The organism is Hymenobacter sp. UYCo722 (assembly GCF_040547115.1).
In the GTDB taxonomy this organism is placed as follows: Bacteria; Bacteroidota; Bacteroidia; order Cytophagales; family Hymenobacteraceae; genus Hymenobacter.
The window spans coordinates 229157-283207 of sequence record NZ_JBEPPC010000008.1 but is presented as its reverse complement, the minus strand read 5'-3'; the positions used below and the strand labels follow the sequence as shown (position 1 = coordinate 283207).

At 61.8% G+C, this 54051-nt stretch carries 42 protein-coding genes, 1 tRNA gene and 1 rRNA gene; 14 read left to right on the top strand and 30 right to left on the bottom strand.

Going from position 1 to position 54051, the window contains the following annotated elements:
* The 6 genes from ABIB44_RS18005 to ABIB44_RS17980 form a co-directional block, all read right to left on the bottom strand.
* Positions 1-289 (bottom strand): 16S ribosomal RNA (locus ABIB44_RS18005); the annotation flags it as partial.
* Between the two features lie 912 nt (positions 290-1201).
* The gene (locus ABIB44_RS18000; RefSeq protein WP_354586061.1) at positions 1202-2470 is read right to left on the bottom strand and encodes an adenylosuccinate synthase; all 1269 of its coding nucleotides are present in this window, start codon (positions 2468-2470) and stop codon (positions 1202-1204) included.
* Between the two features lie 108 nt (positions 2471-2578).
* On the bottom strand, positions 2579-2929 hold the full coding sequence (locus ABIB44_RS17995) for an STAS domain-containing protein (RefSeq protein WP_354586060.1): 351 nt from the start codon (positions 2927-2929) through the stop codon (positions 2579-2581).
* A complete protein-coding gene (locus ABIB44_RS17990; protein ID WP_354586065.1) occupies positions 2926-3396 on the bottom strand; it encodes a Fur family transcriptional regulator in 471 nt (156 codons plus the stop codon). The genes ABIB44_RS17995 and ABIB44_RS17990 overlap by 4 nt, the downstream gene beginning before the upstream one ends.
* Before the next feature lie 201 nt (positions 3397-3597).
* Entirely contained in the window at positions 3598-3927 is a 330-nt protein-coding gene (locus ABIB44_RS17985; protein WP_354586059.1) for a CHY zinc finger protein, read from the bottom strand.
* 2 nt (positions 3928-3929) lie between these two features.
* Entirely contained in the window at positions 3930-6128 is a 2199-nt protein-coding gene (locus tag ABIB44_RS17980) for a RelA/SpoT family protein (RefSeq protein ID WP_354586058.1), read from the bottom strand.
* Between the two features lie 284 nt (positions 6129-6412).
* Between ABIB44_RS17980 and ABIB44_RS17975 the strand changes: the two genes are divergently transcribed.
* The 4 genes from ABIB44_RS17975 to clpX all read left to right on the top strand — a co-directional run bounded on the left by ABIB44_RS17975 (position 6413) and on the right by clpX (position 10284).
* Positions 6413-6494: transfer RNA gene (locus tag ABIB44_RS17975), tRNA-Leu, on the top strand.
* 89 nt (positions 6495-6583) lie between these two features.
* On the top strand, positions 6584-7906 hold the full coding sequence (tig, locus tag ABIB44_RS17970; protein WP_354586057.1) for a trigger factor: 1323 nt from the start codon (positions 6584-6586) through the stop codon (positions 7904-7906).
* 159 nt (positions 7907-8065) lie between these two features.
* On the top strand, positions 8066-8782 hold the full coding sequence (locus ABIB44_RS17965; RefSeq protein ID WP_354586056.1) for a ClpP family protease: 717 nt from the start codon (positions 8066-8068) through the stop codon (positions 8780-8782).
* 278 nt (positions 8783-9060) lie between these two features.
* Positions 9061-10284, top strand: a complete 1224-nt coding sequence (gene clpX, locus ABIB44_RS17960) for an ATP-dependent Clp protease ATP-binding subunit ClpX (RefSeq protein ID WP_354586055.1) — start codon at positions 9061-9063, stop codon at positions 10282-10284.
* Positions 10285-10361: 77 nt separating this feature from the next.
* On the opposite strand, the gene ABIB44_RS17955 is transcribed toward clpX, so the two are convergent.
* From ABIB44_RS17955 to ABIB44_RS17930, 6 genes are all read right to left on the bottom strand, one after another.
* Positions 10362-13877, bottom strand: a complete 3516-nt coding sequence (locus ABIB44_RS17955) for an IPT/TIG domain-containing protein (protein ID WP_354586054.1) — start codon at positions 13875-13877, stop codon at positions 10362-10364.
* Positions 13878-14093: 216 nt separating this feature from the next.
* Positions 14094-18047, bottom strand: coding sequence for an IPT/TIG domain-containing protein (locus tag ABIB44_RS17950; RefSeq protein ID WP_354586053.1), 3954 nt, complete (start codon positions 18045-18047; stop codon positions 14094-14096).
* A gap of 227 nt (positions 18048-18274) precedes the next feature.
* Positions 18275-19390 (bottom strand): lipid-A-disaccharide synthase, encoded by a 1116-nt coding sequence (gene lpxB / locus ABIB44_RS17945; protein ID WP_354586052.1) that lies wholly within the window; start codon positions 19388-19390, stop codon positions 18275-18277.
* A gap of 113 nt (positions 19391-19503) precedes the next feature.
* Complete coding sequence (locus ABIB44_RS17940; protein WP_354586051.1) at positions 19504-19920, bottom strand: 6-pyruvoyl trahydropterin synthase family protein; 417 nt, start codon at positions 19918-19920, stop codon at positions 19504-19506.
* A gap of 85 nt (positions 19921-20005) precedes the next feature.
* Positions 20006-21016 carry a FecCD family ABC transporter permease gene (locus ABIB44_RS17935; protein WP_354586050.1) on the bottom strand — a complete coding sequence of 337 codons (1011 nt, stop codon included), beginning with the start codon at positions 21014-21016 and terminating at the stop codon, positions 20006-20008.
* A gap of 76 nt (positions 21017-21092) precedes the next feature.
* Positions 21093-21974, bottom strand: coding sequence for an ABC transporter substrate-binding protein (locus ABIB44_RS17930; RefSeq protein WP_354586049.1), 882 nt, complete (start codon positions 21972-21974; stop codon positions 21093-21095).
* A 70-nt stretch (positions 21975-22044) separates the two neighbouring features.
* Between ABIB44_RS17930 and rfaD the strand changes: the two genes are divergently transcribed.
* Positions 22045-23013: an ADP-glyceromanno-heptose 6-epimerase gene (gene rfaD / locus ABIB44_RS17925; RefSeq protein WP_354586048.1), complete on the top strand. Its 969-nt coding sequence runs from the start codon at positions 22045-22047 to the stop codon at positions 23011-23013.
* A 71-nt stretch (positions 23014-23084) separates the two neighbouring features.
* A complete protein-coding gene (locus tag ABIB44_RS17920; RefSeq protein WP_354586047.1) occupies positions 23085-24464 on the top strand; it encodes an FAD/NAD(P)-binding protein in 1380 nt (459 codons plus the stop codon).
* Between the two features lie 96 nt (positions 24465-24560).
* Here the strand turns inward: ABIB44_RS17920 and ABIB44_RS17915 are convergent, their stop codons facing one another.
* The 4 genes from ABIB44_RS17915 to ABIB44_RS17900 form a co-directional block, all read right to left on the bottom strand.
* A complete protein-coding gene (locus ABIB44_RS17915; protein WP_354586046.1) occupies positions 24561-24830 on the bottom strand; it encodes a hypothetical protein in 270 nt (89 codons plus the stop codon).
* A gap of 168 nt (positions 24831-24998) precedes the next feature.
* A complete protein-coding gene (locus tag ABIB44_RS17910) occupies positions 24999-26006 on the bottom strand; it encodes a zinc-binding dehydrogenase (RefSeq protein WP_354586045.1) in 1008 nt (335 codons plus the stop codon).
* 419 nt (positions 26007-26425) lie between these two features.
* Positions 26426-27316, bottom strand: coding sequence for a rhomboid family intramembrane serine protease (locus ABIB44_RS17905; protein WP_354586044.1), 891 nt, complete (start codon positions 27314-27316; stop codon positions 26426-26428).
* A gap of 102 nt (positions 27317-27418) precedes the next feature.
* Positions 27419-28276, bottom strand: a complete 858-nt coding sequence (locus ABIB44_RS17900; protein ID WP_354586043.1) for a hypothetical protein — start codon at positions 28274-28276, stop codon at positions 27419-27421.
* Positions 28277-28489: 213 nt separating this feature from the next.
* Between ABIB44_RS17900 and ABIB44_RS17895 the strand changes: the two genes are divergently transcribed.
* Together ABIB44_RS17895 and ABIB44_RS17890 are read left to right on the top strand one after the other, a co-directional pair.
* Positions 28490-28771, top strand: a complete 282-nt coding sequence (locus ABIB44_RS17895; RefSeq protein ID WP_354586042.1) for a hypothetical protein — start codon at positions 28490-28492, stop codon at positions 28769-28771.
* A gap of 184 nt (positions 28772-28955) precedes the next feature.
* On the top strand, positions 28956-30767 hold the full coding sequence (locus ABIB44_RS17890) for a glycoside hydrolase family 10-like protein (protein ID WP_354586041.1): 1812 nt from the start codon (positions 28956-28958) through the stop codon (positions 30765-30767).
* Positions 30768-30769: 2 nt separating this feature from the next.
* Here ABIB44_RS17890 and ABIB44_RS17885 read toward each other — a convergent pair whose 3' ends face one another.
* The 4 genes from ABIB44_RS17885 to ABIB44_RS17870 all read right to left on the bottom strand — a co-directional run bounded on the left by ABIB44_RS17885 (position 30770) and on the right by ABIB44_RS17870 (position 38036).
* Positions 30770-31627, bottom strand: a complete 858-nt coding sequence (locus ABIB44_RS17885) for a hypothetical protein (protein WP_354586040.1) — start codon at positions 31625-31627, stop codon at positions 30770-30772.
* 139 nt (positions 31628-31766) lie between these two features.
* Positions 31767-33041, bottom strand: a complete 1275-nt coding sequence (locus ABIB44_RS17880; RefSeq protein ID WP_354586039.1) for a hypothetical protein — start codon at positions 33039-33041, stop codon at positions 31767-31769.
* A 175-nt stretch (positions 33042-33216) separates the two neighbouring features.
* Positions 33217-34761, bottom strand: coding sequence for a SusD/RagB family nutrient-binding outer membrane lipoprotein (locus tag ABIB44_RS17875; protein WP_354586038.1), 1545 nt, complete (start codon positions 34759-34761; stop codon positions 33217-33219).
* A gap of 143 nt (positions 34762-34904) precedes the next feature.
* Positions 34905-38036 carry a SusC/RagA family TonB-linked outer membrane protein gene (locus tag ABIB44_RS17870; protein ID WP_354586037.1) on the bottom strand — a complete coding sequence of 1044 codons (3132 nt, stop codon included), beginning with the start codon at positions 38034-38036 and terminating at the stop codon, positions 34905-34907.
* Positions 38037-38518: 482 nt separating this feature from the next.
* On the opposite strand from ABIB44_RS17870, the gene nagB reads away from it, so the two are divergent.
* From nagB to ABIB44_RS17840, 6 genes are all read left to right on the top strand, one after another.
* A complete protein-coding gene (gene nagB, locus ABIB44_RS17865) occupies positions 38519-40456 on the top strand; it encodes a glucosamine-6-phosphate deaminase (RefSeq protein WP_354586036.1) in 1938 nt (645 codons plus the stop codon).
* 89 nt (positions 40457-40545) lie between these two features.
* Positions 40546-41757: an anhydro-N-acetylmuramic acid kinase gene (locus ABIB44_RS17860; RefSeq protein ID WP_354586035.1), complete on the top strand. Its 1212-nt coding sequence runs from the start codon at positions 40546-40548 to the stop codon at positions 41755-41757.
* Positions 41758-41839: 82 nt separating this feature from the next.
* Positions 41840-43021 carry an acyltransferase family protein gene (locus ABIB44_RS17855; protein ID WP_354586034.1) on the top strand — a complete coding sequence of 394 codons (1182 nt, stop codon included), beginning with the start codon at positions 41840-41842 and terminating at the stop codon, positions 43019-43021.
* Between the two features lie 123 nt (positions 43022-43144).
* Complete coding sequence (locus ABIB44_RS17850) at positions 43145-43300, top strand: hypothetical protein (protein WP_354586033.1); 156 nt, start codon at positions 43145-43147, stop codon at positions 43298-43300.
* Positions 43301-43471: 171 nt separating this feature from the next.
* The gene (locus tag ABIB44_RS17845) at positions 43472-43930 is read left to right on the top strand and encodes a hypothetical protein (protein ID WP_354586032.1); all 459 of its coding nucleotides are present in this window, start codon (positions 43472-43474) and stop codon (positions 43928-43930) included.
* A 20-nt stretch (positions 43931-43950) separates the two neighbouring features.
* Positions 43951-44187 (top strand): hypothetical protein, encoded by a 237-nt coding sequence (locus tag ABIB44_RS17840; RefSeq protein WP_354586031.1) that lies wholly within the window; start codon positions 43951-43953, stop codon positions 44185-44187.
* Positions 44188-44269: 82 nt separating this feature from the next.
* Here ABIB44_RS17840 and ABIB44_RS17835 read toward each other — a convergent pair whose 3' ends face one another.
* The 10 genes from ABIB44_RS17835 to ABIB44_RS17790 form a co-directional block, all read right to left on the bottom strand.
* On the bottom strand, positions 44270-44569 hold the full coding sequence (locus ABIB44_RS17835; protein ID WP_354586030.1) for a hypothetical protein: 300 nt from the start codon (positions 44567-44569) through the stop codon (positions 44270-44272).
* 86 nt (positions 44570-44655) lie between these two features.
* Positions 44656-45417 carry an SDR family NAD(P)-dependent oxidoreductase gene (locus ABIB44_RS17830; protein WP_354586029.1) on the bottom strand — a complete coding sequence of 254 codons (762 nt, stop codon included), beginning with the start codon at positions 45415-45417 and terminating at the stop codon, positions 44656-44658.
* 76 nt (positions 45418-45493) lie between these two features.
* A complete protein-coding gene (locus ABIB44_RS17825) occupies positions 45494-45910 on the bottom strand; it encodes a helix-turn-helix domain-containing protein (protein WP_354586028.1) in 417 nt (138 codons plus the stop codon).
* A 248-nt stretch (positions 45911-46158) separates the two neighbouring features.
* Positions 46159-46740, bottom strand: coding sequence for an OmpA family protein (locus ABIB44_RS17820; RefSeq protein ID WP_354586027.1), 582 nt, complete (start codon positions 46738-46740; stop codon positions 46159-46161).
* A 341-nt stretch (positions 46741-47081) separates the two neighbouring features.
* A complete protein-coding gene (locus tag ABIB44_RS17815; RefSeq protein WP_354586026.1) occupies positions 47082-48053 on the bottom strand; it encodes a deoxyhypusine synthase family protein in 972 nt (323 codons plus the stop codon).
* A gap of 123 nt (positions 48054-48176) precedes the next feature.
* On the bottom strand, positions 48177-48374 hold the full coding sequence (locus ABIB44_RS17810) for a type II toxin-antitoxin system HicA family toxin (protein WP_354586025.1): 198 nt from the start codon (positions 48372-48374) through the stop codon (positions 48177-48179).
* Positions 48375-48596, bottom strand: coding sequence for a type II toxin-antitoxin system HicB family antitoxin (locus tag ABIB44_RS17805; protein WP_354586024.1), 222 nt, complete (start codon positions 48594-48596; stop codon positions 48375-48377). It lies immediately after the preceding gene.
* A gap of 22 nt (positions 48597-48618) precedes the next feature.
* A complete protein-coding gene (gene hslV, locus ABIB44_RS17800) occupies positions 48619-49161 on the bottom strand; it encodes an ATP-dependent protease subunit HslV (protein WP_345059245.1) in 543 nt (180 codons plus the stop codon).
* Between the two features lie 185 nt (positions 49162-49346).
* Positions 49347-51944, bottom strand: a complete 2598-nt coding sequence (locus ABIB44_RS17795; RefSeq protein WP_354586023.1) for a TonB-dependent receptor — start codon at positions 51942-51944, stop codon at positions 49347-49349.
* Positions 51945-52095: 151 nt separating this feature from the next.
* Positions 52096-53892, bottom strand: a complete 1797-nt coding sequence (locus ABIB44_RS17790) for a pyruvate dehydrogenase complex dihydrolipoamide acetyltransferase (protein WP_354586022.1) — start codon at positions 53890-53892, stop codon at positions 52096-52098.
* Between the last annotated feature and the right edge of the window lie 159 nt (positions 53893-54051).

Sequence of the window (54051 nt, the reverse complement as noted above, 5' to 3'; positions counted from 1 at the left end):
TCTCAGCTCCCCTAGCCATCGTCGCCTTGGTGAGCCGTTACCTCCCCAACTAGCTAATGGCACGCAACCCCATCTGAATCCAATAAATCTTTAACTGTTACTTGATGCCAAATTGCAGTTTTATGCGGTATTAATCCGCCTTTCGGCGGGCTATCCCCCAGATTCAGGTAGGTTGGTTACGCGTTACGCACCCGTGCGCCACTATCTCTATTGCTAGAGACCGTTTGACTTGCATGTATTAGGCCTGCCGCTAGCGTTCATCCTGAGCCAAGATCAAACTCTCCATTGTAAAAATCTCTACACCATTCCGAAGAATGGCTGATGTCGAGTGCTGACCTTGCTCACATATTGACATTATGGTCAAATTCGTTTCGCTTGGTTTGTTTCACTGTGTTTCTTCCGAAGAAAAAACAGCAAATGAAACTCTTACTATTTGTCTATTTCCGTCATTCAAAGAACGTGTGATGTTTCCATTTGAAACATCAGTGTGGATTGCTTTTCAATCCATTACCGTTGTATTTGCAGCGCTTTGTTCGTTTTGGGAGTGCAAAGGTAGCAAATTTCTATCACTTTCAAACTGTAAGACGAAAAAAATTTAATTATTTTCGATTCGTTTTTCAAGTTTGTGTGCTTCCGGTTGAAGCGGGTTGCAAAGGTACGGTGGCTTTTTTCGGCTTTCCAAGGAATCCGAAAAATAATTTCAAAGCTTGTGAGCGTAGCATGGAATAGACAAGCTAGTCATAGCAGTAGTTCCGTAACGTTTCAATTTCTGCCAGTAACTGGCGTTTTTGGCGTGCCCCTTAGTCCGTTTGACGTCTTGGGACTGCAAAGGTAGAAGGAGATTTTGGGTGAGCAAGCGGGTTTATACGAAATAGCTGAAACGAGGTTGTAACTAGCTGATTGATGCGATGAAAAACTTCCGCTGATATGGTGTTGCATTGAGGAATGTGATTGAACACAGCTTAATAATACTGAAAAAGGGCAGCATTTATTTCGGCTCGTTGCTATTGGCGATTGTATCCATTAATCTCTGAATCGCTGAGCAGTAGTAAACCGTTCCTGTTGTTAGCGGTGCTGATTTCGGGCTTTCGAAGGCAAAAAGCCCCGCGAATGCTTTCTCCTTAATACAGGAAAGGCACCTCGCGGGGCTCCGACAGTGGATTACTCAAATGAGACCATCGGTTTCATCATTCATCAGTTACTAGCGATGGAGAGTGCTAACGCGGTCGGGACCGACACTGACGATGCGGATGGGCACTTGGAGTTCGCGCTCTAGGAAATCGAGGTAGGCGACGAGGTTGGCGGGCAGTTGGGCGGCGTCGGTGATTTGGGTGAGGTCGGTGTTCCAGCCGGGGAGGGTGATGTACTCGGGGGTAACGGTGGTGAGCTCGCCGGGGTCGGGTAGTTGGGGGGTGCTTTCGCCGGTGGCGGTGCGGTAGTGGGTGCAGGCCTGGATTTCGGTGAAGGCGTCGAGGACGTCGGCTTTCATCAGGTGGAGCTCGGTGACGCCGTTGAGCATGATGGCGTAGCGGAGAGCGGGTAGGTCTATCCAGCCGGTACGGCGCGGGCGGCCGGTGGTGGAGCCAAACTCGCGGCCGGCCTGGCGGATTTGTTCGCCTACTTCGTCGTGGAGCTCGGTAGGAAACGGGCCGCTGCCAACGCGGGTGCAGTAGGCTTTGGTGATGCCGTAGACCTTATCGATGTGGCGCGGGGCGATGCCGAGGCCAGTGCAAGCGCCGGCGGCAATGGTGCTGGAGGAGGTAACGTAAGGATAAGAGCCGAAGTCGATATCTAACAAGGAGCCTTGGGCACCTTCGGCGAGGATGCGCTTGCCTTGGGTGAGGAGGTCGTTGAGGAGGTATTCGGTGTCGGTGAGCTGGAGGGTACGCAGGAACTCGACGGCGGAGAAGAACTCGGCTTCGAGGGCTTCGATTTCGAGTTCCTTGTGGTTGTGGGCGGCGATGGCGGCGTGCTGTGCGACGGCTTCTTTGTAGCGCTGCTCGAAATCGGGCAGCAGAATGTGGCCTACGCGGAGGCCGACACGGCCAATTTTATCGGAATAGGTGGGGCCGATGCCTTTGAGGGTGCTGCCGATTTTAGTGTTGCCACGGGCTTCTTCGCTGATGCGGTCGAGGGCGCGGTGCGACGGGAGGATGAGTTGGGCCTTCTTGGAGATGTAGAGGTTCTTGGACCAGTCTACTCCCCTATCGGTGAGTTTCTGCAGCTCCTGGCGGAACACAACGGGGTCGAGGACGACGCCGTTGCCGACGATGTTGAGGATGTGGGGGTGAAAAATGCCGCTGGGTACCTGATGCAGAACGTGCTTTACGCCGTCGAAGAAAAGGGTGTGGCCAGCGTTGGGACCGCCCTGGAAGCGAGCCACGGCATCGTAGGTTGGCGCTAATACGTCTACAATTTTGCCTTTGCCTTCATCGCCCCATTGGAGGCCTACTAATACGTCTACTGGCATGTGCTTGTGTGAAAACCTCACCCCCGGCCCCTCTCCGAAAGAGTGGGGAGCCTGACGATGAATAATTGAAAAGTTACTGGTGACAGATTTGGGCAAAAAAACGGCCGCCTAATTGGCGGCCGGGGTTAGCTGTTGGCGGGCGGCGGCTTCGTCGGCCGAAACGGTGAAGATGTTGTTTAGCTTCGTGATGGCCAGCATCTTTTTAGGGTGGTCAGCGGGATTGATGAGGACCATCTCGCCGCCGCGGCTGCGGAATTTGGTGAGCAGCGAGACGAGGACGCCAATGCCGGTGCTGTTGATGTAGCGGATTTCGGAAAGGTCGACGGCGCACTGGTTGAGCTCTTCGCCGAGGTGCGTATTGACGGATTGCAGGAGTTGGTCGGTATCGGGGCTGCCGATGAGGTCGCCGCTGAGGCGAACAAACAGAATGCCGTTATCGACGGTGCTGGTGGAAGTCATGCGTGGGTGTTTCGGGCGGCCGCTTGGGCGCGGCAGTCGCCGCAGATGCCGTACAAATTTAAAGAATGATGCAAGATATGGAAGTTCAGGAGGTCGCCGACCATGGTTTGGATTCCGTGGATGCGGGGGTCACAGAATTCTACCACTCTATGGCATTCGGTGCAGATGACGTGGTCGTGCTGGCGGTAGCCATAGCTCTTTTCGTACTGAGCAAGGTTGCGGCCGAACTGGTGCTTGCTGACAAGGCCCTGCTCGACCAGCAAATCTAGGGTGTTGTAAACGGTGGCGCGGCTCACTTGCAGGCCCCGCTCCTTCATGCCGGCGTAGAGCTCATCGACATCGAAGTGACCGGAACGAGCATAGATTTCCTCGAGAATGGCGTAGCGCTCGCCGGTTTTGCGCAGGCCCTTATTTTCGAGGTGGGCAGTGAAGAGTTTTTTCACCTCCTCGAGCTTATCGGTATTCAACGTGGCCTGGGAGGCAGCGCTGGGCGTGTGCTTGGCCGCGTAGCCGGTTTCGGACGAGCCGCCTATGCCTTGCCCGGCCGCATCGGCGGAGAGATTAGACGGGTTTGGGACGGCGGCGGGTTTATTCACTGTATATATAAGGAGTGATGCGGTGGGACAAAAGTACGGCTGTTCTAACGGAACACATACCCCCCGGTGCGCCTACTGCTCGAAATAGAGGTGGTAGTGGTTGGCGCATCCTGGGTTAAAGGCAGCCTGGCAGTACGGGCAGGTACTATCGCAGCTTAAATAGCTGGCGATGGTGAGGATTTGGTGGCAGCTACCGCAGTAGACGGCTTGGGTTTGGAATTCGGCTTGGGGCCAGACTTGCGCCTCGTGGCCGGCATTTTCGTTGTGACAGTGAATGCAGGCGTAAAATTCGCCGCAGCATTTGTGCCGGATGGCGATGATGTCGCGCTCGGAATGATAGTGGGCACACTGGGTGCGCTCGTTGACGGCCGTGCCGTGGATGCTGGGCTTGGGTGGGTTCACTTCTACGAATCGAACCGCTCGACCTGGAGTACGCCGTCGACTTTTTTGAGGCGCTGGATGAGCTTGGTTAAATGGTCGGTGTCGTTGACGAAGACCATAATCTGCCCTTCAAAGAAACCGTCATCGGCCGTAATCGTGATGGAGCGCATGTTCACCTTGAGGCTGGTGCTGATGATGCGCGTGACGTCGTTGACGAGGCCCACGCGGTCGGAGCCCTTGAGGCGGACACCGGCCAGAAAGGCCAGCTCGAGCTGCTCGGTCCATTTGGCACGCACGATGCGGTTGCCGTAGTTCGACATGAGGTCGACGGCGCGGGGGCAACTGGTGCGGTGAATGATAAGGCCCTGGTCGGTTTCGAAGCCGAACACGTCGTCGCCGGGGATGGGGTTGCAGCAGCGGGCGATGCTGTAGTTAAACTTGTCGGTGTGCTCCCCTACTACGAGCATATCCGGTTTTACGCCTCGAATTTTTTGAACCTCATTGTCGAAGGTTTTGGGTTCGAGCACGGCCGGTAGCGGCTTTTCAGAGCTAAAGAGCGACTCGCGAATGACGCGGCCATCAATCTGCCCCACGGCCAGGCGGTAATAGAACTCCTGGGCGCTGGCCGCGTTGAAATAAGTCAGCAGGCGGTTAAAATTGTCCTGTGTAAAAGGCACGTCGATGAGCTCCAGCCGCTTTTCGAGCAGGAAGCGGCCGTCTTCGGCTTTGGCGCGCTTGTCGTCGCGCAGGAAATCCTTGATTTTGGAGCGCGCCTTGGTCGTGATGACGTAATTGAGCCATTCAGCCGTGGGGCGCTGCTTGTGCGAGGTCAGGATTTCGACCTGGTCGCCGTTGTGCAGCTGGTAGCTGAGCGGTTCCAGCTTCTGGTTTACCTTGGCCCCGAGGCAGTGCATGCCGATTTGGGAATGAATATCGAAGGCAAAATCGAGCGCGGTGGCCTTGTCGGGCAGAATCACCAGCTTGCCCTTGGGCGTGAAGGCATAAACCTCCTTCACGAACAGGTTCTGCCGGAATTCGTCCATGAATTCGAGGGCGCTGGAGTTGTTCGACTCCATCATCTCGCGCACCTTGTTCACCCAGCCTTCGAGCGAGCTTTCGGGCTGGATGCTGCCAGTGTCCTTGTATTTCCAGTGGGCGGCGTAGCCTTTCTCGGCGATATCGTCCATGCGGCGCGAGCGAATCTGCACTTCTACCCACTGGCCGGCCCGGCTCATTACGGTGGTGTGCAGGCTTTCGTAGCCATTGGCTTTGGGCGTGGAAACCCAGTCGCGCAGACGGTCGGGGTTGGGCTGGTAGAAGTCCGTCACAATGCTGTATACCTGCCAGCAGGCGGCTTTCTCCTGCTCCGGCGGCACATCCAGAATTACGCGAATAGCAAACAGGTCATACACCTCCTCGAAGGTGATGTTCTGCTTCTTCATCTTTTTGAGGATAGAGTAGATGCTCTTGGGCCGACCCTTGATTTCGTACTCGAAACCCTGCACCTTTAGCTCCTCATCAATCGGCTGCACAAACTCCTTGATAAAGCGGTTGCGGGCGGCCTGGCTCTGGCGCACTTTAACCCGAAGCTCGTTGTACATCTCCGTATCGGTGAATTTGAGGTACAAATCCTCCAGCTCACTCTTTATAGTATAGAGGCCGAGGCGGTGAGCCAGCGGCGCGTACAGGTACAGCGTTTCCGACGCGATTTTGAGCTGCTTGTGGCGCGGCATCGAATCCAGGGTCCGCATGTTGTGCAGGCGGTCGGCGATTTTGATGAGAATCACGCGCACGTCCTCGCTCAGCGTGAGCAGCATTTTGCGGAAGTTTTCGGCCTGCTCGCTGGTACCGTACTCGAATACGCCCGAAATCTTGGTCAGCCCGTCGATGATGCGGGCTACTTTGCTGCCAAACTCGCGCTCGATGTCGGAAATTTCGGTGGGCGTATCCTCCACCACATCGTGCAGCAGAGCGGCCACAATGCTGGTGGTGCCGAGGCCGATTTCCTCCACCGCAATCTGGGCTACGGCCAGCGGGTGCAGAATGTAGGGCTCGCCCGATTTGCGGCGCATTTCCTTGTGGGCCTCCAGGCTCTGGTTGAAGGCTTTTTTGATGAGCTTGGGGTCGCCGTCCTTCAGGTACGGCTTGGCGGTGCGCAGCAGGCGACGGTAGTGGCGCAGGATTTCCTGGCGCTCGGCTTCGGGAGAGATAACGGGAGGCATAATAGGTAAAGTAACAACTAGCGGGCGGAAAAGGTGGCCGGGCGGCGCTGGTTAGGAAAAAACGTCATGCAGAGCGCAGCGAAGCATCATGCCCGCAATTAGTAAGCTAAAATGCTCCAAAGATTGATTCAACGGTGGCGGGCAAGATGCTTCGCTGCGCTCTGCATGACGTTCTCATTGTTTGGGTGGTCCTCCTGCACCCTAACTACAAAACCCTTTTGCACGCAAACACTTTCCCGAGTACCTTTGCGGGCCCGTAGCAAATGGCGACGGGCGCTCATATTGCGGATATGGCGAAATTGGTAGACGTGCCAGGTTTAGGTTCTGGTGCCGCAAGGCGTGTGGGTTCGAGTCCCTCTATCCGCACTTTCAATCTGATGTAGGCCTTCAGTCGTATAGGCTGGAGGCTTTTTTTTCAACCTTTCAATCTGGCCGGCAGCAGCTGGCTCCCTGTTTTGAACATTACTCTCGACAAGAACGACGAGCAGCTGACCGGGCTGCTGACCGTGAACCTGACCGAAGCCGACTACGCGCCCACCGTCGAAAAACAGATTAAAGAGTACACCAAGCGCGCCCAGGTAAAGGGTTTCCGCCCGGGCATGGTGCCCGTGGGCATGGTGCGCAAGATGTACGGCAAAGGCATTCTGGGCGAGGAAATCAACAAAATGCTGGGCAAAGCGGTGGATTCCTACATCAAGGAGAACAACGTGAAGCTGCTGGGCGAGCCCCTGCCCGTGCCGTCGGAAGTTAATTTCGACACGGACAAGGATTTCGCTTTTCAATTTGAGTTGGGCCTGCTGCCCGATTTCGAGCTGCCCGCCGACCTCACCGTGGAGCGCCACCAGGTGAGCCTCGACGAGGAAACCCTCAACCAGACCAACGAGCAAATTGCGCGTCAGTACGGCGAGACGACCAACCCCGACGAGTCGGAGGCGGGCGACTACCTGTTCGGCAAACTGAAGAAGGAAGGTGAAGAGGCCGAAGGCCGCACCATCCTGCTGCCCATCGCCAAGGTAACCGGCGACTCGGCTCCTTTCATCGGCAAGAAGGCGGGTGATGTGGTGAGCTTCGACCTGCAGGCGGCTTTCAGCAACGACGCGGCTTCGATTTCGAACTTCACCGGCCTGAGCAAGACGGAAGCTGCGGAGGCCACCGGTAATTACGAACTGAGCGTGGAGAAGGTGAACCGCACGGCCGCCCCGGAAATGAACCAGGAGCTGTTCGACAAAGTATTCGGCCCCGATGCCGTATCGAGCCAGGAAGAATTCGACGCCAAAGTGCGCGAAACCATTCAGGAGAACTACGACCGCGAGAGCGATGGCGCGATGAACAACAGCATCGTGGAGCAGCTGGTAAGCAAAACCGCAATCAAGGTGCCCACGGAGTTCTTCAAAAAGTGGCTGGTGCGCGCCAACGAAGGCAAACTGACCGCCGAGAAGGTGGAAGAGCACTACGCCGACTACGAGAAAGAACTGAAGTGGAGCATGATTCGCAACAAGGTGGTGGAAGACGCCGGCTTGAAGGTGAGCAACGACGAGATTGTGGACCGCACGCTCGACAAAATCATGGGCCAGTTCAACATGCCCAACATGCCCGACGAGATGCGCGAGTCGATGCGCAGCTACGCCGACAGCTTCTTGAAGCAGGAAAACGGCAAGAACTACGTGAGCGAGTACGAGGCCATTCTGGCAGAGAAAGTAATCGAAAACCTGCGCGGCAAAGTTGTTGTTACGGACAAGCCCGTAACGGCCGAAGAATTCCGGACCCTGCATAGCTAAGCCTTCGCGCTGCCCTACGCAGACCAGTATTTGGAAAAGCCCTTACGGAAACGTAGGGGCTTTTTTGTTGGGGTTCCAACAACATTTGCTTTCTTCGCTCGTCATTCTAACCTCAAACATCACCTGCGCAAGCTGCGGCCTGCGCGCCATTTTTCTCCCATGAATCCATTACTGAATAGACAAGAGTTTCGCAAGTTCGCGGTGAAAGGACAGGGCCTCAACGGCCTGGGTGTAGACCAGTACCTGAACCACATGGAAGGCCAGGTGCGCAACGGCATGATGCTGCCCACCAACATGACCCGCTCAGTGATTGAGGAACGGCCACAGAACTTCCGCGAAATTGACGTGTTTTCGCGCCTGATTATGGACCGCATCGTGTTCCTGGGCACGGCCGTGGACGATTACATCGCCAACATTCTGACGGCGCAGATGCTGTTCCTGGAGTCGGCCGATGCCAAGAAGGACATCCTGCTCTACATCAACTCGCCCGGCGGCTCGGTGTATGCCGGCCTGGGCATCTACGACACGATGCAGTATGTGAACCCGGACGTGGCCACCATCTGCACCGGTCTGGCCGCTTCGATGGGCGCCGTGCTACTCGCGGGCGGTGCTGCTAACAAGCGCTCGGCCCTCCCCCACGCCCGGGTGATGATTCACCAGCCAAGCGGCGGCGCGCAGGGACAGTCGTCGGACATTGAGATTACGGCTCGGGAAATCCTGAAACTGAAGAAGGAGTTGTATGACATTCTGGCGCAGCACACCGGCAAAACCTACCAGGAAATCCACGACAATTCGGACCGCGACTACTGGATGCGCGCCGACGAGGCCAAAGAGTATGGCCTGATTGACGAAGTGCTGGAGAAGAAGAAAGCCTAGTCACGAATTCGTCGGATTTCTTCGGATTTCCCGGATTCTAGAGACGATAAAAAAAGCTCCTGCTGAATTGGCAGGAGCTTTTTTCTTACCCTGTGGCCATTGGCTGAGCGGACACTGAACTGGCTTTGAGTTGACTGCCCGGCCAGTATCGGCTAATGATAGTAGGGGTTACTTCGGATGGAGGCACCTTTTTTCTGGCCGTCGACGTTGGGCCTGTCGTATCTTTGAGCCCGCTTGTCCAAAAGACAGCCCTCCCACCCTCTTCTATTCCTTTTTCCGTGGCTGAAATATCCTGTTCCTTTTGCAATAAGAGCAAGCGTGAAGTTGCCGTCATGATTTCGGGCATCAATGCCCACATCTGCGAGCAGTGCGTGGGCCAGGCCCAGCACATCCTCACCGAGGAGGCCAAGGCCCAGGAAGCCGGCAAGCAGCCCAAGTTCAACCTCATCAAGCCCAAGGCCATCAAGGAGCACCTCGACCAATACGTGGTGGGCCAGGACGAAGCCAAGCGCGTGATGGCCGTGGCCGTGTACAACCACTACAAGCGCCTGATGCAGAAGCCCCAGGAAGACGAAGTGCAGATTGAGAAGTCCAATATCATCATGGTGGGCGAAACCGGCACCGGCAAAACCTTCCTGGCGCGGATGCTGGCCAAAATCCTGCAAGTACCCTTCTGCATCGCCGATGCCACCGTGCTGACTGAGGCCGGCTACGTGGGCGAAGACGTGGAAAGTATCCTCACCCGTCTGTTGCAGGCGGCCGATTACAACCTGGAAGCTGCCGAGCGCGGCATCGTGTACATCGACGAAATCGACAAGATTGCCCGCAAGAGCGACAACCCCAGCATCACGCGCGACGTGAGCGGCGAGGGCGTGCAGCAGGCGCTGCTCAAGCTGCTCGAAGGTACTAACATCAACGTGCCACCGCAGGGGGGCCGCAAGCACCCCGAGCAGAAGATGATTTCGGTGAACACCGAGAATATCCTCTTTATCTGCGGGGGCGCGTTCTCGGGCCTCGACCGCATCATCAAGAGCCGCCTGAACACCAAGCCCATGGGCTTCGCCAAAACCAACCTCGATGAGCAGGTGGACACGCAGAACTTCCTGCGCTACGTGTCGGCCCAGGATATCAAAAGCTTCGGCCTGATTCCTGAACTGATTGGTCGCCTGCCGGTGCTCACCCACCTCAACCCGCTCGACCGCAGCACGCTGCGCCTGATTCTGACCGAGCCCAAAAACTCGCTCGTGCGCCAGTACAAGCGCCTGTTCGGCATGGAGAACATCGAGCTTAGCTTCACCGAGGATGCGCTGGAGTACATCGTAGAGAAGGCCGACGAGTACCGCCTCGGCGCGCGCGGCCTGCGCTCCATCTGCGAAAGCATCATGACCGATGCCATGTTCGAAATGCCCTCCGAAGCAGAGTCAGATGCCTTGCAAATCAACCTGAGCTACTGCCGCAGCAAGTTCGAGAAGTCGCCGTTGCGCCACATGCGAGCGGCGTAAGCAGTTAACAATTAGACATTAAAAATGCCCGCATGAATTATCAGGCGGGCATTTTTATTCCTAATGTCAGCTGTCTTCTACTCCACTACCACACGGCGGGTAATGGGAGCCTGCCCATCGGCCTGCACCGTTAGCAGGTAGGTACCGGCGGCCAGGCCGCTTAGCGGCAGGTCGAGGGCGAGGCCACTGAAGCGGCGCGTGGCCACAGGCTGGCCCAGCACGTTGCGCAGGGTGGCGCTGGCCGAGGTGGCAACGGCGGAGAGCGTTACGTGCATGGTGCCCTGGCCCCCTACCGGGTTGGGATACACGCTAAAGCCACCGGACTGCACCGGGCGGCCGGCTCTGGCGGCTGTGCCCGGGCGGGCCGGGCCGCAGGTTACGCTAAGGCCGAAGGGACCGACGGCCCCGGCATAGCCGCTCACGAAGATGAGGTAGGGCGTGCCGGCCACCGACGTAAAGGCTACTTCCGAAGCGGTAGTGCTGCAGCTGGGGCCATCGTCGTTACCACCCACGCAGGTGAGGCTGCCGCAGGTGCCCGAGTACACGAACAGCTTGCTGTCGTAGTTAGTAGTGGGGGTGCAGGTCGATACGACCACGGCCTGGCCGTTGCCTACGAAACGGTAGAATACGCCGCCGCCATCCACGCTTTCGGTGCAGCTGCCGGTGGGGTCGCCGATGGCATCGGCTCCGATGGTCGTACCAACCAGGGTCTGGCCGCAGGCAATGGGCACAGCATTGGCGCACAGGTCGTTGGCCGGCGGCACCAGAAAGTCGGTGGGCGAAGTGCCCACGCCGGCAATGCCCGTTACCAGAATGGGGCCGGTAACCACGCCAGCGGGCGCCGTGGCCGTAATCTGGGTGGCCGAGTTCACGGTGTAAGTGGCCGCCGCGCCGCCAAACGTCACCTGCGAAGTACCCACGAAGTTGTTGCCGCTGATGGTGACTACCGTGCCGGCCGGACCACGGCCGGGCGTGAAGGCCGCGATTTCGGGAGCCTGAATGACCACGAAGCTGCTGGCCGACTGGCCGGTGCTCACGGGCGTAGTCACGGCTACGGGGCCGGTAGTCGCGCCCACCGGCACAGTCGCGGTAATCTGGGTGGCCGAGTTCAGGGTAAATGTGGCGGCGATGCCGTCGAACGTCACGCGCGAGGTTCCGGTGAAGCCTACGCCACGGATGACGACAGTAGCGCCCTCCGGCCCGGTGGCCGGGGCAAAGCTGCTAACAACGGGTGCGGTGCCCACCACAAACGCAGTGGCTGAAGTAGCCGACCCATTCCAGCCCATTACGGTGATAAGACCGGTCGTGCTGCCGGCCGCCACGGTGGCCGAGAGTTGAGTAGCCGAAACCACGGTGAAGCGCGCAGCGGCCCGGCCGTTGAATTTCACGGCGGTGGTCAGGCCAAAATTCGACCCCAGGATGGTGACTACCGTGCCAACTGGCCCACCCGTGGGCGAGAAACTGCTGATGGTAGGGCTGGCCACGGCTGGCACAATAGTGAAGTCGGTATTTGAAATATCGAAGAAGTAATTGTCGGCGGCCTCCACCATTAGGCGGGCGTGGGGGTTGGCGGCCGCGAGGCGGGGCACCAGTACCACGGCGCTACCGTCGTTGGGCTCGTCATCGGCCAGTACCGTGGGGTAGGTCAGGCCACCATTGAGGCTGAGGCGGATGCTGACGCGGGCGCAGCTGACGGGAGCGGCGGTGGTGTTGGCCACGTTCCAGGTTATGGCCTGGGCCGAGCCGCCCACCCAGGTTACGGCGGTGTTGGGAGCCGTGAGCGCGAAAGGACCGGCCGAACGGGTCACGCCCAGCTCGACGGGGGTGGTGTAGGCCACGCTGCCCACCACGCCCGAGGGGCCGCTTTGTGCCGTGCGGGCCGTGCAGCGAAACTTCAGGGTGCGGCTCACAGTGGGCAGGCGCTCGCCGAATACGGTGGTATTGTTCAGCAGGTCGCTGAGGCGGGGGAAGTAGCGGGTACGGCTGGCCGAGGGCACGAAGCTGCGGAACAGCGGCACGGTGCGGCCCGCCACCTGCGGGTCGTTGGGGGCATCGGCCGGGCCGAGGTCAATTTCTTCCCAGAGGTAGGTTACAGCGTTATCGTCGTCGTCGCCAGCCTGGGCCTTCAGTTTGAAGGGCGTGCCCACGGGCAGGGTTTTGCCATTGGCCGGGCCGCTCACCAGCGGAGCCGTATTGCCGGTAGGCGTGGCTACGGCGCAGGTACCGCTCTCGATGAAGGCGCGCATTTCCTCGTAGTTGCCGGTATGAAAAAACGGGTCGGAGTTCGGCTGCAGGTCATTGGCCGAGGTGCAAATGCCCGCGTAGGCCATGATGGTGCTGCCCGAGCCCGGCTCGAAGGCCGTACCCGGGTTGCGGTTGCCGCCGCCGCAGGAGCCGGCCTCCCCGTTGAACGTGTGGTTGCCGGCAAACTGGTGGCCCATCTCATGGGCCACGTAGTCGATGTCGAAGGCATCGCCCACGGGGCTGGGCGAGCCGGTGACGCCTTCGGCTTTCAGGCCGTCGTTGCACACCACGCCCAGGCCGGCAATGCCGCCGCCGCCGGTGCTCACCACGTGGCCGATGTCGTAGTGGTTGGGGCCGATGAGCTGGTCGATGTTGGCCTGGTTTTCGGCCAGCATGGCTCCGCCGTCGAAGTTATCGTAGGGCGTGGGCGGCTGCGGGCCGGTGCCGCTCAGGAAAATCAGGCGGTCGTTGTGGCGCACCAGCACCAGGCGCACGGCCAGCTCGCGCTCGTACACGCCCACCACGCGGTTCACGGTGGCTACCTCACCGGCCATTACGCCGGCAGCGGTGTTGCCCTTGGTCAGGGCATATTCGGGGGTATTGGCCAGGGCCAGGCGGTAGGTGCGCAGGAGCAGCTTATCCTTGCGGCCGGCCGTGGTAGCGTTCGTTTTGGCCGCAGCAGCCTGCCGCTGGGCCGTGGCCTGCTTATCAGCCAGCGAGGGCTTAAAGCCGCAGCTGAAACTGCCCGCCCCGGCGGCGGCGCGGTCCATGTCGCGGCGGTAAAAGCTCAGGCAGCGCCGGGCGTCGGTGGCGGTAGCCGGGTCGATGTAGAAGCTGTTGCCATCGTCGGTGAGCACCTGGGCATGAAAACCCTGGGGCGACAGGTCGAGCCGCACGGTGGCAGCGGCATCGTCGAGGCCCACCCCGGCGTAGGTTTTAATTCCGGGGAATTTCGCGGCCAGCTCGGGCTCCATCACCGGGGCCTCGCGCAGGGCGAAGCGGGCGGTGCTGCCGTCGGGCAGCGGTAGCGCCAGCACCAGCGGGGCGGCGGTGGCTTGGGTTTCGGGTGGGGCCGTGGCCAGGGCGGCCCGCAGGCCGGGCACGTCGAGGCTCAGGGCCTGGGCGTGGCGCAGGGCGGGAGTCAGGCGCGACTTCGCCGCCGCCGATTTGGCCGCCGCGTCGGCCGTGAAGAAGTTGGGAGCCGGCCGCTGCTGGGCCTGCGCTACGGAAGCGAGACCCAGCCCGAGCAGTAACAGCGCACCGAACTGTTTCAGACGAGTACCAGCGCCGGCCGCAGCCGGAGCACCCGACCCCAAAGGAGCCGCCAAATTGCAGGAAAGTTGTTTCATAGAAAAAGAGAGATAAGTACAGTGTTAAAAGTAAGTCTTTTAGTACTCAAGTACTAAAAGACTTACTTTTTTTCAACACCAACATTTTGGCTTGCCCGCAGCCCGTGGTTTCCCCGTGGGCTAAATGCCCCGGCAGCCCCGCTCTCACCTTCCCGCTTTAAACGCAAAAAGCCCGCCTGGCTTAACCAGACGGGCTTTTGCATTCTTTAACTAACGCTACTGCACCACCACGCGCTGCACGCTGGGCGTGCGGCCGGCAGCCTGCACGGTAAGCAGGTAGGTGCCGGCGGCCAGGCCGCTCAGGGGCAGCTCGGTGGCGCTGCCGCTGAAGGTGCGGGTAGCTACCGTCTGGCCCAGCACGGTGCGCAGGGTTACCTGCGCCGAAGCGGTGGCGGCGGCCAGCTTCAGGTTTAGGGTGCCCTGGCCCGCTACGGGGTTGGGGTACACGCTGAACTCGCTTTGCTGGGCCTGGGCCGTGGCCGTGGCCGTCGTTACGGTGAAAGCCGCGCCATTGCTGGGAATACCAGTGGCCGTGGTTATCACCACATTGCCGGTAGCGGCACCGGCAGGCACGATGAAAGTGACAGTAGTCGCATTCACTACCGTGAAGCCAGTAACGGCCACGCCGTTGATGGTGGCACCGGTTGTGGAGGTGAAGTTGCTACCCGTGGCGGTGACGGTGCTGCCAACCGGGCCGTTGGCGGGGCTCAGGCTGGCGATAACCGGAGCGGCGGGCGGCGTGGCGCAGGTCAGCGTCAGCCCGAAGTTGCCGGTATCGGTGCTGTTATAGCCATTGACGAAGACAAAATACGTGGTGCCAAATCTCGAAGTGAATACCACTTCCGAGCACGTAGTGGTGTTATCAACGTCGTCGTTGCCCCCTACGCAGGTGTAGTTGCCGCAACGGCCAGCGTAAACGAATAGCTGGGTGTCAAAGTCCGTAGTGGCGTTGCAGGTCGAGACGGTCATGCTGGCCCCGGTGCCCACCACCGTGTAGAATACCCCACCTTGCCTGACGGCAGTACCGCAGCTGCCAGTAGGGTCGCCGGTGGCCGTAGCCCCCAAGTTGGTACCGGTCAGGGTTTGCCCGCAGCTCAGCGGCACGGCATTCGCGCACATGTCGTTGGGTGGCGATATAAGGAAAGGGGTGGCAGAGGTGCCGCTGCCCAGGGGCGCGGTCACGACGATGGGGCCCGAAGTGGCACCGGCCGGTACGGTTACGGTAATCTGGGTAGCCGAGACTACCACGAAACCCGGAGCAACAACGCCATTGAAGGTTACCTGCGTGGTATTGGTGAAGTAGTTGCCATTAATCGTTACCTGCGTACCAATTGGGCCGCTGGGGGGCGTGAACGAGGTGATGACCGGTACCTGCACCGTGAAACGAGTAGTGGAAACGGCAATGCCGTTGGGCGTCGTCACGGTGAGCAGCCCCGTGGTAGCGCCGACGGGTACGGTTACGGTAATCTGGGTGGCCGAAACCACCGTGAATACCGGTGCGACCGTGCCGTTGAACGTTACCCGGGTAGTGCCGGTGAAGTTGTTGCCGTTAATCGTGACGACCGTACCGGGCACGCCGACCGTGGGCGAAAACGAGGTGATGGCCGGAGCCGCCGGAATAGTGAAGCTGGTAGCCGAGGTGCCCGTACCCAGCGGCGTCGTCACGGCGATAGTGCCCGTAACGGCCCCAATGGGCACCATCACGGTAATCTGGGTGGCCGAGTTCACGGAGTAGACCGGCGCATTGATACCGGCGAAAGTTACCTGCGAGGCCGCCGTAAAGTTGGTACCCGTGATAACCACCGTGCTACCCACTGCGCCGGTGGCGGGGGTGAAGCTGGCAATGGTAGGCGGCACACCTACCAGGAACGGCGCGGCCGACACGGCCGTACCGGCCGGCGTAGTCACGCTGATGAGGCCGCTGGTGGTACCAGCCGCCACCGTCGCGGTGAGGCTGGTGGCCGACCCTACCGTGAACGCAGCAGCCGTGCCGTTAATGCTCACGGCCGTGGCACCCGTGAAGTTGGTGCCCGTGAGGGTAACCACCGTGCCCACCGGGCCGCTCGTAGGCGTGAAGCTGGTGATGGTAGCCCCGGGGCCCGGCGCGATGGCAAAGTTGACGTTCGAGATGTCGAAAAAATAGTTGTCGGCCGATTCCACCATGACGCGGGCCTGCGCCGTTGCCACGTTGGGCGCGGTTACCGAGGCCGTGCCATTGTTGGGCACGCCCGCAGCCAGCAGCACCGGGTAGGTAAGGCCGCCGTCGAGGCTCAGGCGCAGGTTCACGGTGGCGCAGCTTACGGGGGCCGCGTCGGTACCAGCCACCGCCCAGGTCACCGTCTGAGCGGTACCGCCGGTCCAACTCACGGCCGTATTGGGGGCCGAAACCACGAAGGGGCCGGCGGTGCTCGTCACGTTCAGGTCCACAAAGTCGCTGTAGTCGACGCCACCAATCACGCCGGCCGGGCCGCTGTGCTGGTCGCGGGCCGTGCAGCGGAACTTCAGCGCGCGCGTCACGGTGGGCAGTCGCTCGCCGATGACGGTAGTGTTGTTCACCAGGTCGGTGAGGCGCGGGAAGTAGCGAGTGCCGTCCAGCAAAGGCACGAAGGAGCGGAACAGCGGGACATTATCGTTGGCTACCTGGGCATCGTTCGGGGCTCGCTGCGAGCCCAAGTCCAGTTCCTCCCACATGTAGGTCAGGGGGTCGTTTTCGGCATCCGTGGCCGTGGCCGTCAGCTTAAAGGGCGTGCCGATGGGCAGGGTTTTGCCGCTGGCCGGGGCCGTTACCACGGGGGCCGTGTTGCCGGTGGGCAAGTCAGTGCCGCAGGTTGCCGTGGCGGTAATGAAGGCCCGCATCTCCTGATAGTTGCCGGTGTGGAAGATGGCATCGGAGTTGGGCTGCAAGTTATTGGTCGAGGTGCAGATACCGGCGTAAGCCATGATGGTACTGCCCGAGCCCGGCTCCCAGGCTGTTCTGGGATTGCGGTTGCCGCCCGCGCAGCTGCCCGCGTTGCCATTGAAAGGGTGGTTGCCGGAAAACTGGTGGCCCATCTCATGCGCGACGTAGTCGATGTCGAAGGCATCGCCCACGGGATTGGGCAGGCCGGTTACGCCCGCCGCTTTTCGAGTCGAGGAACACACCACGCCCAGGCCGGCAATGCCGCCACCGCCGGTGCTCACCACGTGGCCAATGTCGTAGTTGGCATTGCCAATGATGCGGTCGACGTTGGCCTGGTTCTGGCCCAGCAACGACGGCCCGTCGCTGTTGCTGAATGCAGGCACTGGCTGCGTTCCGATGCCGCTCAGAAACACCAGTTGGTCGTTGTTGGCCACCAGCACCATGCGCACGGCCAGCTCTTTTTCATACACGCCCACCACGCGGTTCACGGTCGTGACTTCGGCCGCCAGCACGCTAGTTACCGTGTTGCCCTTGGTTACGGCGTATTCGGGGGTGTTGGACAGGGCCAGGCGGTAGGTGCGCAGCTGCGAGCCACTGGCCAGCGACTTGCCCGAAGCAGTAGCGGCCGCCAGCCGCACCCGGGTTTCTTTCAGCTCGGCGGCAGTGGGCGCAAAGTCGCAGGCCGGTACCGGGCCAGCGGCGGCGCGGTTCATATCCTGCCGAAAAAAGCCGAGGTAATGGTGTTTATCGGTGCGGGCAACGGGGTCGATATAATAGGTATTGCCACCGCCGGCCAGTACCTGGGCGTGGAAGCCCTGTGGCGTCAGGTCGAGGCGCACGGTGGCCGCGGCATCGTCGAGGCCCACGCCGGCGTAGGTTTTGATGCTCGGAAACTTTCGAGCCAGCTCCGGAGCCATCACGGCCGTTTCGCGCACGGCGAAACGGGCCACGCTGCCATCGGGCCGGGGCAGGGCCAGCACCAGCGGAGCACTGGCCTGGCCTTCGGGCGGGGCCGTGGCCAGCACGGCGCGCAGGGCAGCTTCATCGAGCGTGAGCGCCTGCGACCGGGTAAGGGCGGCGGCCAGCGGCGACACGGCCGCCGCACTCCGGGCTTCGGCATCGGCCCGGAAGTAAGGCGTGGCTTGTTGGGCCTGCGCGCCCGCTGCCAGGCCCAGCGAAGCCAGTACCAAGGCACTGGTGCGGCGCAAATGGCGGCCGGCGGCCACCAGTGCATTCGAAGCAGTTGGCCCGCTATTGTAACGTTCTTGCATGAATAAAAACAGTTGGGGTGAAAGTGTAAATATATGGGCAAAAGCATTGCGGAAGCGTTACCATCCTCCCGTAGTGCGCAGACCCAGCGGGCGTTGGCGCCGCCGCCGTAGCCGGACGCAAAAAACCCCAGGCCAAAGCCCGGGGTTCCATTTCCAGCAAAGTCAAAAAATAGCATTATAGCATCTCTCAGCCCCAGATTCGGCAACCGAGTGGATGCAGGCGGCTGTCAGCGACCTTCGCTCAGGTAGCCCACCATTAGCTCGGCGGTTTTTTTGGCGGCTTGGTGCTGGCCCAGCTTTTCGCGTAGCTCGGCGTAGCCGGCTTTCATGCGGGCCAGGTAGGCGGGGTCGGTGAGCAGGCTGCGCAGCTCATCGAGCAGGTTGCGGGCCGTAAACTCCCCCTGAATCAGTTCTTTCACTACTTCGCGGCCGGCAATCAGGTTTACCAGCGAGATGTAGGGCACCTTAATCACCATTTTACCGATGGCGTAGCTCAGCGCGCTGGTGCGGTAGCACACAATTTGGGGCACGCCAAATAGAGCGGTTTCGAGGGTTGCCGTACCGCTTGTGACGAGCGCCGCCGTGGCGTGGCTCAGCAGGTCGAACGTTTGGTCGAACACGAACCGGATGCCGTTGCGGTGAAAGTGCTTGTAGTAATTGGGGTCGAGGTTATTCACGCCGGCCACCACAAACTGGTATTCCTGAAAACCCGGCAGAATGGCAATCATCTCGTGCAGCATCTCCTCAATCTCCTGCTTGCGCGAGCCCGGCAGCACCGCGATAATCGGCTTATCGGGCTCCAGACGGTTACGCTCGTGGAAATCGGCCGTGGGCTGGAACTCGGCCACGGAGTCGGCGGTAGGGTTGCCGGCGTAGTCGACGGGGTAATTGAACTTCTGGTAAAACTCCGTCTCGAAGGGCAGGATAACGAACATCTTGTCCACGTAAGCCTTCACTTTTTCGACGCGCCCCTGGTTCCAGGCCCATATTTTGGGCGAAATGTAGTAGAACACCTTAATTTCCTGCTCCTTGGCAAACTTGGCCATGCGCATATTAAAGCCGGCGTAGTCCACTAAAATCAGCACATCGGGCTGGTAGGCCAGAATATCGGCCTGGCACTGCTTCAGGTAGCCCCGAAACTTGAGCACGCTGGTGGCAGCCTCCAGAAAGCCCATGATGGCCAGGTCCTGGTAGTGGCGCACCAGTTCGCCGCCCTCAGCCTGCATCATGTCGCCGCCCCAGTAGCGGAACTGGGCGCCGGCATCCTGCCCGCGCAGCTCGCGCATAAGGTTGGCGGCATGAAAGTCGCCCGACCGTTCGCCGGCTATCAAGTAGTATTTCATTTGTTGAGTTAAGAGTTAAAAGCCAGGCGTTAGGAGTTCTTGTTCTGGAAGGTGGCTGGGCAGAATCGACCAAGCCTCAACTCCTGACTTTTAACTCTTAACTCCTACCTTCTTCAGCCGCCGAAGTACTCTACGAAATTGCGCGGGGTTTCGTACAGCTTCACGCAGTGCAGCCTGGCGGGCGTGATGGCGGGCAGCTCGCGCTCAATGATTGCCCAGAAAGCCATGGCCAGGTTCTCGGTGCTGGCCATCTGGCCGGCCAGGAAGGGCACATCGAGGTTGAGGTTTTTGTGGTCGACCTGGTCGGTGATGTGCGTGCGCAGCAGGTCCGAAAGGGCCTTGAGGTCGACGACGAAGCCGGTTTCGGGGTCGGGGTCGCCCTTCACCGTCACGATGAGGTCGTAGTTATGGCCGTGCCAGTTGGCATTGGCGCAGGGACCGAACACCTCGCGGTTGCGCTCGTCGCTCCACTTGGGGTTGTGCAGCTTGTGGGCGGCATTAAAATGTTCCTGGCGAGAGACGTAAATCATTTTCTAAGCTTTTAGCTACTAGCTGTTAGCTGTTAGCTTTCTTTGGCTTCCTCCGAAAAAGAAGCTGATAGCTAACAGCCAAAGGCTAGTAGCTTGATTGTTTTTTTCGCAGCAAATATACGAAGAAGGGTACCCCGAACAGGGCCGTGACCAAGCCCACCGGTAGCCCGGCCGGCGGATAGAGCAGGCGCGCCAGCAGGTCGCAGGCCAGCAGGAAGGCCCCGCCCAGCACCGCGCAGCCCAGCATATTGTAGCGCCCGGTCGTACCCAGCAGGCCCCGCGTGAGGTGCGGCACCAGCAGCCCCACAAAGCCCACCGGCCCGCACAGCGCCACCACCCCACCCGTGAGGGCCGCTGCCAGCCCCACCAGCAGCCAACGTCGCGCCGCCACCGGCAGGCCCAGCGCGGCGGCCCGCTCCTCGCCCAGCAGCAGCAGGTTCAGGTCCTTCTGCAGGAAGGCCAGCACCACTAGGCTGCTGCCCAATACGGCGGCCGGCCAGGGCAGCACGCTCCACCCGGCCCGCTCGAAGCTGCCAAATGCCCAGAACACCACGCTGCGCAAACTCCCCTCACCGGCAGCCAGAAAGGTAAGCAGGCTGCCCACGGCCGCCGCCAACGCCCCCACCGCCACGCCCGCCAGCAGCAGCGGGGCCGGTAAAATCTTGCCGCGCTGGCTGCCCAGCGCCACCACCAGCACCGTGGCCCCGAACGCGCCCGCCAGCGCGGCCACCGGCGGCAAATACACCCCCGCCAGCGTGAGCGAAGGCACCAGCACGTAGCTGGCAATAGCCCCCAGCGATGCCCCCGAGGCCGTGCCCAGCAGGTAAGGGTCGGCGAGCGGATTACTGACGAGGGTTTGGAGCAGGGAGCCGCTCACGGCTAGGCTGGCCCCGGCCAGCAGCGCCAGCAGCAGACGCGGCAGGCGTAGCTCCACGAGGGCCAGCTGGGCGGGGTCGGCGGGGTTGTAGTGCCGGAAGGTGTACAGGATGAACCCGTAGGAGGTACTGTAGCTGCCCACGCGCAGGCCCAGCACCAGCAGCGCCAGCGTGAGGAGCAGGCCAGCGGCCAGCCAAAGCAGTGAGCGAGGAGACTTCAATTAAAAATTGAGAATTAAAAATGAAAAATGAAAGACTTAGTACGTTGGTCGGCCGACCATTTTTAATTTTTAATTCTCAATTTTTAATTAATTCTCGCAGCTCGCGCACCGACTCCACCACGCGCGGGCCGGGGCGCTCCAGCAGGTTGCCGGTAATGGGATACACGCGTCGGTTGTGATAGGCGCTGATGCGTTTCAGCTCGGGGTAGTTTTTGAAGAAGGTGCTGTCGAGCTTCTCGAAGCTGCCGCCGAGCAGCACGTCGGGGTTTAGCTTAAGGATGTACTCGCGGGTGAGGGCCGGATAGGGCTGCGGGAAGGTTTCGGCAACGGCATTCTGGCCCCCGGCGAGGCGGATTTCATCGGTAAAAAGCGTGTTCTGACCGTAGCAGTAAATAGGGTCCTGCCAGGTAATGGCCAGCACGCGGGGCCGCTTAGCAGGCTGGCGGGCAGCTGAAACGGTGAGTGCCTTGAGGTTCTGCCGCAGCGAGTCGGCCATACGGTGGCCCTGGGCCGAGCGGCCCAGCAGGCGGCCCACTTCCTCCATCGCCTTAAACACGTCCTCCACCCGTCGAAACCGCAGGTAGTACACCGGAATACCGAGTTGCTGGAGCCGTTGCGCATCATCAACCGAGGTGATGCCTTCGACGGTGAACACCACGTCGGGCTTCAGCAGCACCAGCTTTTCCATATCGAGCGGGTAGTTGTTCACGACGGGCTTGCGGTACACGGCGGCGGGGTAATTATCCTGCGGGCAGCGGGCCACGATGGTGGCCGTGTCGGCCACGGCGAACAGCATTTCGGTCATGCTTGGGGCCAGGGCCAGCACGCGGCGCGGGTGGGCGGGCAAGCTCATGGCCCGGCCCAGGCCGTCGCGCACGGGTACAAGAGCGGCGTTTTTAGTTTCGGAATGGCAACCCAGCAACAGGGCCAGCGGTACAAGCAGCAGAAAGAAACGCATGCGGCAAAGGTAGAGCCCGCACCACGCGGCGCGGGGGTTTACCTTTGCCGTCCGACCTAATTTTTGCCCCATGATAGTAGTAACCGGCGCGGCCGGCTTCATTGCCAGCTGCCTTGTCTCCCGCCTGAACGCGGCCAATTTCAACGACATTGTCGTGGTCGACAATTTCTCCATTGAGAAAAAGCTCGCCAACCTCGAAGGCAAAAAGCTGCGCGAATACGTGGACCGCGAAACGTTTTTCGAGTGGCTCGATGCTCACCACGAGCAAGTGGAGTTCGTTTTCCACCTTGGCGCGCGCACCGATACCGCCGAGATGGACCCGGCCGTGTTCGACCTGCTGAACCTGAACTACTCGAAGCAGATGTGGCAGGCCTGCGTGCGGTATAATCTGCCGCTGGTGTACGCCTCGTCGGCGGCCACTTATGGCGACGGCACCCTCGGCTACTCCGACCAGGACGAGGCCCTGTTCCCCCTCTACCGCCCGCTGAATCCCTACGGCGACTCGAAAAACGACTTCGACAACTGGGCTTTGCAGCAGGCCGAAAAGCCGTATTTCTGGGCCGGGCTGAAGTTTTTTAACGTGTACGGCCCCAACGAGTACCACAAGAGCCGCATGGCCTCGGTGATTATGCACGCCTTCCACCAGATTCAGCAGTCGGGCTCGATGACGCTGTTTAAATCGCACAACCCCGACTACACTGACGGGGGCCAGATGCGCGATTTCGTATACGTGAAGGACGTGGTGGAAGTGTGCTTCTTCCTGCTGAACCACCGCCGCGATTCGGGCATCTACAACCTGGGCAGCGGCGAGGCCCGCACCTTCCTCGACCTGGCCCTGAACACCTTTCGGGCCCTGGGCCGCACCGCTGATATTCACTTCCGCGATACGCCGGAGGACATCCGCGACAAGTACCAGTACTTCACCGAGGCCGACATGAGCAAGCTTCAGGGCATTGGCTACGACCAGCCGTTCACCCGCCTCGAAGACGGCATTCAGGACTACGTGCAGAACTATCTGGTGCCCGGCCGGTACCTGTAGCGCCAATAGCTTCATTGAAACGGCACGCCATGCTGAGCATGCCGTTTGACTTTATCCCACTTACAACTTCCGTGATTTCACCCGCTCGTCCTGTAATTACCATTGTGGGCGGCGGTTTCGCGGGTACGGCCCTGGCACTACAGCTGCGGCGGCAACCCGCCCTGGCCGCCGCCGCAATCCACCTCATTGAGCCCCGCCAGGCCCCGGGCCCGGGCCTGGCCTACACCGCCCGCCGGCCCGAATACCTGCTCAACGTGCGCCCCGGCGCATTGAGCTTATACCCCGAGGTGCCGGGCCACTTCGCCCACTGGCTGGCCCGGCAGCCCGAAAGCAGCGCAGGTGCGCCCGAATTTGCCTCGCGCGCCGCCTACGGCCGCTACCTGCACGAAGAGCTGGCCGAGGTGCTGGCACCGCCCGCCGGCCCCGCCGGGGTGCAGTGGCACCGCAGCACCGCCGTGGCCGCCCCGCTGGTGGCCAATGGCCAGCGCGCCGTGCGGCTGGCCGACGGCACCACCATCGTGAGCGACTACGTGGTATTGGCGCTGGGCAACTTTCCACCCCCACCACCCGCCGGCCCCGACCTGCGCTACCTGCACCACCCCGGTTTCCACGCCGACCCCTGGACCGCGGGCAACCTGCGCCGCATTGGCCCCGCCGAGCAGGTGCTGCTCATCGGCTCGGGCCTGACGGCGGTGGACGTGCTGCTGGCCCTGCGCCAGGATGGGCATCAGGCCCCCATCACCGTAGTGGCCCGGCATGGGCGCTGGCCCGCCGCCCACGCGCCGGTAAGCGCACCCTACCCCAATTTTTACGCCGCGCTGGCCTCCGAAACTACCGTGAATGGGGCCGTGGCGGCCTTTAAGCGCGAGCTGCGGACCGCTGCTGCCCAAGGCATTGGCTGGCAGCCGGTGCTCGATGCGCTGCGCCCCGACCTGGGCCGCATCTGGGCCAAGTGGCCGCTGGCCGAACAGCACCGCTTTTTGCAGCACCTGGCGGGCCTGTGGGCCGTGGCGCGCCATCGCAGCCCGCCCCAGAACGCGGCGGCCGTGGCCACCTTCACAGCGGCCGGACTGGTGAAGATGCACGTGGGCACGGTGCGTGAAATCATCCCCGAAGGCGACCTGCTGCGGGTGCGGGTGGGGCCGCACGGCGAGGCGGGGTCCTGGCTCACGGCTCATCATGTAGTGAACTGCGCGGGGCCACTGCTCGACTACGCCCGCATTGCCGACCCGCTGGTGGTGAGCCTGCGCGAAGCCGGCGACCTCACGCCCGACCCGCTACGTCTGGGCCTGCTCACCGACGCCTACGGGGCGCTGCTGGCCGATGATGGGCTGGCCTCGCCGGGGTTATTTACGCTGGGCTCCAGCCGCCGGCCCGCCTATTTCGAGTCGACGGCGGTGCCGGAGCTGCGCCTGCAGGCGGCCGCGCTGGCCGCCTACCTGGCTTCATAGAAAAGAGAATCCCCGAAATTTTATTTTGACCCGGGCGAACGACTTGTTCCGATGGGCCGAAATAAAATTCCGGGGATTCTCTTTTTTTGGGCCTGCCTAAGCTGCCTGCCGTTGTTGGCCGGGATAGAGCGGCAGTACGGTAGCCTCGGCGGCAAAGAAAGAGGTGCCGGGTACAACCGGTGCGTCAGTATCGGCCGCGGTATGGCGCAAGGCGCGCATCAGGAGGTAGCGGTATTTTTCGGCGTCGGCCACGGCCTGCTCGATGGCCTCCACGGCAGCGGCGTAGGCCACAACGGGCTGCAATTCGCGGCGCGGACGGCGGGCTTCGAACACTTGGTTTTCGAGGTACTGGGCAGCAGATTTCATGGGCAAAAACACGCGGATTTTTAGTCGGCTACCCGCGTGTTTATCTAACCACAAAAACCGCAATTTCATTCCCAAAAAACAGGTTTTAGCCCGAATTAATAAGCCAAAAAAGGTGCTTGAAAACGTCCTGCTTTCAAGCGAATTTTTTCTCAGCTCCAAAGGGTATTCCTACCCTATTTTCAGCACTATTTTGCCGAACTGCGCGCCGGCTTCGAGGCGGCGCAGGGCGGCTTCGGTTTCGGCCAGCGGAAACACTTCGTCGACCACGGGCACGATGCCCTTGTCCGTGACCAGAGCCAGCAGGTCTTCGAAATCCTGCGGCGTGCCCATGGTGGAGCCCAGCAGGCTGAGCTGCTTCCAGAACACCTTGGCGGGCGGCACGTCGGGGATATTGCCCAGTGTGCCGCCGAAAAACACGATGCGCCCACCCGGCGCGGCCGCGTCGAGCAATGGCCCGAAAGCGGCCCCGCCCGCGCTGTCGATGATGACATCGAACGGCCCGCCGGCTTGCTGCGTGAGGGTTTTCACCCAATTCTCGGCGTTGTAATTGATACCGCCTTGCGCGCCATGCTTCTTGGCGCGGGCAATTTTTTCCTCGGCGCTGGAGGTCACCCACACTTCGGCACCGCGGGCCACGCACAGCTGCACGGCCGTGAGGGCCACGCCGCCGCCCACACCCGTCACGAGCACGCGCTCGCCGGGCTGCACCTGGGCCCGGGTGAAGGCCGCCCGGTAGGCCGTGAGGCCCGCCAGTGGCAAGGCCGCACCCTGCTCGAAACTAAGATGGGCCGGCAGCGGCCGAATGTATTCGGCGGGCAGCACGATGTATTCGGCGAAGGTGCCGGGGTCGGGCATGCCCAGCACGGCGAATTCGCGGGCCTGGGCGCGGGGGTTGTCGCCCCAGCGCAGGCCGGGGTTGATGAGCACGCGGGCCCCCACGGCGGGCGCGTCGGCGGGCACGGCTGCACCGTGGGCAGCTACCTCGCCGGCCCCATCGGCCCCAAGCGTGCAGGGCAGCTTAATGCCGGCATACTTACCCTCCTGAATAAACACGTCGCGGTGGTTAAGGGCGGCGGCGTGCAGCTTCACGAGAATTTCGCCGGGGCCGGGCGTGGGCGTGGGAATGTCGCGCAGCACCACGGATTGGTGAATCGCATCGAGCTGGAGAGCTTGCATAGGTTTGGTGAGTGGTGAGTGGTGAGCAGTGAGCAGTGAGCAGTGAGCAGTGAGCAGTGAGCAGTGAGCAGTGAGCAGTGAGCAGTGAGCAGTGAGCAAAAGAACGTCATACCGAGCGCAGCCTAGGCATCTCGCAGGCTGAAGTAATCCAATTAAGTAGTCGTGCAGAAGTAAGCGTATTAACTCTTAAACGTCATGCTGAGCTTGTCGAAGCATCTCTCCCGCTTCGTCAGAACTATACAACGAAGCGGGAGAGATGCTTCGACAAGCTCAGCATGACCGCCTTTTTTGCTACGATTATTTTGCACGACTACTTATTAAGATTAGTGTCTGCACGCGAGATGCCTCGGCTGCGCTCGGCATGACGTGCTGGTTGACGTGTTGCTCAGGACGTTCTACCCGCAAGCCGCCCGAACTGTTCACTTCTGCTCGTGGCCGACCAGGTGTTCCCACCCACCCTTCAGCCCCAGCAGGGCCAGCGGGCCGGCGATGAAAAGGCCGGTGGCCAACCCACCGAGGTGAGCGGCATTGTCCACGTTGCCGCTGAGGCCGGAGAGCAGGTTGCTCAGCACGAGGTAGAGCACCAGGCCCAGCATGGCGCGACGGTCGGACTTATCAAGCACCAGCTTTTTGCTGATGAGCAGCACCAGCAGCAGGCCGTAGAGGCCAAAAATGGCCCCGCTGGCTCCGACTGAGTTGACGCCCCGGGCAGCATGCCACCACAGGCTGGCCAGGCCACCGCCCACGCCGCTGGCCAGGTACACCAGCAGCAGGCGCAGCGGCCCGGTCCGGTCTTCCACCAACAGCCCCAGCAGCCAGAGCGAGAACATGTTCATCAGCAGGTGCGAGAGGCCGGCGTGCACGAAAACGTGCGTGAGCAGCCGCCAGGGCTGCCCGTGCAGCGTGAGGCCCGACACATTCGAGCCCCACTGCACCAGCTGGTGCCCGGTAGGGTCGGTGGCCGACACGCTGCCGAGGCCCACCATCAGCCCGAATACCAGCAGGCAGGCATCAATCAGCAGCGGGGTGGCCAGAAAGCGGCGCGAGGGAATGAACAGCCCCCGCAGCAGCTGGCCCAGCAGCTGCGGCCAGGTTTCGGGCGGGGCCGGGGGCGACGGGGCCGGTGGGCGGGCCGTATCGGGTAGCAGGCCGCGCCGGCCCAGCTCGGCCACGGCCGCCGCCCCCACGGCGGGCGGGTAGCGGGCAGCATTCTGGGCCAGGTACAGCAGCTCAGCCTCCGGCTTTTGGGCGAAGAGCTGGGCCGCCAGGGTGGCCGTGGAGCCGGGAGGGGCGGGGTCGGGGGTTTCCATTGCGAAGCGGCGCGGCAAGGAGCGCGCCAGCCTGGGCAACCGGCCACTTTGCCAGTTGTTGGGAATGTGGAGGCTGATTTAACGTCCGGCACTCCGATTACGCTACAGGTGCATTTTGCGCACCAGCACGGAGTAGGGCTTTGCGGTGACCGGCGACTTGGGCAGCAGGCTGCTGAGCAGGTCGTTTACGTCGGCCTCGCGCCGACGGGTTTTGGCGGTTTCGTAGGGCTGGGGGTTGCGGGCCACGATGAGCAGGTCGGCCAGCCCTTCCTGCTGCTGCCGGGCCACCCGCGTCATGGCGTCGAAATGCTGGGTCATTTGCGGGCCAAACTGATAACGGTAGACCGTGGCTTTGTTCCACTGCTCCCACGTCGCCATCGCCGATTCGACGTGGCCGGGTAGGGCGGCGTCCATCTTGCCTTGGCGGGCGCGGTCGACCACGTACTCGGTTTGGCATTCGGCCGTCCAGAAGCGTTTGGCTAGCTCGCGGTACTGGTGCATGGGCATGGTGGCCCGGGCAGCCGTAGCGCGCTCGCCGGCCGGCACGCGCTGTACCTGCCGTTGCACACTCACCCTTACGGCCGCGCCGTAGTCGGGAATGACGGACGTGGCCACTTCTTCCAGATGTGGCGGGGCCTGGGGCTTTTCGGCTGCGGCCGCCGGTTTGTCCTTTTGCTTCATTACATAAAAGCCGCCCATGCCCACGAATAGCACGGCGGCCAGGCCCAGTGTGAGTGGCCCGGTGCGCAGGCCCACGGGCGCGGCCGTGTCGGCGGGCGACACGTAGGTGAGGGGCGGGAATTCAGCCGGCGGGGCCATAGCTGGCACCACGCCCCGGCGGCGCAGCTCGCCGCGGGCGGCCGCAATCAGGCTGGGCTGATAGAGTTCGGGGTGGTCAACGAAAAACTGCAGCTCGGCGTCGGTTTTCTGGTGGTAGAAGTCGTCGGTGGAATTGGCCACGGCGGGTAAAGGGGAAAGGAGAAAGGGAACAGGTGAAACGGGGGCGGTTGGCAATGCGGACGCGCCGGGGCCAGCTTCCCGTTGGCAAGTTGGCACCGGCCGGGCAATAATTCACCATTGGCCACCGTGGGCCCAACCGCCCCGGGCTGCGGCCGTACACCTACCCAGGCGGCCCGCTTTCATTCTCCCTTATCCTAAAATCCCCCTTCCATCATGCCTACGCCCGAGCAAACCCCCACCGACCCGCGCCCCGACCAGGCCAGCACCGGCGGCGAAACCCCCACCCAAGGCACCGACCGCGACCAAAATGCCACCGGCAACCCCGAAGCCGGCACCGCTGCCGACGGCGCTATTCCCACCAGCACCCAGGAAAACATGGGCGATGGCGCGGGCATCCGCGGCGACTACGGCGATGCCAGCCAGACCAATGGCCTCGAAGGCGGCCCCGATACCCCCGACCAGCCCCTAACCGATACGGAGCTGACCGGCTCCTGAAGCTAAATGCCACCCGATAGGGAAGAGCACCCCGCGCGGTTATTTCGGTCCGGCAGAACGACTTGTTCTGCCGGACCAAAATAACCGCGCGGGGTGCTCGTTTTTACAGGCCCTGATGGCCTGAGCCGGGCTTTGGCAGCCCGGGCGTAATTTGCGGGCGTTTCCGTGTTGCCAATTCTGTTTGATGGTCCGTTTTCTTGCCGCTGGCCGGCTTCTGTTGTTTCTGGGGTTGCTGAGTAGCGGCCTGTTTAGCGCCGCGCGGGCCCAGGTGGCCGCCGATGGCCCGGCACCACCCAAGCGTGAGCTGCGCGGCATGTGGGTGGCCACCGTCGAGAACATCGACTGGCCCAACCAGCGCGGCGAAGCGCCCGAACAATATCGCCGCGACTACCGCCGCCTGCTCGACGCCGGCCAGCGCGCCGGCATCAACGCGGTGTTCGTGCAAATCCGGCCCGCTTCGGATGCCTTTTACAAGTCCGACCTCGAACCCTGGAGCAAGTGGCTGACCGGTGTGCAGGGTAAGGCCCCGGCCAACGGCGACGACCCCCTGCCCTTTCTCATCACCGAGGCGCACCGGCGCGGCATGGAATTTCATGCCTGGTTCAATCCCTACCGCGCCACCATGGATTCGGTGACGCGCCGCCTGGCCCCCAACCACCCCTACCGCCAGCACCCCGAGTGGTTTCTGCGCTACGGCGGGCAGCTGCTCTACAACCCCGGCCTGCCGGAAGTGCGCGCTCACATCACCCGCGTGATTCTGGACGTGGTGCGGCGCTACGACATCGACGCGGTGCATTTCGACGACTACTTCTACCCCTACCCGGCCGTCGGGCAGGTGTTTCACGACGAGGCCGCCTTCCGCGACCAGAACCCCGACGGCATTGCCAAGCTCGCCGACTGGCGGCGGCAAAACGTGAACATCCTCATCCGCGACCTGCACGACAGCATTCGCACGGCCAAACGCTGGGTGAAGTTCGGCATCTCGCCGTTTGGCGTCTGGATGAACAAGTCGGCCGACCCACTGGGCTCCGACACCCGCGCCGGGCAGCCCTCCTACTCGAACCTGTATGCCGACTCGCGCCTGTGGCTGGAGCAGGGCTGGATTGACTACATCGTGCCGCAGCTGTACTGGAGCAGCAACTTTAAGCTCGTGCCCTACCCCGTGCTGCTGGAATGGTGGACGCGCAACCACTTCGACCGCCACCTCTACATTGGCCACGGCACCTACCGCATGCTCGAAAGCACGCGCTCCGACACCACCTGGCGCAACCCGCGCGAGCTGCCCCGCCAGATTCGGATGAACCGCAGCTACGACGGCGACGTGCCGGGCAGCGTGTTCTTCTCGGCCAAATCGGTGCTCACCAACCCGCTGCACACCACCGACTCGCTGCGCCAAACGCTGTTCCGCTACCCCGCTCTCATCCCCACCATGCCCTGGATGGACGCCATGCCGCCGCTGCCCGTGGCCAACTTCACCCTGCGCCGCCTCAGCCACTACGTCACGCTGAACTGGCAAAGCGGCGCGCCCGCCGCCGACGGCGACATCGCCACCTACTACGTTCTGTACCGCTTCGAGGCCAATGAGCGCGCCACTCCTAACGACCCGCGCCACATTCTGGCCCTGCCGCGCCCCGCGCCCGGCTACCCCGCCACGTTCGTGGACACCACTGCCGTGCCCGGCCAGGCCTACGCCTACTACGTCACGGCCGTCGACCGCCTGCACAACGAGAGCCGCCCCATGCGCGTGATTACCGCCGGCCAGGCTGGCCCCGAGTTGGCCCTGGGCCAGTCGCCGGCCGGGGCCCCGCGCCCGGCCAGCCCGTCGGCAGCGCCCGCAGTGGCTGCTGTACCAGCACCGGTCCGGCCCTCAATAGTGCTGCGCCCCGCGCCAACGGCCGAAAAGCCGGAGGGCGCGGCTCCGTTATCAAAAGTCAAAATCAAAGTGAAACCGGCCAAAAAGAAGGGTTTCTTTGGCCGACTGTTCGGGGGGAAGTGAGACTAGTACCGCTCTTCCGTTTTTGCGGGGCTTAACTCCAGCAGGAACTCGCAGCACCGCCGGAAACTAGTGTTTTTACCGTTCGGGCTTTGGCGGGCTACTATGTGGTAGCGCGTGGGTTCATGGGCTTCGAGAAGCCAATTTGCCCCATCGAGTATGCCAATAGGCTGGCAGCCAGGCAGCTGCCAGAAATCAGCTTTAGCCAGCAATTGCCTGAAGTGCCGGACTTGGTCTTGCGTGAGGACTACATGGGGCGCACGCAAAATCTTCAATGGAGATTTTATGAGTTCCAGTAATTCCGTTTCCGTTCTGGCTGCTTCCAGCCGGGCCGTATCGGAGGGTAAAGCGCCTTTACGATATACCCAGGCAATTACTTTGGCAATGTGCTGCTGTTTCTCCAGTTGCTCGGCGGCGGTAGCAGTCCAACCGGGCTGCTTGTTTAGGTATTGCGTTGTGAGCAACCCGCCAACATTGGTTGTTGTTAGGGTGAGCAAAACGGGCGGATGGAAAGACCGGCTCCACAAAAACCGGTAGGTAGAACGTCCCAGAAAATAGTTGGACAGGACTGGCGCGTGGAAGCTAAACAGGTCTTGTGAGGCATATCGCAGTGCGGCCTTGCAGTCCATTGTGTTTTCGTAGGGCACCGCCTCCAGCGAGTCGCGCGGAACAATCCGGTTAGGATTCTCCCCAGCCTCAACCGGGAAATAGCTGGTGGACGAATCACGCGGCACTCCTTGCGGAGTAGATACCGCTTCATTTCCAGGATAAGCAGCGGGCAACGACTGCCTGGGGTTCGAACAGGTCGTTAGTCCCCCAATCAACACAAGAACAGCGGGAAATTTCAGGTAGTGAAACAGCATTATAAACGCAATTTGATTCAAGCAACGCAGCTTTGGTCGATAACTTATATCAGCGGTTAGCCGCACTGGCTCAAAAATAAATCGGGGCACCTTCCGTGCTGGAAAGCGCCCCGAGTCGTTGCGGAGAAGCAGGCTGAAACTACAGCGCCTTCACGTTGAAGCTCACCGTCACGTCCGTGGTCGAGGTGCGGTTGAGGCCCGTTACCTGCACCACGGCGTACTGGTCGAGCCCGCGCAGCTTGAGGATGATGACGTCGCCCACCACGATGTTATCGAGCGTGGTTACCTGGGCGGCGGCGGCCGTGGCGTTGTAGGCCTGCCGGATGCTGGTGAGCGTGGCCGCCGCGTACGCAGCCGTGGTCGAGCGCACCAGCTTGGTACCGGTGCTCAGGGTGCGGAACTGCACGACGTTGGTGGCGGTGCTGCTGATAACCAGGTCTTTGCTGGTGGCCGGGCCGGTGGCGGGCACGGCAGCGAAGGTCGTCAGGTCATAGGCCGCAAGGTCGCCGCCGGTGGTACCGGTGTAGATGAGCGTGCCGGTGCGCACGGCCGCGAAGGGCGTGGCAGCGGCGGGCGTATAAGTAGCGGCGGCGGTAGCGCTGGCGGCCCGGGCGGGCGTGCGCACCTTCACCTCGAAGCGGAAGGTGATGGGCTGGCCCGCGCTGCCAGCCGGCAGCGGAATATCCACGTTGGTAGTGAGTTCGGCCCCACTGGCGGTGAGCTTGGTGCGCACCACGCGGCGCTCGGCGGCAGTGCCAATTTTGGCGTAGGTTACCAGGCTGTCGAGGTCCTTGTACAGAATGCCGGCCGGAATAACGGCAATGCTGGCGGGCGGCAGCGGCGCGGTGCTGATGCCGCCCTTGTTCAGCGTTACGTTGTAGCGGATAATGTCGCCGGGTGCGCCAATGGCCGTGGCGGTGGGCAGCGTTACGTTGGTTGGGCCCGAGTTGATGACAATGGTGGGGGTGGCTTCGGCCAGGCGGAAGAAGAAGCTGCGGGTTTTAGCCAAGCCGTTGTTGCTGTCCACGCGGGCATCCACGCGCACCAGGGCCTTGTTGGTTCCGGCGGGCACGGTGTAGCTCACCACCAGCGTATCCACATTTTTGCGCTTCGAGAAGGCCGGCGCGTACGGAATGGTCTGCACCACGGATGAGTCGCGGGCGGGCTCCACTTTCTGCAGAATCACAATCTGCTTTATCGGGTCGGTTTGCTGCGCAAACTGCAGCTCAAACGTCACCGTTTCGCCGGTGGCATACTTGGTGGCCGTGCCGAAGGAATTGGTCGTGAGCAGCGTCGGAAACTGCGGGCCCGTGCCGGTATAATAGTCGTCGAGCTCTTTTTTGCAGCCGGTAGCCAGCAGGGCCAGGGCCAGGAGCCCACCCCAGAGGGCGCGGGCGGTGGGAATATATTTCATGGGAGGTAAAGTCGGTTGAGGGAATGGATGGAGCATGGCCGGAATGCATTTAGATGCGTCTGTCATCCTGAGCTTGCGAAGGACCTTATCACGACGGCACCGTTTCACATCACGGCAAATTACTCGTCGGTGATAAGGTCCTTCGCGCTGCTCAGGATGGCTAACGTCTACTGCCTCACGGCATGTCAAACCACAGGGGTTTGGTCACGTAGTCCTGGTCCGAGGTGGCCCCTACTTCGGCGTAGTTGGCGGCCACGGCGTTGGGGTTCACGGTAACTTCGGTAGCGCCCGGCAGCAGGCGGCGCGGGTACTTGCCCAGCAGCGGGCCGGTGCCCGACGAATACACCGGGTACTGGAAGTTGACGTAGATGGCGGGGTCGAAATCGAGGCGGCGCAGGTCCGACCACGAGTCCGGGTTCAGGAACATGCCAATGTACTTCTGCTCCATAATCGCGCGCAGCGTGAGGGCCGCCTCGGTCTGGGGCACGGCCGCGCTGGCGACGTACGCCTCAATCTGGGCCGAGGTAATGGCCGGGAACGTCACGGCCGGCGGCGAGAACGTGCCGCCGGCGCTCATTTTACGAATGTGCGCCCGGATGCCTTCCTTCAATGAAGCCAGGGCCGCCGTCTTATTATTGGCCCGGAAGTAAGCCTCGGCCTCAATAAACTTGACCTCGTGGTAGGTAATCACCTCGAAATAGCCCAGGTCGCGGGCGTACCAGCCACCGTAGAAGTCGGTGAGCGTGGAGCCGGGCGTGAGGTTGGCCGTGCTGGCCGTGCCCGCGCCGGGGGCCGCGCCGGTGCTGGTGCTGGGCACCATCACGCCAAAGCGCGGGTCGGTTACCCCGGGAAAGGTGGTGCCGTTGAGGTATTTGATGAGGTTAAGCGAAAACGTAGCCCCGCCGAAGTTGGCCCGCGTCGGGCCGAAGATGCTGGTGGTGTTCGCGAGCGGCGACACGGCTACCTGGTACTGCAGCTGGGCATCATCGGCCGACGACTGAAAGGCCTTGGCGCACAGGGCCAGCACGGCGGCGGGGTCGTAGCTGCTCTTTTTGGTGAGGTGCTGGGCCTGACGGGCCTTCAGGGCGTAGGCCAGGCGCTGCCATTTCACCACGTCGCCCTTGTACAAGATGTCGCCGCTTTCGCTGGGCGAAGTGCTGTAGAGCGGGCGGAAATTGGCGCTGGCCGGCTTCAGCATCTCCACCAAGCCTTCGTCGAGCAGCTGGTTGATGGTGGCATAAATCTGCTGCTGCGAGTCGTACTTGGGCGTGAAGTTGGCCCCGCCCTGGTAGGCTTCCGAGTACGGAATGTTGCCCAGCATGTCGGTAGCGTGGGCCAGAATCAGGGCCTGCATAATCTTGCCCGCGCCCACGTAGTAGGGCGAACCCTCGGCCACGGCCGCCTTCTGCATCACCGGAATATTGCCGCCCGACTGAAAGTACGAGAAGTTAAACGTGTTGGTGCTTTGGGCGTTGGTGAAAAAATACTGGTCGTTGCCGCCGCTGTTGGCCGTGCGGCTCACCACGTACTGCGTGATGAACGGCGTGCGCAGGGCCGTGAACATCTGCGTTTGAATGCCGTTGGAAATAATGCCCGGCAGAATGAAATTCGGCGTGGAGGACACCGGGTTGTTGGGGTTGTTGTTCACGTCGAGAAACTTCTCGCACGCGGTAAGGGCCGGCAGGCTGAGTAAGATGAGACCGAGGATATATCGTTTCATTAGGGGAAGGAGTTTAGTTGTTTGGCCGTCATGCTGAGCGCAGTCGAAGCATCTCTACCGCGCAATGCAATTAGTTACTTGCGCGGTAGAGATGCTTCGACAAGCTCAGCATGACGTTCTATTTCGTTTCATCAACGGTCAGACTAAAAATTGACCCGCAGCGCCATGTCCACGCCGCGCGTGGCGGGCACGTTGCCGTAGTCGAAGCCGTTGGAGCCGCCGCCGCGCACGCCCGCGCCGGCCGCCGCCGTTTCGGGGTCGGCTCCGCTGTAGTTGGTCAGCAGCACCAGGTTGCGGCCGGTCACGCTCAGCTCCACGCCCTTGATGAACTTGGTGGCGCTCAGCAGGCTGGCCGGCACGGCGTAGCTCAGGGCCACGTAGCGCAGGCGGGCCCACGAGCCATCCTCGATGAAGGCTGTGCCCACGGCTCCCAGAATGTTGGTGTAGTAGGTCTGGGTCAGCTCCACGGAGCGGGTGTTGGGGGTGTACGAGCCGTCCGTATTCTTCACCACGCCATCGAACACGACCTGCTTGTAGCGGTCGGCGGTGCGGGGCGAGGTGCCCACGCGGGTCTGGTACCAGTCGTTGCCATTGATGACCACGCCGCCCACCCGGAAATCAAACAGCGAAGTCAGCGACAAGCCTTTGTAGGTGAACGTGTTGGTGAGCTGGGTGGTGAAGCGCGGGGCGCGGTTGCCGGCGTAGGTGAACAGGCTGTTGACGGTGGGGTAGCCCGCCGCGCTCACAATCACCTTCCCGTAATCGGAGCTGCTGGGGTCCGTCACGCGCACGAAGTCGCTGGCCCCCACGCCCGTAATGGCGCGGCCGGGGAAGGCCCCACCCTCGTGCACATCCGTGATAAAGGCGTCGGACTGAAACACGACCGTGAGCGGGAAGGGCAGCTCCTCGACGCGGTTGGTGTTGTGGTAAAAGTTGGCCACAATGTCCCAGTTGAAGTCTTTGCTCTTCACCGGCGAGCCGGTCAGCGACACTTCCTGGCCTTCGTTGGTGACAATGCCGCCGTTGATGTACTGCAGAATGAAGCCGGCCGACTGGCTCACGCGGGGCGCGATAATCTGGTCGGTGGTGCGCGAATAGTAGTAGTTGAAATCCAGGCCGAGGCGGTTTTTCAGGAACTGCAGCGCCACGCCGGCCTCGTAGGTGCGGGTGCGCTCAGGCTTCAGGTTGGGGTTCGAGCCGAAAAAGTCGTTGCGGAAGCCGCCGCCGATGTAGGTGTTCTGCGTCAGGGCCGATTCCACGCGGTAGGGGTTGGTGTCCTTGCCCACCTCGGCAATGGAGCCGCGGATTTTGCCGTAGTTCAGAATATTGCTCTGGTCGAGGCCCAGGGCTTTGGTGAACTCGTAGCCCAGGCCGGCCGAGCCGTACAGAAAGCCCTTGCCGTACACCTTGTTCTGGTCGGGGCGCGGCAGGGTCGACGACTGGTCGTAGCGGCCCTGCAGCTGAATGAACAGCTGGTTGAACAGCGTGCCGTTCAGCTGCGCGAAGTTGCCGATGACGTGGCGGGTGTTGTCGCGCTGCAGCGCGCCGCGGTTCACGGTATTGTTGAGGCCGGTGAAGTTGGGATTCTGGAAAATCAGGCCGATGTAGTCCACCGCCTGGTCCTTGTTCTCCTCAATGGTATTGCCCAGAATCAGCGAGCCCCCAAAATTAGACCCGAAATCGTGCGCGAACGTCGCCAGCGTCGTCGCCGTGAGAGACCGGAACTGGTCCACGGTTTCGGCAATGCCGCCGTTCTGGTTGCCCACCTGCGAGGTGCCCACGGCCCGCACCGACGTGTTGCGCGAGGTGTAGATGTCGGTACCGATATTATGGCTCAGCGTGAGCCAGGGCGCTACTTTGAAGCTCAGCTGGGCGTTGCCGATGAAGCGATTGATGCGCTCGGTCTGGGGGTTGTTGTACACCGTCCAGTACGGGTTGTCGGCGTCGGTATCGGTGCCGTTGCCCAGGGCCAGCAGGCGGCGGCGCGAGCCGTCGGGGTTGAGGTAGTTGCGGGCGTCGTCGCCGCGCGGCCAGTTCAGCAGGCTCAGCATGTAGCCACCCGACGAGCCAAACAGGCCCGGCCCCTGAATGGGCCGCTTGCCGCCCGAAGTCAGGTACTGGGCTGAGCCGGTCACGCTCAGCTTATCGGAGATGGCGGCCGTGCCCGACAGGCGCACCGTGCTTTTATCGTAGGTGCTGTTGGGCACCACGCCCGTCTGCTGCAAGTTAGAAGCCGACACGAAGAAGGAGGCCTTCTCCGAGCCGCCCGACATGTTCAGGAAGTTCTGGTAGGTGTAGCCCTTCTGAAAGAAGTTGCCGATGTTGTCGTACACCGGCTGGCCAGCCCCGAAGCGCGGCCCGAACGACACGCGCGTGGTGCCGTCGAAAATCCCGTTCGAGCCCTGGCCGTACTCGCCCTGCAACTTGGGCAGGCGGTTCACCTCATCCACCGACACCTGGGTGCGGAAGTTGAGCGTAGTCACGCCAGCCACGCCTTTTTTGGTGGTAATCACCACCGCGCCGCTGCTGGCGCGCAGGCCGTAGAGGGCGGCCGCCGCCGGGCCTTTCAGCACCGTGATGCTGGCAATGTCCTCGGGGTTGAGGTCGCCGGCGCGGTTGCTGGCTCCCACCGAGCGGCCCAGCAGGCCGTTGAAGGCCGACCCGCCGCCGGGCGCGGTGCTTTCCTGAAACGAGCCGTTGTCCATAATCATCCCGTCGATGACGAACAGCGGCTGGTTGTTGCCATCGAGCGACGTACCACCCCGAATAACGATGGCCGCGCCCTCGCCCGGTGCCCCACCCGACGAGGTGATGCTCACGCCGGCCACTTTGCCCTGCAGCGCATTCACCACGTTGGTCTGCCGCGAGTCGATGATGTCCTTGCTCTGCACTTCCTGCACGGCCGTTACCAGCGTGCGCTTTTCCTGCTTGATGTTGTAGGCCGTCACCACCACCTCATCGAGGCCAGTCGTGCTTTCCTTGAGCACCACATCAATGGCCCCGCTTTCGCTCACCTTGCGCTCCTGGGCGGCGTAGCCAATAAAGCTGAACACGAGCACCGCGCCCGGCGTGGCCGAAAGCGAATAGCGGCCGTCGGAGCCGGTGGTGCTGCCGTTGGTGGTGCCTTTCACGAGGACTGTCACGCCGGGCAGGGGCGATTGGTCGGTGCCGGAGCTTACTATGCCCGAAACCGGGCGGGCCGTTGTCTGGGCCCAGCCGGGTGGGGCCAGCAGCACGGCCAGCACCAGCAGCAATAGCCAGTAAGGTTTTTTCATGGTGGGAAATAAACTGGTGAGAGAAAATGGAATTAGGGGAGAAATAGCGGGAAGAAGCACGGGCCTCCGGAAATCAAGTACACATCGGAGAAGCGCGGCAATAAGGTGGCAGGAATCCTGTTCCGTGGCGGCAAGGAGGCTTAAACGGCCCGCTGAGGGCCACCCGACGCCCGAAAATCGCCAGAGTAGCACGAGTCGGCGGCCGGGGTAGCGGCGGGGTATCGTGGTAGTTGACACGTCGCGCACTCCAATCAAAAGTGCGAAATATTCAGGCAATATTGACTTAAAATTTCGCAATTGCCCAGGCAGGGCCCAAGGTGGTGAAGCATCGCAAGAAGCATGTCTTTGAGTATAATCGACCCCCTATTTTGTTGCTAGCTGGGCTGAAGCAGTCGGATTTATTTTGATAATCAGCGCAGTTTCGCCACCTTTCGACTCGGCCCACGCGGGCCCGGCGCTGTCCACTTTCGCTATTCGCACCCATGCCTGCTCTACTCGCCACCCTACCCGCCACGGCGGGAGCCCGCCTCCCGGTCCAGCTCTACGCCGATTCGGAAGCGGCCTCGGCAGCCGTCGCAGGCCAGATTGCCGACCTCATCCGCACCCGCGCCGCCGAGGGGCGGCCCTGCGTGCTGGGCCTGGCCACGGGCTCCTCCCCCACGCGGGTTTACGAAGAGCTGGTGCGCCTGCACCGCGAAGACGGCCTGAGCTTCCAGAACGTCATCAGCTTCAACCTCGACGAGTATTACCCCATGGCCCCGGGCTCGCTGCAGAGCTACGTGCGCTTTATGCGCGAGTACCTGTTCGACCACGTCGACATCCGGCCCGAAAACGTGCATATTCCCGACGGCACCGTGCCCGAAGCACAGGTGGCCGCGTTTTGCCAGGGTTACGAAGAGCAGATTCGCGCCGCCGGAGGCATTGATTTGCAACTGCTGGGCATCGGGCGCACGGGCCACATCGGCTTCAACGAGCCGGGCTCGGGGCCAGCCTCACGCACCCGGATGATTACGCTGGACCACGTGACGCGCACCGACGCGGCGGCCGACTTCTACGGCGAGGAAAACGTGCCCCGCCGCGCCCTCACAATGGGCGTGGGTACCATTCTCGAAGCCCGCCGGGTTGTGCTGCTGGCCTGGGGCGAAGGCAAAGCCGCCGTGGTGAAGCGCATGGTGGAAGGCGACGTGACCGACTCGGTACCGGCCACCTACCTGCAGCGCCACCCCGCCGTGCAGGTAGTGCTCGATGAAGCCGCCGGGGCCGAGCTCACGACCCGCAAAACGCCCTGGCTGCGCGGCCTGCCCTGCGACTGGCACAATCCTGCCCTGGTGCGCAAGGCCATCACCGGCCTGGCCCGCACCGTGAGCAAGCCCATCCTGAAGCTGACCGATGAGGACTACAACGAAAACGGCCTGTCGGAGCTGCTGGCCCAGTCGGGCCCGGCCTACGACATCAACATCCGGGTTTTCAACGAGCTCCAGCACACCATCACGGGCTGGCCCGGCGGCAAGCCCCACGCCGACGACACCTACCGCCCCGAGCGCGCCGCCCCGTTTCCGAAGCGCGTGCTCATCTTCTCGCCGCACCCCGATGACGACGTTATTTCGATGGGCGGCACCCTGCTGCGGCTCGTCGACCAGGGCCACGAAGTGCACGTAGCTTACCAGACCTCGGGCAACATCGCCGTGTTTGATGACGAGGCCATTCGCTTCGCCGAGTTCGTGGCCGACTACGACCATGCCTTCCGCCTGCCTTCGGACGAGCCCGCCGGCCACCTCTATCACCGCGTAGCGGAGTTTCTGAAAACCAAGCAGCCCGGTCAGGTCGATAGCGACGAGGTGCAGCAGATTAAGGGACTTATTCGGCGCGGCGAGGCTAAAAGCGCCCTGCGCTACGCCGGCCTCGACCCCGATACCCGCGCCCACTTCCAGGATTTGCCCTTCTACGAAACCGGCCGCGTGCGCAAGAAACCCCTCGGCGACGAGGACCTGCGCCTGACCATGGAGCTGCTCAACCGCATTCAGCCCCACCAGATTTACGCCGCCGGCGACTTGAGCGACCCGCACGGCACCCACCGCGTGTGCCTGGCCGCCATTTTCGAGAGCATCACCCGCCTCAAAGCCTCGGGCACGCCCTGGCTCGACGACTGCTGGGTATGGCTCTACCGCGGGGCCTGGCAGGAGTGGGACGTGGACCAGATTGAAATGGCCGTGCCGCTCTCGCCGCAGGAGCTCACGCGCAAGCGGCGCGCCATCTTCAAGCACCAGAGCCAGAAGGACCGGCCGCTGTTCCCCGGGGCCGACCAGCGTGAGTTCTGGCAGCGCAGCGAGGCCCGCAACCGCACCACGGCCAAGCTCTACGACGAGCTGGGCCTTCCCGAATACGAGGGCATTGAAGCTTTTGTGCGCTGGGAATTTTAGGACCTTGCTTACCCACCGGGGCTATTTTTGGAGCACAAGGCGGCACAAAAATTCTTTGTGCCATTGCAGAAGTTTATCGAAGTTCTAACATGAATTCCTACGTTAGTCGGCTCTGTCAGCTTGCCAGCCAGCCCAGTCGCCGCATCATCGGTCTCATGTCGGGCACTTCGCTCGATGGGCTCGACGTGGCCCTGTGCCGGCTCGAAGGCCACGGGCCGGGCACGCGCCTCACGCTGGAACAGTTTCGTACCGTGCCCTATGAGGAGGAGACCAAGCAGCGCATCCGCGAGGTATTTGCCCGCGACGCGGTAAGCCTGGAGTATCTCACGCTGCTCAACCCCTGGCTGGGCCGGCTGCACGCCCGCGCCGTGCTGGCCTGCCTGGCCGAATGGCAAGTAGCGCCCGCCGAAGTCGACCTTATCGCCAGCCACGGCCAGACCATTTACCACGCCCCGCGCCACCAGCACCAGCGCCCCGATTTCGACCTGAACGCCACCTTGCAAATCGGCGATGGCGACCACATTGCCGTGGCAACCGGCATCATCACGCTCTCCGACTTTCGGCAGAAGCACGTAGCCGCCGGCGGCGAAGGGGCCCCGCTGGCCGCCTACGGCGACTTCCTGCTGCTGAGCAGCCCCGCCGAAGAGCGGCTGCTGCTTAACCTCGGCGGCATTGCCAACTTCACCTACCTGCCCCACGCCAGCGGCGACGCCACCACCGCCTTCAGCACTGATACCGGCCCCGGCAACACCCTGCTTGATGCCACCATTCGCGCCCACCGCCCCGCCCTGGCCTACGACGAGGACGGCCGCCTGGCCCTGGCTGGCCGCGTGCACGCCGGCCTGCTGGCCGAGCTGCTGGCCCACCCCTTCTTCGCCGCGCTCCTGCCCAAAACCACCGGCCCCGAGCTATTTGGCCCCGCGTACCTGGCCGCTGCCCGGCAGCGCAGCGCCACCGAGAACCTGGCACTCGAAGACCTGCTGGCCACCCTGGCCGAGCTCAGTGCCGTGGGCGTGGCGCGGGCGGTGCAGCTGGCCTTCGTTGGCCGGCCCGCGCCGGCGGCGGTATATGCCAGCGGCGGCGGGGCCCACAACCCTGCCCTTATGCAAGCCCTGGCCCGCCACCTACCCGGCACCCGCTTCGCCCGCACCGACGAGCTAGGTGTGCCCGGCGATGCCAAAGAGGCCATCCTGTTCGCCATGCTGGCCAACGAGGCCGTGGCCGGCACGCCAGTGGCCATTGGGGCCGGGCGCCAGCGGGTGCCGCCCGTGAGCATGGGCAAGGTGTCGTTTCCGAGGTGATTTTTTCAGTTAAGAATTAGGAGGTGCTAATCCGCTTGCTCAATAACTCCTAACTTTTAACTCTTAACGCTCCACTCACTCTATGAACACCACCACCCAGGCCGCCCTCGACACCACCGGCACCACGCCACTCATCGAAGCCTCCCAGCCCGGCCGGCTCATCAGCCTCGATGTATTTCGCGGCCTCACCGTGATGGCCATGATTCTGGTGAACAACCCCGGCGACTGGGGCCACATCTACCCCCCACTGGAGCACGCCGAATGGAACGGCTGCACCCCCACCGACCTCATCTTCCCGTTTTTCCTGTTCATCGTGGGCGTGAGCTTGGTGTATGCGCTTGATGGGGTGAAGCGCCGGGGCGGGCCGCAAGGTGCCACGCTGGGCCGCGTGGCGCGCCGCGCAGCCGTGCTGTTTGGGCTGGGGCTCCTGCTGTCGCTCTACCCGAAATTTGATTTTTCGGTGGTGCGCATTATGGGCGTGCTGCAGCGCATCGCGCTGGTGTTTTTTGGGTGCAGCGTCATTTTTTTGAATACCAGCCGGCGCACCCAGCTGTGGCTGGCGGCCGCCTTCCTCATCGGCTACGCGGTACTGATGCAGCTGGTGCCGGTGCCCGGCTTCGGCCCGGCCAACCTGGAGCCCACCACCAACCTGGGGGCCTGGCTCGACCGCCTCGTCTTCAGCGAGCCCCACCTCTGGAAACAAAGCCGCACCTGGGACCCCGAGGGCCTGCTCGGCACCCTGCCCGCGCTGGCCACCGGCCTGCTCGGCGCGCTCACCGCCCAGTGGCTGCGACGGCCCGACCGCGAGCCGGCCGCCAAAGTCGCCTGGCTGTTCATCGCGGGCGGCGGGCTGGCCCTGCTTGGCCTTAGCTGGCACCCGTGGTTTCCCATCAACAAAGCCCTCTGGAGCAGTTCTTACGTGCTGTATACCGGCGGGCTGGCCATGGCGGGGCTGGCCGCCTTGTATTGGATTTGCGATGTGCAGGGCTACCGCGCCTGGACGCGTCCGGCGCTGGTCTACGGCGTCAATGCTATTCTCGTATTCTGCCTGTCGGCGCTGCTCTCGCGCACGTTTGGGCTGTTCAAGCTCGCGCTACCCGGCGGCAAAACCGGCGGGCTGAAGGAGTGGCTTTACGAATGGGGCGTCGCCCCGCATTTTGCCGACCCACGCACGGCCTCGCTGGTGGGGGCCGTCACGCTCATCAGCATCTGGTACTTCATTCTAAGCTGGATGTACAAGAAAGGCGTGGTGCTGAAGGTCTGAGCCCACCCGGCACCGGGCCGGATGGGCCGCGCAGCCGTACCTTTGCGGGGTATTATTCCCGCTATTGTTGCCATGCTCGAGGCGCTGATTGTTATTTTGACCCCGTTGTTTTTCATGCCGCTCATGACGGCATTTATGGCCTACAACCACGGCCGCTCATTCTGGCGCTGGTTTGGCATCGGCTGCTGCCTGCCCTACGTATCGCTGTTCGTCATCATGTTCGTCGTGCACCGCGATAAGAAGCAGCTTAGCACCGCGCCGGCGGCGATGGCAGCCTAATATTCAAAATCAGAACGGCATGCTGAGCGCAGTCGAAGCACCTCTACGGCTTAAACAATCCAATTGCCAGAATTAGTCATGTGGTAGAGCTGCTTCGACCGCACTCAGCATGACAGTCCGTACTCGCTAATACACCCCGAACTTCTGTTCTTTTCACCTCCCCCCTTTTTTATGTACCAAACACTTCTCTATCTGCACTCCTGGTCCCGCTGGTTCGTGCTCATCTTCGGCCTCATTGCCGTGTACCGCGCCTACGTGGGCTGGACCGGCCGTCGCGCGTTCGTGAGTGCCGACAACGGCATGAGCGCTGCTTTTTCGGGCTTCACGTGGCTGCAGGTTATCATCGGCCTGGGTCTGTACTTTGGTCTCAGCCCCTGGGGCCTGAACGCCATGAAGCAGGCCGGAGCCATGCACGACCCCACCAAGCGCTTCTTCGGCATGGAGCACGTGGCCGTGATGATTCTGGCCGCCATTGTAGCGCAGGTGGGCCGCATCGTTGTCAAAAGAACTTCCGACAGCACCCAGAAGCACCGCAAGGCCCTGCTCTATTTTGGCGTGGCCCTGCTACTCATCTTGGTAATGATTCCGTGGGGTCTCTGGAATCCGTACCGGCCGCTGTTTCGTTTCTAATTTTTCCATCCTAAGTTTGAGTGCGCTACGTATCTGCCGTAGCCGCCGGCTATGTTGCCCGCCATCTTTTTGCAGTTCCGCCCGTGACCACCGCGCCGAAACGTACTTACTCTGTTGAAGACTTTTCCGAGTTAATCAACGCCCGTCTGCAACGGCTCGAAAGCACTCAGGAAGCCCGCCAACGCTACGGTGGCCTGCTCGCCGTACTACGCCAGCAGGTCGATTCGTACCGGCAAACCCGGGCGGGCGGCAAATAGCGCTTACCGTTGAAATTCCACCAAAAAAGCCTTCCCGCTAGCTAGCGGGAAGGCTTTTTTAATTTAAGGCGCGGATGTGAATCTAATCCTCGCGGGGCTTAGTCGCTATTTTGCACTGCTTCACTAGCAAGGCATACACACTTTTCGTTGTGCTTTGGATGCTTTCTACCGTGCTTAATTGACTTGTATATTTTTTGGTAGAGTCAGCCATTACCACTTCTACCAGCGAATGAGAAATGCAATTACGCACGACAGTTTCCGTTGCTACTTTCTCCTTTTCAAGGCATTCACAACTCTTTGCCGCTATTTTCGCTTCTAAAGATTGAGCGGCGGCGGCGTGAAACCCAAACGCAAGAAAAGCGGCCATCGGAAAATATTTCATAGGAGCTGGTTGAAACGCTAAGCTACGTAGTGACTAGCTACCCTGGCAACTTTTAGTTGATAGCGTTTTTGTGTCGGCGTTGGCTTCTAGATAAACATGCCGCCCGAAGCTTCCAACCGCTGAGCATTCACCCAGCGCCCTTCCTCGGTGCAGAGGAAGGCTACGACGCCGCCGATGTCATCGGGCTGGCCCGTGCGGCCCAGGGCCGTTTGGGAAGCCACGAAAGCATTGAGCGGAGCATTGTCGCGCACCGCCCCGCCGCCGAAATCGGTTTCAATGGCTCCGGGTGCTACCGTATTGACCGCAATGCCGCGCGCGCCCAACTCCTTGGCCTGGTAGCGGGTCAGCACTTCCATGGCCCCTTTCATGGCGGCGTAGGCCGACGAGCCGGGCAGCGCGAACCGGGCCAGCCCCGACGAGATGTTGATGATGCGCCCGCCGTCGGCCAGCAGCGGCAGGGCCTGCTGGGTGAGGAAGAACGGGCCCTTGAGGTGAATGTTCAGCACCTCGTCGAACTGGGCTTCGGTGGTGTCGGCGAAGGCGGCGTGCAGGCCAGTGCCGGCGTTGTTCACCAGAAAATCGAATTGTCCGGTGCCATAGGTGGACTTCAGCGCGGCTGCCACCTGGCCGTAGAAGGCGGGGAAGCTGGCCACGTTGGCCGCGTCGAGTTGCAGGGCCACGGCCTGCTGGCCCAAGGCCACGATTTCGGCCACTACCGCGTCGGCATCGGCCTGCTGGCGGTGGTAGGTAAGGATAACGTCGATGCCTTTGCGGGCCAGGCTCAGGGCCATATTACGGCCAAGGCCGCGGCTGCCGCCGGTTACGAGGGCTATTTTGGAGGTGCTCATCAGGGCAAGTGGTTGGGGTGAATGATGAGGCAAAGGTCCGGCCCCCGGCCGCCGGGTTTATGGTGAGTAGTTCAGTTTAAATGGTGATAGTTTCCGCCATTTCGGCGCGCTCGGCGGCCCACACCTGCTCGCGGTACTGCCGGGGCGTGCAGCCCTGGAAGCGCTTGAAGAACTTGGTGAAGTTGGACGGGTCGTAGGTGAGGTTGGCGGCGACGGCGGCCACCGAACGGCGCGGGTCGTGCAGCAGCTCGCGGGCTACTTCCAGAATGCGCGCCTCGAAAAAGTAGCACGGCGGATGCCCCGTCGCCAGCTTAATAGTGTTGCTCAGGTGCGTGGGATGGATGCAGAGAATGCCGGCCAGGTCGCGCACTTCGAGCATCTCGGTGGCGCGCCCGGCCACGATATCGGCCAAGTGCCGGTCTACCTCGCGCCGGAAATCGGCGGTGATTTCGTGCTGCCGGGCCAGGAGCTTTTTGGGGATGGGGGTGGGCATGGGAATAGGAGTGGCAGTTAGGGAGCTTTCGCAGTAAGAAACAAGCTTTTTTACATCCCGGTTAATTCCCTCCTGATTCAGCAAACCGCTAGGTTCTCACGAGCCGATTGTGAGCGGGGAGCCATCTGGTCACGTTACGGCGCTGCCGACAGCTACGCGGGCAACCAGCAGCTGAATTATGCTTGGTCCGAAACAGAAACGGCCTCTCAAACAAGTGAGAGGCCGTTTCGGTCTGGCTTGAATTTAGGCTAGCGGGACTTCACCACAATTTCTACGCGCCGGTTTTGCTGGCGGCCCTCCGGAGTGGCGTTCGTCGCCACGGGCTTCCGCTGGCCAAAGCTTTCGGTGGTGACGTCGTTGGCGGATATTTTACCGGTTTTTGTCAGGTAGCTTTTCACCGATTCGGCGCGTTCGCGGCCCAGTTCCCGGTTGTAGCTGGCCGAAGCCGTCGAATCGGTGAAACCCATTACCATGATTTCCTTGCCGGCGTAGCGCTGGTTGATGGACGCCATAATTTCATCCAGCGACGCAGCCGCCTGTGGCTTAATGGCCGCCTTATCGACGTCGAAAAGCACGGCTTCATCCACGGAATACACCTGATAGTCGGCGTCGCCGCGCACCGTGGTAGTGGTGGTTTTGATTTCCGGTAACGTCACCGTCGGGAGCATTGTCCGAGTCGTATCAAAGTATTCACGGTCGGTTCGGTACACCACGGCCGTATCGGCCGTCGCTTCCGAAGGCTCGTTCATGGTCTGGGGCTTTTTGAGATTGTCGCAGCCAGTAAAAGCCACGGTGGCTACGGCGAAGGCGGAAAGAAGGAGCGTTTTCATAGAGGTCGTTTTGGTGTCAGAATAAGAATGCCAGCAGTTGCTTTACGCACGTTTACCAAGCATTGTTGAACCCAGCCATTTCGGCGGCACGTGCGGCAGTGCCCGATACGCCCGCCTGTACAACCGCTAAACCAATGTTCCTCGGCGCATTTAAGCGCAGTCTTCCCTCAAACGCTGGGGTGGCTTTGACCAGCCAGAAACCCGCCGCTTCGGCGTGCCCGGCTGTTCTGGCTGGTGCCTTTCCCGGGCTTTTACCCGGGTGTCGCAAAACCGACTTTTGCCCACATGCAAAAGCCGGCCGCTGATGGGCGGCCGGCTTTTGCATGTGGGCATGAGCAACACTATTGCCCCAGCACAATCGCGAAAATCAGCGGGGCCACGATGGTGGCGTCCGATTCGATGATGAATTTGGGGGTGTCCTGGCCCAGCTTGCCCCAGGTGATTTTCTCATTCGGCACCGCGCCCGAGTAGCTGCCGTAGCTGGTGGTCGAGTCCGAAATCTGGCAGAAGTAGCCCCAAAGCGGCACGCTGGTGCGGCCCAGGTCCTGGTGCAGCATGGGTACCACGCAGATGGGGAAGTCGCCGGCAATGCCGCCGCCAATCTGGAAGAAGCCCACCGGGCTCGCGTCGGTGGCCTGCTTGGTATACCACTCGGCCAGGAAAATCATGTACTCGATGCCCGTGCGCACAGTGTGCACGTTTTTGATGTCACCCGAGATAACGTGGCCAGCGAAGATGTTGCCGAGCGTGGAATCTTCCCAGCCGGGGCAGATGATGGGCAGGTTTTTCTCGGCCGCGGCCAGCATCCAGCTGTGCTTGGGGTCAATCTGATAGTACTGCTCCAGCTCGCCCGACTTCAGAATCTGATAGAAAAACTCGTGGGGGAAGTACTGCTCGCCGGCCTTGTCGGCCTTCTCCCAGAACTTCAGCACCGAGTGCTCGAGGCGGCGCATGGCCTCTTCCTCGGGGATGCAGGTATCGGTCACGCGGTTCATGTGGCGTTCCAGCAGGGCCTGCTCGTCGGCGGGCGTAAGGTCGCGGTAGTTGGGCACGCGCTCATAGAAGTCGTGGGCTACCAGGTTGAAGATATCTTCCTCCAGGTTAGCACCGGTGCAACTGATAATCTGCACTTTGTCCTGCCGGATGAGCTCGGCCAGTTGAATACCCATTTCGGCGGTGCTCATGGCTCCGGCCAGGGTAATCATCATTTTGCCCCCCTCGGCGAGGTGCTTGTTGTAGCCATCGGCGGCGTCGATGAGAGCGGCCGCGTTGAAGTGGCGGTAATGGTGGCGGAGGAATTCGGTTACTTGCATTGATTGGGGGGGGAATTGTCGTTCTGAGCGCAGCGAAGAATCTTATCACGTCCGCGCTGCCACGGGTTACTATATCCAACGAAAGCAGCCGTGATAAGATGCTTCCTTCGTCAGCATGACGAATTAGTTGACGTTGGCCGGCACTGGAATTTCCAGGTCGCGGCAGATTTTCAGGGCCGTCGGGCCTTTTACTTCATTGTGGCGCGGCACGGCCGAAACCGTGCGCCGGGCAGGGTTGAAGAATACGAAATGGCTGCCACGCTCCCGCTTCAATACGCAGCCGTGCTGTTCGAGATGCCGCACCAGGTCGCGCCGCTTCATTTAGGCGGCGGCCAGCTGAATATTCTCCCGGATAACGACGCGGCCCGCCTGCTGCTCTTCGGCCAACTCGCGGCGAACGTCGAGCACCAGCTCCAGGGCTTCGCGCAGGTTTTCGCGGGCTTCTTCCAGCGTTTCGCCCTGCGTATTCACCCCGGGGATTTCTTCCACGTAAGCAGCATATCCGCCTTCGGCAACGGGCTCGAAGACAGCGGTGAATTTCACAAAGGCTTCCATTGACAATAGCTTAAGAAGGCGACTCAATCATCAGATTATGATTGGTATAGATGCAGATGTCGGCCGCGATGTGCAGGCCTTCCTCCACCATCTGGCGGGCGGTGAGGTGCGGCGCGTGCTTTTTCAGGGCCAGGGCGGCGGCCTGCGCGTACATCGCGCCAGAGCCGATGGCGGCCACGTCGGAATCGGGTTCCAGGACATCGCCGGTGCCGCTGAGGATGAGCAGCTCGTCCTTATCAGCCACCACCATCATGGCTTCGAGCTTGCGCAGGTACTGGTCTTTGCGCCAGTCTTTGGCCAGCTCGATGGCGGCGCGCTTCAGGTTGCCGCCGTAGCTGGTGAGCTTCTCCTCGAAGCGGTCGAGCAGCATGAAGGCGTCGGCGGTGGAGCCGGCAAAGCCGGTCACGACCTTGCCATCGAGCAGCTTGCGGATTTTGCGGACGTTGTTCTTGGCCACGTGCTTGTCCATGGTGGCCTGCCCGTCGGCCCCAACGGCGATTTCGCCGTTGTGCCGAATGCCGAGCACGGTAGTAGAGCGGATTTTTGCTTGCATAAGGCCGCAAAAATACGACGCCCGCGCCGGGTGGCAGCGGGGAGCACACAGAACGAAAAAAGAACGTCACGCTGAACGCAGTGAAGCATCTCTACCGTGCAACTAATCAATTTTAGTATTGCACGCGAGATGCTTCGACTTCGCTCAGCATGACGTTCTTTCGGTGATTATCAAACCCGCTGCCCCTACTGCTTGCTTACCCGAAACTGCAGCTTGGCGAATACGAAGCGGCCGTTGCTGCCCATTTGCACGGCGTCCCAGGCACCGCCGTTTTCGGTGGCCTGCGGGTTGAAAAAGGTGGGGTACACGTTGAAAAGGTTCGATGAGCCCACCGACAAACGCAGCTGGTTGGTGAGGGCGTACGACAGGGCCACGTCGGTAGTGAGGTGGTCGCGGTAGGGGTTCGGGTCGCCGTTGTAGTCGTAGAGCAGCACGTGGCCGAACTGCACCAGCCGCACCAGCGCGCCAAAGCGGCCCACGTTGTAATCAAACGTCAGGTTCACTTTATAGGGCGGGGCGGAGGCTTTCACGAAGGCCTGCTCACGCTGGCCGAAGAAGGTCTCCTCCTTGCCGGCCAGCAGCTTGGTGGTCTTGGCATCGCCCACGATGAGCAGGCGGTTCACGTTGGCCGCCAGCGTGGTGGTGAGGCGGCCCGGCCCCACCGTGATGGTGTTGGCCAGCACGGCATCGAGGCCCCAGGTATCGGTCGAAACGGCGTTGGCGAAAAACTGGGCCTGGCCCACGTTCAGGTTTTGCAGAATGGGCCCGATTTCGGGGTCGTCATCCGCAAACGTGCCGGTGAGCACAATCCGGTCCTTGATGTGAATGTAGTAGCCATCCACAGTGAAGCTCAGCACCGAGCCGGCGCGGCCCGTGAAGCCCACGCTGGCCGACTGCGACCGCTCCTGCGTGAGGGCCGGAATGCCCAGCGCCCGCGACACCGGCCCATTGTTGCGGTCGAGCAGAATATCCACCGGCTTTCCGCCCACCACGTTGGTAAACACGGTGTTAAAGTTAATCTGCGCCAGCGAAGGGGCCCGGAAGCCAGTGCTCACGGTGCCGCGCAGCGAGAAGCTCTCGCTCAGCTTGAGGCGCGTGGCCAGCTTGCCGGTCACGCTGCTGCCGAAGTCGGAGTAGTTCTCGAAGCGCACCGCCCCGGCCAGCAGAAAGGCTTTGGTCACGTCCAGCTCGGCATCGGCGTACACGCCCACGTTGCTGCGGTTGGCCTTCAACTCGTTGCGCGGCTGAAAGCCGGGGAAACCCTGCGAACCCCCGGCCCGGTCGTTCAGTGCGCCGGGGTACTTGCGGTACGACCCTTCCTCGCCGGCAAACAGCGAGTACCACTCGCGGCGGTATTCGCTGCCAATGGCCAGGTTCAGGCCCTGGAGCACGGTTTTGTAGTTGCGGCTCAGGTTCAGGTTCACCACGTTCTGCTGCAGCTGGAAGCCGCCGGCATCGAACGCGGTAGGCGAGGCCGCGCCCAGCGTGGCGTTCAGCGTATTGGTCACGCCGTAGTGGAAGCGGTTCGAACCGAAGCCTTCGCTCAAATCCACGTCGAAGCCGCCGAAGTTGCCGCGCAGGCCCACCGCGCCGTGAGCATCGGTGAGGTCGCTGGTGATGATGGGGTCGAAGCCGTTGGGGTAAAGCGTAGGGTTGCTGCGCGGGTTCGGGATGGGATTCCCGTTGTCGTCGGTCGAGGTCGGGAAGCGGGTGTAGGCGTAGGCCTCGCCCTTGCGCAGGTTCACGCCGCCGAAAGCGTAGGCGTAGAGGTTCTCGTTGATGGGCAGTTTGCTATTGAGGTAGGCCGACAGGTTGCGGGCCTTCGGGTCGCCGTACTCGCGGCGCTGAATGCCGTCGGGGGCCGGCACGTTGGCGCGCTGGGTGTGCTGGCGCTGGTTGTAGTCGAGGGTGGCGTTCACGAAGCCGCCGGTGCCCACGCCCACCCCGTAATTGAGGTTGGCGTTGAGATTACCACCATCAAAAGACTTGTCGTCGAAGCGATACTTGGCGGTGTAGGCGCCGTAGTTGGCGTTGGCCGTCAGCTCGTTCACGCTGGTTTTCAGCACGATATTGATGACGCCCGCAATGGCGTCGGAGCCGTACTGGGCCGAGGCCCCGTCGCGCAGAATCTCAATCCGCTCGATGCTGGCGGCCGGAATCGTGTTCAAATCGGTGCCGGTGTTGCCCCGGCCGCGGCTGCCAAACAGGTTCACCAGCGCCGACTGGTGCCAGCGCTTGCCGTTCACGAGCACCAGGGTCTGGTCGGGGCCGAGGCCGCGCAGGCTGGCGGGGTCCACGTGGTCGGCACCGTCGGCCCCGGTCTGGCGGTTCGAGTTGAAGGACGGGGCCACGAACTGCAGCAGCTGGTTCACGTCGAGCTGGCCGGTTTTGGCCGTCACCTCGCGCACGTCGATGATGTCGACCGGTGAGGGCGAGTCGGTGACGGAACGGTTCTGGCTGCGCGAGCCCACCACCTGCACGTCGTTCAGGCTGGTGCTGCTTTCGGCCAGCGTCACGGTCAGGCCGCTGGTGCCGGCCACCTCCTGGGTGGCATAGCCCAACGAGCTGATAACCAGCTTCGGCGCGGCTGTACGGGCCCGCAGCGTGAAGCGGCCGTTGGCATCGGTGGAGGTACCGTTGTTGGTGCCCTTCTCCACGATGGTCGCCCCGATAACGGGCCGCCCGGCGGGGTCGTTTATCTGGCCGGTGAGGGTGGTATTGGCCTGGCCCCAGGCGGCGGTACTGGCCAGGCAGATGAGGGGGAGTAGATGGGTTGCTTTCATAAAAAGGCGAGCAAGTGAAGAATGAAGCAGTTATATTTTTTCAATCAGATATTATTGAAGAAATATATTTTGCTGCCTGCAAGCTAGTGCATCGCGCATAAAAAAAACCAGCCTTGCGGGGCTGGTTTTTTTATTTCGGTTTTTAGTCGCCTCAAATCATCAAACGCATCGGGTCTTCGAGCAGGCTTTTCAGCGTTTGCAGGAAGGCCGCGCCGGTGGCACCGTCCACCACGCGGTGGTCGCAGCTCAGCGTCACCTTCATGATGTTACCGATGGCCAGCGCGCCGTCCTTCACGATGGCGGTTTGCTTGATGCCGCCCACGGCTAGGATGCAGGCATCGGGCGGGTTGATGATGGCCGTGAACTCATCGATGCCGAACATGCCCAGGTTCGAGATGGTGAAAGTGCTGCCCTCCCACTCGGCCGGCTGCAGCTTCTTGGTTTTGGCTTTGCCGGCCAGCTCCTTCACCTCGGTGGCGATGGCAGCGAGGCCTTTCTGGTCGGCGTTGCGCACCACGGGTACCAGCAATCCTTCGTCCACGGCCACGGCCACGCCGATGTTAATAACCTTATTCTGGCGAATACGGTCGCCGAGCCACGAGGAATTTACGGCCGGATGCGAGCGCAGGGCCACGGCCGCCGACTTCAGCACCAGGTCGTTGAAGCTTAGCTTTACCGGCGACAGCTCGTTGAGCTTCACGCGGGCTTCCATGGCTTTGTCCATGTTGATTTCCATCGTGAGATAGAAATGCGGGGCCGTGAACAGGCTTTCCGACAGGCGCTTGGCAATCACCTTACGCATCTGCGACACGGGCGTGTCGGTGTAGGTATCTGGTGCTTGGTTGTTGGTGCTTGGTGCTGGGGCGGCAGATGCAGCCTGTGGCGCCGGAGCGGCCGCCTGCGGCGCGGCGGCCGGGGCCGGAGCAGCCACAGCAGCAGCTTGCGGAGCGGGAGCAGCAGCGGTTGCAGCGCCGGGCTGGAAGTTTTCCACGTCGCGTTGCACGATGCGGCCATTATCGCCGCTGCCCACTACTTGGGCCAGGTTGATGCCTTTTTCCTTGGCAATGCTCTTAGCCAGCGGCGAGGCCAAGATGCGGCCAGTGCTGGCCGGGGCCACCTCGGCGGGGGCCGGAGCAGCCGCGGGGACTGGAGCAGCCGCCGGAGCCGGAGCCACAGGAGCAGCTTCAGCCGCCGGCGCGGCAGCAGCGGCCGCTTCGGCCGGCGCAGCGGCCGGAGCCGGAGCGGCACCGCCACCGAGCAGGGCCTGAACATCAGCGCCTTCTTCGCCGATGATGGCCAGGATGCCATCGACGGCCACGGCTTCGCCGGCTTTGGGGCCGGTGTAGAGCAGGGTGCCATCTTCGTAGTTTTCGAGCTCCATGGTGGCTTTGTCGGTTTCCACTTCGGCCAGAATATCGCCCGATTTCACCTTGTCGCCCACGTTTTTCAGCCAGGCGGCAATGGTGCCTTCGGTCATCGTGTCGCTCATTTTGGGCATGCGCACCACGGTAGCTTTCTTGCCATTGGCGGGCGCGGCCGAAGCGGCGGGGGCCGGGGCTGGCGTGGCAGGCGCAGGGGCAGCTTTTGGCGCTTCGGCTACGGGCGCGGCGGGAGTTGGCGCGGGAGCCGGAGTTGCAGCCGGCGCAGGGGCCGCAGCAGCCGGAGCCGCGCCGCCGCTCTGGCCGTTCAGCAGGCCGGAAATGTCTTCACCTTCCTTGCCCACAATGGCCAGAATACCATCAACCGGCACGGAGTCTTTCTCCTTGGGACCGATGTAGAGCAGGATGCCATCTTCGTAGTTTTCGAGCTCCATGGTGGCCTTATCGGTTTCCACTTCGGCCAGAATATCGCCGGATTTAACTTTATCACCCACTTTCTTGAGCCAGGCCGCGATGGTCCCTTCGGTCATCGTGTCGCTCATTTTGGGCATTTTTATAATTTCGGCCATCGGATTGTCGCGTCTTGGATTGAGGAGGCCAAAATTAGCCCGAAAAGTTTGGGGGGCAATGTGGCAAGTGGGAGAATAATGGGCGGGCTTATTCGCGGCTTTCTCTCATCCTGAGCGCAGCGAAGGACCTTATCACTTTCGAACGATGCGTAGCAGCGC

What these genes read in the sequence shown, in the direction of transcription:
- ABIB44_RS18000 (WP_354586061.1), bottom strand. Translation starts at nt 2,470, where the DNA reads ATGCCAGTAGACGTATTAGTAGGCCTCCAATGGGGCGATGAAGGCAAA.
- ABIB44_RS17995 (WP_354586060.1), bottom strand. Translation starts at nt 2,929, where the DNA reads ATGACTTCCACCAGCACCGTCGATAACGGCATTCTGTTTGTTCGCCTC.
- ABIB44_RS17980 (WP_354586058.1), bottom strand. Translation starts at nt 6,128, where the DNA reads ATGCCTCCCGTTATCTCTCCCGAAGCCGAGCGCCAGGAAATCCTGCGC.
- ABIB44_RS17965 (WP_354586056.1), top strand. Translation starts at nt 8,066, where the DNA reads ATGAATCCATTACTGAATAGACAAGAGTTTCGCAAGTTCGCGGTGAAA.
- ABIB44_RS17955 (WP_354586054.1), bottom strand. Translation starts at nt 13,877, where the DNA reads ATGAAACAACTTTCCTGCAATTTGGCGGCTCCTTTGGGGTCGGGTGCT.
- ABIB44_RS17950 (WP_354586053.1), bottom strand. Translation starts at nt 18,047, where the DNA reads ATGCAAGAACGTTACAATAGCGGGCCAACTGCTTCGAATGCACTGGTG.
- lpxB (WP_354586052.1), bottom strand. Translation starts at nt 19,390, where the DNA reads ATGAAATACTACTTGATAGCCGGCGAACGGTCGGGCGACTTTCATGCC.
- ABIB44_RS17940 (WP_354586051.1), bottom strand. Translation starts at nt 19,920, where the DNA reads ATGATTTACGTCTCTCGCCAGGAACATTTTAATGCCGCCCACAAGCTG.
- ABIB44_RS17930 (WP_354586049.1), bottom strand. Translation starts at nt 21,974, where the DNA reads ATGCGTTTCTTTCTGCTGCTTGTACCGCTGGCCCTGTTGCTGGGTTGC.
- rfaD (WP_354586048.1), top strand. Translation starts at nt 22,045, where the DNA reads ATGATAGTAGTAACCGGCGCGGCCGGCTTCATTGCCAGCTGCCTTGTC.
- ABIB44_RS17915 (WP_354586046.1), bottom strand. Translation starts at nt 24,830, where the DNA reads ATGAAATCTGCTGCCCAGTACCTCGAAAACCAAGTGTTCGAAGCCCGC.
- ABIB44_RS17910 (WP_354586045.1), bottom strand. Translation starts at nt 26,006, where the DNA reads ATGCAAGCTCTCCAGCTCGATGCGATTCACCAATCCGTGGTGCTGCGC.
- ABIB44_RS17905 (WP_354586044.1), bottom strand. Translation starts at nt 27,316, where the DNA reads ATGGAAACCCCCGACCCCGCCCCTCCCGGCTCCACGGCCACCCTGGCG.
- ABIB44_RS17895 (WP_354586042.1), top strand. Translation starts at nt 28,490, where the DNA reads ATGCCTACGCCCGAGCAAACCCCCACCGACCCGCGCCCCGACCAGGCC.
- ABIB44_RS17890 (WP_354586041.1), top strand. Translation starts at nt 28,956, where the DNA reads ATGGTCCGTTTTCTTGCCGCTGGCCGGCTTCTGTTGTTTCTGGGGTTG.
- ABIB44_RS17885 (WP_354586040.1), bottom strand. Translation starts at nt 31,627, where the DNA reads ATGCTGTTTCACTACCTGAAATTTCCCGCTGTTCTTGTGTTGATTGGG.
- ABIB44_RS17880 (WP_354586039.1), bottom strand. Translation starts at nt 33,041, where the DNA reads ATGAAATATATTCCCACCGCCCGCGCCCTCTGGGGTGGGCTCCTGGCC.
- ABIB44_RS17875 (WP_354586038.1), bottom strand. Translation starts at nt 34,761, where the DNA reads ATGAAACGATATATCCTCGGTCTCATCTTACTCAGCCTGCCGGCCCTT.
- ABIB44_RS17870 (WP_354586037.1), bottom strand. Translation starts at nt 38,036, where the DNA reads ATGAAAAAACCTTACTGGCTATTGCTGCTGGTGCTGGCCGTGCTGCTG.
- nagB (WP_354586036.1), top strand. Translation starts at nt 38,519, where the DNA reads ATGCCTGCTCTACTCGCCACCCTACCCGCCACGGCGGGAGCCCGCCTC.
- ABIB44_RS17860 (WP_354586035.1), top strand. Translation starts at nt 40,546, where the DNA reads ATGAATTCCTACGTTAGTCGGCTCTGTCAGCTTGCCAGCCAGCCCAGT.
- ABIB44_RS17855 (WP_354586034.1), top strand. Translation starts at nt 41,840, where the DNA reads ATGAACACCACCACCCAGGCCGCCCTCGACACCACCGGCACCACGCCA.
- ABIB44_RS17850 (WP_354586033.1), top strand. Translation starts at nt 43,145, where the DNA reads ATGACGGCATTTATGGCCTACAACCACGGCCGCTCATTCTGGCGCTGG.
- ABIB44_RS17845 (WP_354586032.1), top strand. Translation starts at nt 43,472, where the DNA reads ATGTACCAAACACTTCTCTATCTGCACTCCTGGTCCCGCTGGTTCGTG.
- ABIB44_RS17835 (WP_354586030.1), bottom strand. Translation starts at nt 44,569, where the DNA reads ATGAAATATTTTCCGATGGCCGCTTTTCTTGCGTTTGGGTTTCACGCC.
- ABIB44_RS17830 (WP_354586029.1), bottom strand. Translation starts at nt 45,417, where the DNA reads ATGAGCACCTCCAAAATAGCCCTCGTAACCGGCGGCAGCCGCGGCCTT.
- ABIB44_RS17825 (WP_354586028.1), bottom strand. Translation starts at nt 45,910, where the DNA reads ATGCCCACCCCCATCCCCAAAAAGCTCCTGGCCCGGCAGCACGAAATC.
- ABIB44_RS17820 (WP_354586027.1), bottom strand. Translation starts at nt 46,740, where the DNA reads ATGAAAACGCTCCTTCTTTCCGCCTTCGCCGTAGCCACCGTGGCTTTT.
- ABIB44_RS17815 (WP_354586026.1), bottom strand. Translation starts at nt 48,053, where the DNA reads ATGCAAGTAACCGAATTCCTCCGCCACCATTACCGCCACTTCAACGCG.
- ABIB44_RS17810 (WP_354586025.1), bottom strand. Translation starts at nt 48,374, where the DNA reads ATGAAGCGGCGCGACCTGGTGCGGCATCTCGAACAGCACGGCTGCGTA.
- hslV (WP_345059245.1), bottom strand. Translation starts at nt 49,161, where the DNA reads ATGCAAGCAAAAATCCGCTCTACTACCGTGCTCGGCATTCGGCACAAC.
- ABIB44_RS17795 (WP_354586023.1), bottom strand. Translation starts at nt 51,944, where the DNA reads ATGAAAGCAACCCATCTACTCCCCCTCATCTGCCTGGCCAGTACCGCC.
- ABIB44_RS17790 (WP_354586022.1), bottom strand. Translation starts at nt 53,892, where the DNA reads ATGGCCGAAATTATAAAAATGCCCAAAATGAGCGACACGATGACCGAA.